At 72.5% G+C, this 57,671-nt stretch carries 44 protein-coding genes (2 of these 44 running past the window's edge); 17 read left to right on the top strand and 27 right to left on the bottom strand.

Annotated elements, in window-relative coordinates; translation table 11 throughout:
• The 7 genes from narI to HD597_RS62440 form a co-directional block, all read right to left on the bottom strand.
• Nucleotides 1-161: the 5' end (the start) of a respiratory nitrate reductase subunit gamma gene (narI, locus tag HD597_RS62470; RefSeq protein ID WP_253758896.1), read on the bottom strand. 532 nt of this gene lie to the left of the window's left edge; 161 of the gene's 693 nt are visible here — the first part of the coding sequence; the start codon lies at nt 159-161; its stop codon lies off the left edge, out of view.
• On the bottom strand, nt 158-877 hold the full coding sequence (gene narJ / locus HD597_RS62465; protein WP_253758894.1) for a nitrate reductase molybdenum cofactor assembly chaperone: 720 nt from the start codon (nt 875-877) through the stop codon (nt 158-160). Before narJ ends, narI begins: the two co-directional genes overlap by 4 nt.
• A complete protein-coding gene (narH, locus tag HD597_RS62460) occupies nt 874-2,427 on the bottom strand; it encodes a nitrate reductase subunit beta (RefSeq protein ID WP_253758891.1) in 1,554 nt (517 codons plus the stop codon). Before narH ends, narJ begins: the two co-directional genes overlap by 4 nt.
• Nucleotides 2,427-6,071: a nitrate reductase subunit alpha gene (locus tag HD597_RS62455; RefSeq protein ID WP_253758889.1), complete on the bottom strand. Its 3,645-nt coding sequence runs from the start codon at nt 6,069-6,071 to the stop codon at nt 2,427-2,429. Before HD597_RS62455 ends, narH begins: the two co-directional genes overlap by 1 nt.
• A gap of 116 nt (nt 6,072-6,187) precedes the next feature.
• The gene (locus HD597_RS62450) at nt 6,188-7,408 is read right to left on the bottom strand and encodes a cytochrome P450 (protein ID WP_253758887.1); all 1,221 of its coding nucleotides are present in this window, start codon (nt 7,406-7,408) and stop codon (nt 6,188-6,190) included.
• A 116-nt stretch (nt 7,409-7,524) separates the two neighbouring features.
• On the bottom strand, nt 7,525-7,866 hold the full coding sequence (locus HD597_RS62445) for a histone-like nucleoid-structuring protein Lsr2 (RefSeq protein WP_253758885.1): 342 nt from the start codon (nt 7,864-7,866) through the stop codon (nt 7,525-7,527).
• A 312-nt stretch (nt 7,867-8,178) separates the two neighbouring features.
• Nucleotides 8,179-8,382 (bottom strand): hypothetical protein, encoded by a 204-nt coding sequence (locus tag HD597_RS62440; protein ID WP_253758883.1) that lies wholly within the window; start codon nt 8,380-8,382, stop codon nt 8,179-8,181.
• On the opposite strand from HD597_RS62440, the gene HD597_RS62435 reads away from it, so the two are divergent.
• Both HD597_RS62435 and HD597_RS62430 read left to right on the top strand, forming a co-directional pair.
• Complete coding sequence (locus tag HD597_RS62435; protein ID WP_253758881.1) at nt 8,375-8,701, top strand: hypothetical protein; 327 nt, start codon at nt 8,375-8,377, stop codon at nt 8,699-8,701. The genes HD597_RS62440 and HD597_RS62435 overlap by 8 nt on opposite strands.
• Nucleotides 8,702-8,926: 225 nt before the next feature.
• On the top strand, nt 8,927-10,192 hold the full coding sequence (locus tag HD597_RS62430) for a pectate lyase (RefSeq protein ID WP_253758879.1): 1,266 nt from the start codon (nt 8,927-8,929) through the stop codon (nt 10,190-10,192).
• A gap of 50 nt (nt 10,193-10,242) precedes the next feature.
• Here the strand turns inward: HD597_RS62430 and sigJ are convergent, their stop codons facing one another.
• A complete protein-coding gene (gene sigJ / locus HD597_RS62425; RefSeq protein WP_253758877.1) occupies nt 10,243-11,133 on the bottom strand; it encodes an RNA polymerase sigma factor SigJ in 891 nt (296 codons plus the stop codon).
• A gap of 176 nt (nt 11,134-11,309) precedes the next feature.
• Between sigJ and HD597_RS62420 the strand changes: the two genes are divergently transcribed.
• Nucleotides 11,310-11,738, top strand: a complete 429-nt coding sequence (locus tag HD597_RS62420) for a hypothetical protein (RefSeq protein WP_253758875.1) — start codon at nt 11,310-11,312, stop codon at nt 11,736-11,738.
• A gap of 76 nt (nt 11,739-11,814) precedes the next feature.
• On the opposite strand, the gene HD597_RS62415 is transcribed toward HD597_RS62420, so the two are convergent.
• Nucleotides 11,815-13,092: an SGNH/GDSL hydrolase family protein gene (locus HD597_RS62415; RefSeq protein WP_253758873.1), complete on the bottom strand. Its 1,278-nt coding sequence runs from the start codon at nt 13,090-13,092 to the stop codon at nt 11,815-11,817.
• A 170-nt stretch (nt 13,093-13,262) separates the two neighbouring features.
• Complete coding sequence (locus tag HD597_RS62410; protein ID WP_253758871.1) at nt 13,263-14,102, bottom strand: SDR family oxidoreductase; 840 nt, start codon at nt 14,100-14,102, stop codon at nt 13,263-13,265.
• A gap of 223 nt (nt 14,103-14,325) precedes the next feature.
• Here HD597_RS62410 and HD597_RS62405 point away from each other — a divergent pair, with 223 nt between their 5' ends.
• Nucleotides 14,326-16,248 (top strand): histidine kinase, encoded by a 1,923-nt coding sequence (locus tag HD597_RS62405; protein WP_253758869.1) that lies wholly within the window; start codon nt 14,326-14,328, stop codon nt 16,246-16,248.
• Between the two features lie 6 nt (nt 16,249-16,254).
• Here HD597_RS62405 and HD597_RS62400 read toward each other — a convergent pair whose 3' ends face one another.
• Nucleotides 16,255-16,860: a response regulator transcription factor gene (locus HD597_RS62400; RefSeq protein ID WP_253758867.1), complete on the bottom strand. Its 606-nt coding sequence runs from the start codon at nt 16,858-16,860 to the stop codon at nt 16,255-16,257.
• Between the two features lie 102 nt (nt 16,861-16,962).
• Between HD597_RS62400 and HD597_RS62395 the strand changes: the two genes are divergently transcribed.
• Both HD597_RS62395 and HD597_RS62390 read left to right on the top strand, forming a co-directional pair.
• Nucleotides 16,963-17,538, top strand: coding sequence for a TetR/AcrR family transcriptional regulator (locus HD597_RS62395; protein ID WP_253758866.1), 576 nt, complete (start codon nt 16,963-16,965; stop codon nt 17,536-17,538).
• 42 nt (nt 17,539-17,580) lie between these two features.
• Nucleotides 17,581-18,720, top strand: coding sequence for a GDSL-type esterase/lipase family protein (locus HD597_RS62390; protein WP_253758864.1), 1,140 nt, complete (start codon nt 17,581-17,583; stop codon nt 18,718-18,720).
• 50 nt (nt 18,721-18,770) lie between these two features.
• Here HD597_RS62390 and HD597_RS62385 read toward each other — a convergent pair whose 3' ends face one another.
• From HD597_RS62385 to HD597_RS62375, 3 genes are all read right to left on the bottom strand, one after another.
• Nucleotides 18,771-20,654 carry an ABC transporter ATP-binding protein gene (locus tag HD597_RS62385; RefSeq protein WP_253758862.1) on the bottom strand — a complete coding sequence of 628 codons (1,884 nt, stop codon included), beginning with the start codon at nt 20,652-20,654 and terminating at the stop codon, nt 18,771-18,773.
• 83 nt (nt 20,655-20,737) lie between these two features.
• A complete protein-coding gene (locus tag HD597_RS62380) occupies nt 20,738-21,370 on the bottom strand; it encodes an acyl-homoserine-lactone synthase (RefSeq protein ID WP_253758861.1) in 633 nt (210 codons plus the stop codon).
• Between the two features lie 90 nt (nt 21,371-21,460).
• Entirely contained in the window at nt 21,461-24,670 is a 3,210-nt protein-coding gene (locus HD597_RS62375; protein ID WP_253758859.1) for a glycosyl hydrolase family 95 catalytic domain-containing protein, read from the bottom strand.
• Between the two features lie 304 nt (nt 24,671-24,974).
• On the opposite strand from HD597_RS62375, the gene HD597_RS62370 reads away from it, so the two are divergent.
• Nucleotides 24,975-25,877, top strand: coding sequence for a hypothetical protein (locus HD597_RS62370; protein WP_253758857.1), 903 nt, complete (start codon nt 24,975-24,977; stop codon nt 25,875-25,877).
• Here HD597_RS62370 and HD597_RS62365 read toward each other — a convergent pair.
• From HD597_RS62365 to HD597_RS62355, 3 genes are read right to left on the bottom strand one after another with little or no spacing between them, the layout of a single operon-like run.
• Nucleotides 25,847-27,949: an ATP-binding protein gene (locus tag HD597_RS62365; RefSeq protein WP_253758855.1), complete on the bottom strand. Its 2,103-nt coding sequence runs from the start codon at nt 27,947-27,949 to the stop codon at nt 25,847-25,849. The two genes, HD597_RS62370 and HD597_RS62365, sit on opposite strands and share 31 nt — an antisense overlap.
• Entirely contained in the window at nt 27,946-28,500 is a 555-nt protein-coding gene (locus tag HD597_RS62360; RefSeq protein ID WP_253758854.1) for an AfsR/SARP family transcriptional regulator, read from the bottom strand. Before HD597_RS62360 ends, HD597_RS62365 begins: the two co-directional genes overlap by 4 nt.
• Nucleotides 28,464-28,709 (bottom strand): AfsR/SARP family transcriptional regulator, encoded by a 246-nt coding sequence (locus tag HD597_RS62355; RefSeq protein ID WP_253758852.1) that lies wholly within the window; start codon nt 28,707-28,709, stop codon nt 28,464-28,466. Before HD597_RS62355 ends, HD597_RS62360 begins: the two co-directional genes overlap by 37 nt.
• A 188-nt stretch (nt 28,710-28,897) precedes the next feature.
• Here HD597_RS62355 and HD597_RS62350 point away from each other — a divergent pair, with 188 nt between their 5' ends.
• Nucleotides 28,898-30,484 carry an endonuclease/exonuclease/phosphatase family protein gene (locus HD597_RS62350; RefSeq protein WP_253758849.1) on the top strand — a complete coding sequence of 529 codons (1,587 nt, stop codon included), beginning with the start codon at nt 28,898-28,900 and terminating at the stop codon, nt 30,482-30,484.
• A gap of 508 nt (nt 30,485-30,992) precedes the next feature.
• On the top strand, nt 30,993-31,736 hold the full coding sequence (locus tag HD597_RS62345) for an SEL1-like repeat protein (protein ID WP_253758847.1): 744 nt from the start codon (nt 30,993-30,995) through the stop codon (nt 31,734-31,736).
• A gap of 14 nt (nt 31,737-31,750) precedes the next feature.
• Here HD597_RS62345 and HD597_RS62340 read toward each other — a convergent pair whose 3' ends face one another.
• From HD597_RS62340 to HD597_RS62315, 6 genes are read right to left on the bottom strand one after another with little or no spacing between them, the layout of a single operon-like run.
• Nucleotides 31,751-32,962, bottom strand: a complete 1,212-nt coding sequence (locus HD597_RS62340) for an alpha-L-fucosidase (RefSeq protein WP_253758845.1) — start codon at nt 32,960-32,962, stop codon at nt 31,751-31,753.
• On the bottom strand, nt 32,959-35,166 hold the full coding sequence (locus HD597_RS62335; protein ID WP_253758843.1) for a right-handed parallel beta-helix repeat-containing protein: 2,208 nt from the start codon (nt 35,164-35,166) through the stop codon (nt 32,959-32,961). The genes HD597_RS62340 and HD597_RS62335 overlap by 4 nt, the downstream gene beginning before the upstream one ends.
• Nucleotides 35,163-36,539, bottom strand: coding sequence for a M1 family metallopeptidase (locus tag HD597_RS62330; RefSeq protein WP_253758842.1), 1,377 nt, complete (start codon nt 36,537-36,539; stop codon nt 35,163-35,165). Before HD597_RS62330 ends, HD597_RS62335 begins: the two co-directional genes overlap by 4 nt.
• A gap of 2 nt (nt 36,540-36,541) precedes the next feature.
• Nucleotides 36,542-38,197 carry an extracellular solute-binding protein gene (locus HD597_RS62325; protein WP_253758840.1) on the bottom strand — a complete coding sequence of 552 codons (1,656 nt, stop codon included), beginning with the start codon at nt 38,195-38,197 and terminating at the stop codon, nt 36,542-36,544.
• A gap of 28 nt (nt 38,198-38,225) precedes the next feature.
• Nucleotides 38,226-39,113, bottom strand: coding sequence for a carbohydrate ABC transporter permease (locus HD597_RS62320; RefSeq protein WP_253758838.1), 888 nt, complete (start codon nt 39,111-39,113; stop codon nt 38,226-38,228).
• Nucleotides 39,100-40,080 carry an ABC transporter permease gene (locus tag HD597_RS62315; protein ID WP_253758837.1) on the bottom strand — a complete coding sequence of 327 codons (981 nt, stop codon included), beginning with the start codon at nt 40,078-40,080 and terminating at the stop codon, nt 39,100-39,102. Before HD597_RS62315 ends, HD597_RS62320 begins: the two co-directional genes overlap by 14 nt.
• A gap of 214 nt (nt 40,081-40,294) precedes the next feature.
• Here HD597_RS62315 and HD597_RS62310 point away from each other — a divergent pair, with 214 nt between their 5' ends.
• From HD597_RS62310 to HD597_RS62290, 5 genes are all read left to right on the top strand, one after another.
• Nucleotides 40,295-41,269: a hydroxyacid dehydrogenase gene (locus HD597_RS62310; protein ID WP_253758835.1), complete on the top strand. Its 975-nt coding sequence runs from the start codon at nt 40,295-40,297 to the stop codon at nt 41,267-41,269.
• Nucleotides 41,270-41,294: 25 nt separating this feature from the next.
• The gene (locus HD597_RS62305) at nt 41,295-42,350 is read left to right on the top strand and encodes a LacI family DNA-binding transcriptional regulator (protein WP_253758833.1); all 1,056 of its coding nucleotides are present in this window, start codon (nt 41,295-41,297) and stop codon (nt 42,348-42,350) included.
• A 112-nt stretch (nt 42,351-42,462) separates the two neighbouring features.
• A complete protein-coding gene (locus HD597_RS62300) occupies nt 42,463-43,737 on the top strand; it encodes a M60 family metallopeptidase (protein WP_253758831.1) in 1,275 nt (424 codons plus the stop codon).
• Nucleotides 43,734-46,487 carry a polysaccharide lyase family 8 super-sandwich domain-containing protein gene (locus HD597_RS62295; protein ID WP_253758829.1) on the top strand — a complete coding sequence of 918 codons (2,754 nt, stop codon included), beginning with the start codon at nt 43,734-43,736 and terminating at the stop codon, nt 46,485-46,487. The genes HD597_RS62300 and HD597_RS62295 overlap by 4 nt, the downstream gene beginning before the upstream one ends.
• Before the next feature lie 2 nt (nt 46,488-46,489).
• On the top strand, nt 46,490-48,376 hold the full coding sequence (locus tag HD597_RS62290; RefSeq protein ID WP_253758827.1) for a DUF2264 domain-containing protein: 1,887 nt from the start codon (nt 46,490-46,492) through the stop codon (nt 48,374-48,376).
• A 10-nt stretch (nt 48,377-48,386) separates the two neighbouring features.
• On the opposite strand, the gene lexA is transcribed toward HD597_RS62290, so the two are convergent.
• A complete protein-coding gene (gene lexA, locus HD597_RS62285) occupies nt 48,387-49,055 on the bottom strand; it encodes a transcriptional repressor LexA (RefSeq protein WP_425572342.1) in 669 nt (222 codons plus the stop codon).
• A gap of 107 nt (nt 49,056-49,162) precedes the next feature.
• Here lexA and HD597_RS62280 point away from each other — a divergent pair, with 107 nt between their 5' ends.
• Both HD597_RS62280 and HD597_RS62275 read left to right on the top strand, forming a co-directional pair.
• Complete coding sequence (locus HD597_RS62280) at nt 49,163-50,797, top strand: flavin-containing monooxygenase (protein ID WP_253758823.1); 1,635 nt, start codon at nt 49,163-49,165, stop codon at nt 50,795-50,797.
• 153 nt (nt 50,798-50,950) lie between these two features.
• Complete coding sequence (locus HD597_RS62275; protein ID WP_253758821.1) at nt 50,951-53,284, top strand: ExeM/NucH family extracellular endonuclease; 2,334 nt, start codon at nt 50,951-50,953, stop codon at nt 53,282-53,284.
• Between the two features lie 55 nt (nt 53,285-53,339).
• Here the strand turns inward: HD597_RS62275 and HD597_RS62270 are convergent, their stop codons facing one another.
• Complete coding sequence (locus HD597_RS62270) at nt 53,340-54,962, bottom strand: ABC-F family ATP-binding cassette domain-containing protein (RefSeq protein ID WP_253758819.1); 1,623 nt, start codon at nt 54,960-54,962, stop codon at nt 53,340-53,342.
• 307 nt (nt 54,963-55,269) lie between these two features.
• On the opposite strand from HD597_RS62270, the gene HD597_RS62265 reads away from it, so the two are divergent.
• Nucleotides 55,270-56,589, top strand: coding sequence for a GMC family oxidoreductase (locus HD597_RS62265; RefSeq protein WP_253758817.1), 1,320 nt, complete (start codon nt 55,270-55,272; stop codon nt 56,587-56,589).
• Here HD597_RS62265 and HD597_RS62260 read toward each other — a convergent pair.
• Both HD597_RS62260 and HD597_RS62255 read right to left on the bottom strand, forming a co-directional pair.
• The gene (locus HD597_RS62260; RefSeq protein WP_253758815.1) at nt 56,579-57,220 is read right to left on the bottom strand and encodes a cytochrome b/b6 domain-containing protein; all 642 of its coding nucleotides are present in this window, start codon (nt 57,218-57,220) and stop codon (nt 56,579-56,581) included. The genes HD597_RS62265 and HD597_RS62260 overlap by 11 nt on opposite strands.
• On the bottom strand, nt 57,186-57,671 hold the 3' portion of the coding sequence (locus HD597_RS62255; RefSeq protein ID WP_253758813.1) for a molybdopterin-dependent oxidoreductase. It continues 198 nt past the right edge of the window; only the last 486 of its 684 coding nucleotides appear in the window; its start codon lies off the right edge, out of view — the gene reads right to left on this strand; the stop codon is at nt 57,186-57,188. Before HD597_RS62255 ends, HD597_RS62260 begins: the two co-directional genes overlap by 35 nt.

The raw sequence follows: 57,671 nt of genomic DNA, 5'->3' as shown, positions 1-57,671 counted from the left end.
AGGTGGAACAGCGGGGAGCCCAGCCGCAGAATCCGGCTCTCCAGCACCTGCGTGGTGCGGGTGGTCCAGCCGAACTGGTCCACCCGCCAGCGCCAGACGTGCCCCACGACGAAGATCGTCAGGGCGATGTACGGGACGACGACCCAGAGCGCGACGCTCACGGCCGTACCTCCATTTCGTGGAGCGGCGGCCCGTAGGGCGCACGCGTCTCGTCGAGCGGCGGGCCGTAGGGTGCGAGGCCGACCTCCTCGGCGGGCGGCCCGTCCAGCGCGAGGCCGGCGACGGCGGCTCGGTCGGCCGCGGACAGCTCGGGCAGCTCGGCGCAGAGCGCGTCGAGCACCAGCGAGTACGGCGACGCGGCGGAGCGCAGGGCGGAGCGGATGAGCTCCAGCCCCCTGCGGTGCTGGCGCAGCGGCGCCTCGCCCGTGACGGGCCCCGCCAGGGCGGCGAACTCGCAGACCACCGGCAGGAAGTCGGGCAGCTCGCCCTCCGGCGGGACGAGCCCGGCCACGCGGTAGCGCTGCTTGAGCGTGAGCAGGGCCATGCCGCGGCGGCGGGTGTCGCCGTGCAGGTAGTAGGTGAGGTAGAGGCTGGATCTGCGGCGCAGGTCGAACGTCTCGACGTAGGAGCGGGCCAGCGGCAGCGGCTCGCACTCGCGGTACCAGCCGGTGAACGCGACCAGCCTGTCCCGTCCCGGCGAGCCGGGCAGCGCGTCGGCGGCGCGGCACAGCTCGTCGCGGGCGGCGAGCAGGCCGTCGTCGGGGTACTGCAGGAGCAGCGACACCAGCCGCAGGAACGCGGCCCTGCCCCGCGCGTCCGCGACACGCGAGCCCTCCGGACGCGCGGCGGCACGCTCCTCGGTGTGGCGGAGCTTCACGCCGCACCTCCCCTGCCGCCGGCGAACAGCTTCAGCCCGAGGCGCCCGTCGCTCCGCCGCCCGGTCAGCCCCCGCGGGTGGAAGCCGCCCATGCCGGGCCCGCCCTCCCCGTCGAGGCTGCACCCGTCGGCCTGGGCGGACAGCGCGGCGGCGTCCTCTCGGTGCGCGGCGGGCACGACGTAACGCTCGTCGTACTTGGCGATGGCCAGCAGCCGGTACATCTCCTCCATGTCGGCCGCCGTCATCCCCACCGCCTCCAGCAGCTCGCCGGACTGGCTGCCGTCGATGGTCCTGGCCCGCATGTACGCCCGCATGGCCGACAGCTTCATCAGCACCCCGGCCACCACCTCGGTGTCCCCGGCCGAGAACAGGCTCGCCAGGTACTCCAGGGGGATCCGCAGGTCGGTGATGGCGTGGAAGACGTTGTCGGGGTCGTCGGCGTCCGCGCCCACGCCGGTGACGGCGTCCAGCACGGGCGACAGCGGCGGGATGTACCAGACCATGGGCATCGTCCGGTACTCGGGATGCAGCGGCAGCGCCACCCGGTACTTCACGGCAAGCCGGTGGATCGGCGAGCGCCGGGCGGCCGCGATCCAGTCCTCGCTGATCCCGGCGGCGCGGGCGGCGGCGATGACGGCCGGGTCGTCGGGGTCGAGGAAGACCCGGCGCTGCGCCTCCAGGAGGTCGCGCGGATCCTCGACGCGGGCCGCGTCGAGCACGGCGTCGGCGTCGTACAGGATGAGCCCGATGTAGCGCAGCCGGCCGACGCAGGTCTCGGCGCACACGGTGGGCTGCCCGGCCTCGATGCGCGGGAAGCAGAACGTGCACTTCTCGGCCTTGCCGGTCCGGTGGTTGACGTACACCTTCTTGTACGGGCACGACGACACGCACATGCGCCAGCCCCGGCACCGGTCCTGGTCCACCAGGACGATGCCGTCCTCCTCCCGCTTGTACATGGCGCCCGACGGGCAGGCGGCCACGCAGGCCGGGTTGAGGCAGTGCTCGCAGATGCGCGGCAGGTGGAACATGAACGTCCGGTCGAACTCCAGCCGCACCCGCTCCGCCATCGCGGCCAGGTTCGGGTCCGCCGGGGCGTGCTCGGGGGCGCCGCCCAGGTCGTCCTCCCAGTTCGCGCCCCAGGTGATGGCCATGTCCTCGCCGGTGATGGCGGACTTGGGGCGGATGACCGGCGTGTGCGGGCCGGCGGGGGCGTTGAGCAGGGTGTCGTAGTCGTAGGTGGCCGGCTCGTAGTAGTCGTCCAGGCCGGGCAGGTCGGGGTTGGAGAACAGGTTGGCCAGGCGCTTGATCCGGCCGCCCGCACGGAGCTTGAGCCGGCCGCGCCGGTCGAGCTGCCAGCCGCCGCGCCAGCGCTCCTGGTCCTCGTACCGCTTGGGGTAGCCGACGCCGGGCTTGGTCTCGACGTTGTTGAACCAGACGTACTCGACGCCCTCCCGGTTGGTCCAGGTCTGCTTGCAGGTGACGGAGCAGGTGTGGCAGCCGATGCACTTGTCCAGGTTCATCACCATGGCCACCTGTGCCATGACGCGCATCAGTAGGTCACCTCCTGGCCGCGGCGGCGGATGACCGTGACCTCGTCCCGCTGGTTGCCGGTCGGCCCGTAGTAGTTGAAGGCGTAGGTGAACTGCGCGTACCCGCCGATGAGGTGGCTGGGCTTGAGCAGCAGCCGGGTGAGGGAGTTGTGCACGCCGCCGCGCCGGCCCGACTTCTCGGTGAGCGGCACGTTCACGTTGCGGTCCTTGGCGTGGTACATGTACACGGTCCCGGCCGGCATGCGGTGGGAGACGACGGCCCTGGCCACGACCACGCCGTTGCGGTTGTAGGCCTCGATCCAGTCGTTGTCGGCGACGCCGATCCGCGCGGCGTCCTCGACGCTCATCCAGATCGTGGGCCCGCCGCGCGACAGCGCCAGCATGTACGCGTTGTCCTGGTACTCGGAGTGGATGGACCACTTGGAGTGCGGGGTCAGGTAGCGGACCGTCACCTCGGTGGCCTCCCCCTCGCCCTGCTCGCCGTAGTGGCGCAGCAGGTTGAGCGGCGGCCGGTACGCGGGGAGCTGCTCCCCCAGCTCGATGATCCAGTCGTGGTCGAGGAAGAACTGCTGCCGCCCGGTCAGCGTGTGCCACGGCTTGTCCCGCTCGACGTTGATCACGAACGCCGAGTAGCGGCGCCCGCCGGTCTCGGAGCCGGACCACTCGGGCGAGGTGATCACCGGTTGCGGCCTGGCCTGCGTGTCCGCGAACGTGATGCGCTTGCCCTCGTGCTCGGCGGCCAGGTCCGCCAGCCGCGTCCCGGTGCGCCGCTCCAGCGTCTGGAAGCCCTGCGTGGCCAGGCGGCCGTTGGTGGTGCCCGACAGCGCGAGGATGGCCTCGCACATGCGGTCGGCCGTCTCCAGCGAGATCCGGCCCTCGGGGGTGAGCCCGTTCTTGCCGCGCAGGTGCACCAGCTCGGGCCCGACCTGGTAGGTGATGCCCTTGGTGGTCAGCCCGAGTCGGCCGAAGAGCGGCCCGATGCCGCGCATGCGCTCGGCGACGGCCGCGTAGTCGCGCTCGATCGTGACGATCTTCGGCATGGTCCTGCCGGGGATCGGCTCGCACTCGCCGTGCTTCCAGTCGAGCACCCGGCCGCCGGGCTGGGCCAGCTCGTCGGGGGTGTCGTGGGTGAGCGGCACGGCCAGCACGTCGGTACGGGCGCCGAGGTGGGTCGCGGCCAGCCTGGAGAAGGCGTCGGCGAGGCCGAGGAAGGTGTCGTAGTCGGAGCGGGTCTGCCAGGGCGGGGCGATGGCCGGGTTGAAGGCGTGCACGAACGGGTGCATGTCGGTGCTGGAGAGGTCGTGCTTCTCGTACCAGGTGGCGGCCGGCAGCACGACGTCGGCGAACAGCGCCGTGGACGTCATCCGGAAGTCGATCGTGGTCAGCAGGTCGAGCTTGCCCTCGGCGGCCTCCTCCCTCCAGGTCACCTCGGCCGGGCGGTCACCCTCCTCGTTGCGGGTCTCGGCGTCGGCGCCGAGCAGGTGCCGCAGGAAGTACTCGTTGCCCTTGCCGGAGGAGCCGAGCAGGTTGGCCCGCCAGACGGTGAGCACGCGCGGGAAGTTGGCCGGGTCGCCGGGGTCCTCGGCGGCGAAGCGCAGGCGGCCGGCGCTCAGCTCGTTCACCACGTGCTCGGCGACCGGGATGCCCTGCAGCTTGGCCTCGTCGGCGAGCACGAGCGGGTTGCGGTCGAACGTCGGGTGCGAGGGCAGCCAGCCCAGCCGGGCGGCCTGGGCGTTGCAGTCGGCGAACGACCGTCCCTCGAACAGTCCCTCGCCCAGCGGGCTGGCCAGCTCGTCCGCGCCGATCCGCTCGTAACGCCACTGGTCGGTGGCCAGGTACCAGAACGCGGTGCCGGCCATGTGCCTGGTCGGCCGCTGCCAGTCGAAGGCGAAGGCCAGGTGCTGGAAGCCGGTGACGGGCCGGACCTTCTCCTGGCCGACGTAGTGCGCCCAGCCGCCGCCGTTGACGCCCTGGCAGCCGGTCAGCGTGGTCAGGGTCAGGAACGCGCGGTAGATCTGGTCGGAGTGGAACCAGTGGTTCGTGCCGGCACCCATCGCGATCATCGAGCGGCCCTCGGTGACCTCGGCGTTGCGGGCGAACTCGCGGGCGATCCTGGCGGTCGTCGCGGCCGGCACCGAGGTGATCTCCTCGGCCCAGGCCGGCGTGTACGGCTGCGCGGCGTCGTCGTACCCGGTCGGCCACTCCCCCGGCAGGCCGTCGCGCGGCACCCCGTACTGCGCCATGAGCAGGTCGAACACGGTCGTGACGAGCTTGCCGCCCACCTCGGCGACGGGCACGCCGCGCCGCATGGCGGAGCCTCCCTCGGTGTCGCCCTCGTCGAAGCGCGGCAGGTCCACCTCCACCGCGCGCCGGCCGAGCAGCGTCAGGGCGGGGGCGGCGCCGTCAAGGTCGAGGTTCCAGCGGCCCTCGCCCTCCTCGCCCCAGCGGAAGCCGAGTGAGCCGTTGGGCACGACGGGCGCGCCGCTCGGCTCGTCCAGGAAGACGGTCTTGAACTCCGCGTTCTCGCCGCTCTCGCCGAGGTCGGCGGCGGTCAGGAAGCGGCGCGGCACGTAGGCGTCGCCCCGCGGCTCCAGCGTGACCAGGAACGGCAGGTCGGTGTACTTGCGGGCGTACTCGGTGAAGTAGGGCACCTGGCGGTCGCGGAAGAACTCCGACAGCACGACGTGCCCCATCGCCATGGCCAGCGCGCCGTCCGTGCCCGGGTGCGGGGACAGCCAGTCGTCGGCGAACTTGACGTTGTCGGCGTAGTCGGGGCTGACCGCGACGACCTTGGTGCCCTGGTAGCGGGCCTCGGTCATGAAGTGCGCGTCCGGCGTCCTGGTGACCGGGATGTTGGAGCCCCACATGATCAGGTAGCGGGAGTTCCACCAGTCGGCGGCCTCGGGCACGTCCGTCTGGTCGCCCCACACCTGCGGGGAGGCTATCGGCAGGTCGGCGTACCAGTCGTAGAAGGACAGCAGCGTGCCGCCGATCATCGACAGGAACCGGGTGCCGGCCGCGAACGAGGCCATCGACATGGCGGGGATGGGCGAGAATCCCACGACCCGGTCAGGACCGTACTGCTTGATCGTGTGCACGTGCGCGGCGGCCATCAGCTCCAGGACCTCGTCCCAGCTCGACCGCACGAACCCGCCCTTGCCGCGCGCCCGCTTGTACGCCCGCGCCCGCTCCGGGTCGCCGGTCAGCTCCGCCCACGCCAGCACGGGGTCACCCAGCCGGTCGCGGGCCTCCCGCCACATCTCCAGCAGCACCCCGCGCACGTACGGGTAGCGCACGCGGGACGGCGAGTACGTGTACCAGGAGAACGACGCGCCACGGGGGCACCCGCGCGGCTCGTACTCGGGCGATTCCGGCCCCACCGACGGGTAGTCGGTGGCCTGGTGCTCCCAGGTGATCAGGCCGTCCTTGACGAACACCTGCCACGAGCACGAGCCCGTGCAGTTCACCCCGTGGGTCGAGCGCACGACCTTGTCGTGCGCCCATCGGTCGCGGTAGAAGCGGTCCCACGCGCCTGAGTCGATCTGGTGCAGGGTGCGGCCGTCGGCCGACACCTCGGCCTTGGTGAAGAACGTCCTGGCGGCAAGCAACGGCCCCATGCCGGGAACCGCGTCGATATCGGGCATGGCACCAGCCTCGGGGCCGGGCCGTGGCGGAAGGCAGGGACCAAAGTCCCTAGTGAGGGGTCCGATGGACCCGTCGCGGCGGGCCGGTCAGGGTGCGAGCGGCCCGCCGCGGCCGGTCACCAGGTGACCCAGACGTCCTGGAGGCCGCCGGAGATCATGCCGGTGCGCAGGCGCAGGTCGCCGGGGTGGTCGCGCAGCCCCAGGCCGGGCAGGCGGCGGGTCAGCGTGCCGAGCACGACCTGGAGCTCGAGCCGGGCCAGCGGCTGCCCGAGGCAGTAGTGCGGGCCCGCGCCGAAGGTCAGGTGCTGGGCGCTGTTGTCGCGGCGCGGGTCGAACCGGTCGGGGTCGGCGAACCTGGCCCGGTCGCGGTTGGCGGCCGGGATGTGCGGGATCACCGTGCTGCCCGCGGGCACCGTGACCTCGCTCAGCTCGACGTCCTCGGTGCAGAACCTGGGCACCCCGCCGAGCACCGACAGCGTGCTGTCCAGGCGCAGCACCTCCTCTACGGTGCCGGGGACCAGGCCGGGGTCGTCCACGACGTCCTCGTAGCGGCTCCTGTCGGCCAGCAGCATGGCCGTCATGATGGCGATCATGTTGGAGGTGGTCTCGTGGCCGGCCAGCAGCAGCGCCCGCACCGTGGCGATGAGCTCCTCCCGGCTGAGCCGGCCGTCCTCGGCGTCGGTGATCTGGGTCAGCTCGCTGAGCAGGTCGTCGCCGGGATCGGCGCGGTTGCGGTCGATCATGTCCGAGACGTAGGCGTTGAACTCCCGGTAGGCCTGGTCGACCTCGTCCTGGGTGTAGCGGGTCAGCGTCAGCATGACGCGTGACCAGTGCGCGAGCCTGTCCTGGTCCGTGGCGGGCGCGCCGACCAGCGCGCAGATGACGCGTACGGGCAGCGGCAGGGCCAGCCCGGCCGACAGGTTGCCCGGCGAGCCCTTGGCCAGCATGGCGTCGAGCAGGTCGTCGGTCATCGCCTGGATCCGGGGACGCCAGAGGTCCATCCTGCGCAGGGTGAACCAGCCGCTGAGCAGCCGCCGCCAGCGCAGGTGCCCCCGGCCTTCGCGGATTCCGGCGGCGCTGGCCCTGCGGCGGTTGAAGAGCCCGCCGTCCTCGGTGGTGGACAGCCTGGCGGCGCCGTCCCTGGCGAGGTTGCGGCTGAAGCGCGGGTCGGCCATCACCGCGCGGGCGTCGTCGTACCTGGTCACCACGGTGGCCACGTCGCCGCTCGGCAGTCGTACGTGGGCCACGGGGCAGCGCTCGCGCAGCTCCGCGAGCTGCGGCGGCGGCTCCAGAGCGGTGGGGCGGTCGAACGGGAAATCGGGGATCGCGTCAGCCATCACCTTTGTCCTCCGACTGGGGAGTCCGACCTCTCCGAATATAAGAAGATCGTCTATTGCTGACAATCGTCCTGACTCGATGAGGACGGATCCGGCGCCGCCACCACTCGGAACCTCTAGTGAGCGGCTTCGTACTGCTCCACGACGGTGGAGGCGATGCGGCCCCGCTCGCTGACCGGCAGCCCCTGGGCCTTGGCCCAGCGCCGGATCTCCGTGGCCTTCTCGCGGCTGACGGCGCGCGGGGACAGCGCGCCGGCGCGCCGGCCACGCACACCGCGGTCGCCGCGGACCGCGCGGGCCTTGGTGATATAGGGGGCCAGAGCCTTCTCCAGCTTCTCCCTGTTCGAGCCCGACAGATCGATCTCGTAGTTCACTCCGTCGAGCGCGAACCTTGTCGTGCCCTCGGCCTCACTGCCGTCGATGTCATCGATAAAGGACTCAACAATACGCTTCGCCATAAGGGTGCTCCAATTAACGTCACGGGCTGCAGGTACTGTAGCCCGCTTCAGCACATCGTGCATCACCGAGGGGGTCGATACCTGCGCAAACGACTTTAGCGAACCGGCCCCGCACCGGGACGTGACTTGCGCATGATGGAAGCAGACAGATGCTCGTCCGGGTCAACCCGTACGCGTGCGCGGCCCGAGATCCGCCGAACGCACCGCAGCTCGCACCGGCTCCGCGGGCAATGGCGGCGATTCCTCGGTATTGAAGTCGAATTCAAAGTTTCCCTTGCTGCATAGGGCTTTGCGGCAACGGCCGGGGCCGCGTCAGGAGTCTTCCGGCACGCGCGCCGGCGCCTCCACCTGCCGCGCCGTTTCCCAGAGATAGTCGAACTGCTCGACCCAATAGGCGTACCAGCGCTCGTCGCGCTCGCGGGTGAGGTCGACGTGCATACGCGCGAAAGTCGACTGCCCCGCCCCGTGCAATTCGACGATGGCGCGGCCCTGCCAGGCGTCGGGATCGGTGAGCACGAGGCTGAAACCGGGGTTGCAGGGGAACAGGCGGTACTCCACCCTTTCCCGGCGTCCGCCAGCCGCTCATGCGCGCGAGCCGTTCCAGCACCGCGCCGAGCGCGACGGGCAGGCTCTGGATCTGGTGGTCGTCGGACTCGTCGAGCTGGCCGCGCGCGATCCTGATCGCCTCCTCCTGGCCGGGGTCGAGCACGACGACGCGGACTGTGGCGTCGCGGTGCTGGAGCACGCCGGAGCGCAGGGTCTCGCAGACGTACGGGGAGAGCAGGTTGGCCGCGGACGGCGCGAAGACGCGCACGTCGCGGACGCCCGGCACTGATTCCATTCTGGAGCGCCGCGCGCCGGGCCGCCCGTGAAACTTTCATGCCGCCGATCATGCGCCGGGCGGCCACCGACCTGGGGGGAACGCAGTGCGGCCCACCGGATTTGCAAACGGTTGCAGCCGACGCTTCCCGCGGGCGATCCCGCTGTGATTGACTCGCCCTCGCCTCGGGAAAGCGCTTACCCACCTGGCTTCAGCACTCATCTCGAAACGGAGTTCGGCGTGCGCGAAAAGGAACGAATCGGCAGAAGGCTGGCGGTCGTGCTGGCCACCGGCCTCCTCGCGACCGGAGGACTGGTGGTCGCGCTCAACGGCCCCGCCTCGGCCGCCCCGTCCAACGGCAACTACACGCTGGTCAACGCCGGAAGCGGACTGTGCGCCGCCGTACCCGACCAGAGCACCGGCGACGGTGTCCAGCTCGTGCAGAGCGCGTGCTCGGGCGGAGCCGGGCAGGTCTTCGCGCTCACCGCCTCGGGCAGCGGCTTCCAGATCAAGGCCCAGCACAGCGGCAAGTGCGCGGGCGTGCGCGACGCCTCCACCTCGGCGGGCAAGGCCGTCCAGCAGGAGGGCTGCACCGGGGGCACGTCGCAGACCTGGCAGCTCACCACGTCCGGGTCGGCGTACCGGGTGGTCAACGCCAACGGCGGCAAGTGCCTCAACGTCAAGGACAACTCCACCGCCTCCGGCGCCCTCCTGCAGCAGAACTCCTGCGACTCGGTCGCCACCAAGCAGTGGACGCTGCGGGCCGCCGACGGCTCCGGCCCCGACCCCACGCCCACGCCGACGCCGACCGTCACCCCGACCAGCGGCGGCGGGGACGGCAGCGGCGCGTGGCCGACCGCCACCGGCAGCGTCAAGCTCGCCGACACCCAGCAGGTCACCAACTTCGACGGTGGCATGAAGAGCTACTACGGCATCGGCGACGGCGGCCAGAGCGAGAGCCAGGACCCGATGTTCGAGGTCGCCAACGGCGGCACGATCCAGAACGTCATCATCGACGCCCCCGCCGGCGACGGCATCCACTGCCTGGGCTCGTGCACCATCCGCAACGTGTGGTGGAACGACGTGGGCGAGGACGCGGCCACGTTCATGAGCTCCAGTTCCTCGGCGACCTACCTGGTGGACGGCGGCGGCGCCAAGTCCGGCTCCGACAAGGTCTTCCAGCACAACGGCGCCGGCAAGGTGACCATCAAGAACTTCCAGGTGCACAGCTCGGGCAAGCTCTACCGCGCCTGCGGCAACTGCTCCTCCTCCTACCAGCGCCACGTGGTGATGGACGGCGTGACCGCCCGCTCCACCAAGGTGCTGGCCGGCATCAACACCAACTGGGGCGACACCGCGCGCTTCAGCCGGATCACGGTGTACGGCAGCGCGGTCATCTGCGAGAAGTACAAGGGCGTGCCGAAGGGCAGCGAGCCCACCAAGATCGGTGAAGGCGCCGACGGGGTGAACTGCATCTACTCCCCGTCCGACATCACCTACCGGTAGATCTCCCCTGGAGCCCTCGACCACCAGGCCGGTCGAGGGCTCCTCGCCTGTCAGCCCTCCCGGTCGTCCGGGATGGTGGCGAGCTTGTCGGGATTGCTGACGACGTAGACGTCCCCCACGTGCTGGCCGTCGTCCGCCAGGCCGAGCACCATCACGGCGACCGCGCCCTCCTCCGAGAACAGCACGACCGACGGCTCGCCGTTGACCTGCCGGTAGCGCAGCTCCAGGCTCTCGTTGTGGCGAGTGCCGGCGACGATCGTGCGGGCCACCTTGTCCCGGCCGTGGATCGGGCGCGGCCCGCCCACCGCCGACTTGCCGCCGCCGTCGGGCCACAGCGTGACGTCGGGCGCGAGCAGCCGCATCAGCGCACCCAGGTCGCCGCCGAACGCGGCCGCCACGAACCGCTCGGTGACCGCCTGGTGCGTACGCCGGTCGATGCGGGCCCTGGGCCGCCGGGCCTGCACGTGCTCCCGGGCCCGGTGCGCGATCTGCCGCACCGCGGCCGGGCTGCGGTCGATGATGTCGGCGATCTCGGTGTGCCGGTAGGCGAACACCTCGTGCAGCACGAACACCGCCCGCTCCAGCGGGGTGAGCGTCTCCAGCACCACCAGCATCGCGATCGACACCGACTCCGCCCGTACGGCGGGCTCCTCCGCGTCGGTGGCCAGCGGCTCGGGCAGCCACGGGCCCAGGTAGGTCTCCTTGCGCCTGCGCAGCGTGCCCTGGTGGGCCAGGGCCTGGTTGACCGCGATGCGCGCCAGGTAGGCGCGGTGGTTCTCGACCTGCGCCAGGTCCTTGCCCGACCAGGCCAGCCAGGTCTCCTGGAGCACGTCCTCGGTGTCGCCGACCGTGCCGAGCATGTTGTAGACGATGGAGAACAGCAGCTCGCGGTGGTCGGCGAACACCGCGGAGGCCCTGTCTTCCCGTGTCGTCCCGGACATCGTCATCCCGCTCCCCGTCTCGGTCTCTCCGGATCGTCAATCAAGGAGCTCGCCGGGGCCGCCGATTGTGACGCGTTCGGCGAAGATGTGATCCGCGTCATAGGGACCCGCCCGAGATGTCACAAACGCGCGCTCAGCAGCGTCTTAGAGAGTACCTGAGTACAGCGAGGTGAATCATGGCCTGGCGGATCGCCATGGACGCCACAGAGGCGACGCTCTCCACGAGCACGTCCGACGACCCCCTCTACCAACTGCCGGGTCTCACCGGCGCCTTCTACCTGCGGCCCGGCGGGGCGCTGGCGGGATTCGCGTTGCGGCTCCCGTTGCCCGCGCGCCACGGCGAGCCGCAGGATCTGTGGTGGGAAGCCGCTGACCTGGACCGCGACGGGCGGGCCTGGTTGCGGTTCGGGCAGCAGGAGGTGTGCCGGGCCGTGTCCGTGTTGTGCGCGGAGATCCCCGGTGAGCGGCCGTACGAGAAGATCGTCCTGGAGACGGCGTTCTCCTCCTGGAGCCTGCGGTTGCCCGGCGTCCCGATGCTGCGGCCGCGCCGGCTGACGTTGCGGCTGTTCAGCGAGCTCCGCACGACGGAGAGCACGCCGCTCTGAACGGCACGCTCCCCGCACCACCGCTTCGGCGGCGCCCACGTCTTCGCCGCGCTGTGCAGGGGGCGCTCCCCGTTCGTCAGAGCGTGGCGAGGTCGATCGCCCTGGCCATGGCGTCGAGGCCGGCGTCGTTGGGGTGCAGCCAGTCGCCTTCCTGGCCGTCCCGCGTGTTGTACTCGGGACGCAGCCGGTCCGGGTCGGCGGGGTCGGCGAGGACGCGCTCGAAGTCGGCCACCGCGTCGTACTCGCCCCCGGACCGGATCCACTGGTTGACGGCGTCGCGGGTCCGCTCCATGGCGAGCGTCTGCGCGTTGTCCTCGGGGTAGAGCCACGGATTGCCCTTGAACGGCATGATCGTGCCGCCGATGACCTTGACGCCGCGGGCGCGGGCCGCGCGGATGAGCGCCCGGTGGCCCTCGATGATCTGCTCGGCCGTGACCGCCGGGTTCGGCCTGCTGCACGGGGTGTCCATCAGCGGGTACGTGATGTCGTTGATGCCCGCCATCACGATCACCGAGCGCACGCCCGGCCGGTCGAGCACGTCTCGCTGGAAGCGCGCGGTGGCCTTCTCCCCGAAGCAGGCGGAGTCGTTCAGCAACCGGTTGCCGGACAGCCCTGCGTTGAGCACGCCCAGCCGGCTTCCGGAGGCGGCCAGGCGCTCGGCGAGCTGGTCGGGGTAGCGGTTGTCGGCGTCCTGGGTCGATCCGGTGCCGTCGGTGACCGAGTCGCCGAAGGTGACCACCGAGCCGGCGTCGCCGAGGACGTCCACGCCCGTCAGGTAGTACCAGGAGGACGAGGTCTCGGTGAAGGCCCGCGGGCGCGGGTCGAAGCGGTGGTCGCCGCGGGCGCGGTAGACGGTGGCGGAGGCGATGTCGTGGAAGCTCGCCGGGCCGGTGCTCCCCCTGACGTAGAGGGTGACGCTCAGCCTGTCGAGCGCGGCGGTGGGCAGCGCGACGGCGTCACTGACGGCCTCCCGGCCCGCGGGGATCACGGTGCCGCGGCCATGGCCGAACGTCACGGGCCGCAGCGTGAGCGGGCGGACGGCCGCGCCGTCTCCCGCCTTGCCGACGGTGACGCCGGTGACCGTCAGCGGGGTGGTGCCGTACCGGTTGGACAGCCTGATCCTGAGCTTGGCGCCGCCGGTGCTGAGGCGCACCACCTGACGGACGGAGTGGTCGGCGAAGCCGGCCTCCGACCAGTTGGCGCTGCCGGGCATGCCGCCCGGGGACGGCTGCTGCACGGCGGCGGCCCACGTGCCGGTCCAGGGCCGCTCGCCGGCCCGGGCGGGGGTGGTGACGGCGAGCGCCGCCACGGCGGCGGTCGCGAGCGCGGCGGCGCGGGTCAGGGTGGTTCTCATGGGGTGGGGGTTCCGTTTCTCGGTGCCGGAGTTCCCGGCGCCGGGGTCTTCACGGTGCCGCCAGCGTGGGCGGCGCCGGCGTTCTTGGTGCCGCGGTGTGAGCGGTACCGGGGTCATGGAGTGCCGCAGTCTGGCGGTGCTGGGGGTTTCCGAGGGCCGGGACGTGGCGGTCAGCTGAAGTCGGCCCGGTGGTCGGCGGCCCACTGCGCGTACGTGCGGGCGGGCCGGCCCGTGAGGTCCTCGACGAGGGAGCTCACCGGCGCGGGCTTGCCCACCGTGGCCTCCATCAGGTCGAACAGCGCGTTGACGAACGCCGGGTCCATGAACCGGCCGAGCTGCTCCCTGACCGGCCCGGCGTCGAGCTCCTCGAAGCGCAGCGGGCGGCCGAGCACCGTGCCGAGCACGCTCACCTGCTCGGCCTGGGTCATGGACGCGGGCCCGGTCAGCTCGTACACCTTGCCCGCGTGCCCGTCACCCGTCAGCACCCGGGCCGCCACCGCGGCGACGTCGCCCTCGTGGACGGGGGCGCCGGCGGCGCCGGCGTACGCGCCGCGCACGACGTCGGAGCCGCCGAGCTGCATCGCGTACGACAGGGAGTTGACGGCCGGGAAGAAGATGCGCAGGAACGTCCACTCCGCGCCGGTGGCCTTGACGGCCTGCTCGACGCCGTGGTGGTAGGCGGCGATCACGTCGGGCTGCTCGCCGGCGCCGTCGGTCACGGCGCCGGACGACAGGAACACGATCCGCCCGACGCCGGCCCGCCGCGCGGCACGCAGCAGCGGCGCCGCGTCCATGCCGTACGGCAGGACGAGGAAGACGGCGCTCACCCCGCTCAGCGCCGGGGCCAGCGTCTCCTCCCGCGTCAGGTCCCCGCGCACGACCTCGACGCCCGCGGGCAGCCCGGCCCTCTCCGGATCGCGGCTCAGCGCCCGGACCCGGTGGCCCTCGGCGGCGAGCGTTTCGACGGTCTGCCTGCCGAAGTGGGCCGTGGCCCCGACAACCAGGATCATCTGGTCCTCCTCTGGTGAAGTTGACTCCAACATATCAGAACGGAACGCTTTGTTCCATTCGGATCGAACTGGTGGACGCACGCCCTGTTGCCGCCCCGAACCGGGGCTCGGCCCGGCTCGCCCCGCACTCCCATCCTCAGGCCGCCGTCCGGTTCGGGCCAGTGTGCGATGAATCGATGGACATGCAGATGGATGAGACGTTTGCAGCCCTTGCATATGCTTCGTGTGCATTTTGCAGATCGAGGGGGCCGGGGTGGATCGGAGACCGTGGCTGGCGACGGCCATGGCCGCCGTCGTGCTGCTCGGCCTGCTCGTCGCCAGGCTGGTCTTCCTCTACACCGCGGACACGACGCCGGGCGGGCTGGGGGCGGCCGGGCGGGCGATCGCCGTCGCGTCGATCGTCACGCTGGCGGCGCTGCACGCCCTGGTGATGCTCCGGCCCGGCTCGCGGACCCGATGGCTGCTCGTGGCGGAGGCGGTGCTGGTCTTCGCGCCCTACCCGGCCTGCGGCGCGGCGTGGGGGCCGATCGCGGGCGTGCTCGGCTCCGCCGTCCTGCTGACGCTCGCGGCGCCCGCGTCGTGGCTGGTCTTCGCGCTGGTCCTCCTCGCCGACACCGCCGCCAGGATCGTCTTCGGACCGGACGAGCCGTGGATGGTGCCGATCGGCTGGCTGTTCGTCGATCTGAACGTGGGGCTGACCCTCTTCGCGATGGCCCGGCTGGCGGACCGGGTCCGGCGGGAGAGCGCGCAGCGGCGGCGCCTGGTGGCGCTGGCCGTGACCAGGGACCGCCTCTCCACCGCGAGCCTGCTCCGCTCGGGCATCGGCACCGACCTGTCGGCCGTGATCCGCCTCGCCCGCCGCGCCGGGCGCGCGGAGCTGACCGAGATCACGGAACGCGCCAGGAGGTCGCTGGCCGCCGCCCGTGAGATCGCCATGGCCCAACGCGAGCTCGGCGAGGCGCGGCGCGGCGGCGACGAGGCGCCCCCGGCGGGGCCGCCGGTGCCGGTGATGTTCCGCTTCTGCTGGTGGACCCTGCTCTTCGTGGTGCTCAACCACCACGAGCTGGTGATCAGCAACCTCGCGGAGCTCCAGCCGCCCGGCGACGCCCGCGGCTGGGCCCTCGTCGGCGCGGCCGTGGCCGCGCTCACGGCGCTGCAGCTCTACCACGGCCTGCCGCGCAGGGACGGGTCCATGCCGCGCGCCTGGCGGTGGGCGATGGCCGCGCAGGTGGCGATCCTCCTGGTCATGCTGCTGCGGCTCGGCATGCTCGCCTCGTCCGCGGTGCTGCCCCTGCTCGGCACGGTCGCGGCACGGGCGCGGGCCCCGTGGTCCTGGCTGCTCGCCGGGCTCGGGCTGGCCGGGATGCTGGCCCTGCCCATCCCCCATGGATTCGCCGACCGGCCGTACTTCGCCGCCGCGGGCGTCGTCACCGTGCTCGAGATGTACGCGCTGTACCGGCTGCCGGAGGTGGCCAGGAGGCTGAACGAGACGGGAGCCGAGCTGGCCAGGATGGCGGTGCTGCAGGAGCGCCTGCGCGTCGCGAGGGACGTTCACGACCTGCTCGGAGCCGGGTTGTCCGCGATCCGGCTGAAGGCGGAGCTGGCCCTGCGGCTGCTGGCCGGGCAGCCGGAGCGGGCCCGCGAGGAGGCACGCGGCATCGGGGCCGTGGCCGAGCGCACCCTGGGCGAGGTGCGCTCGATCACCGGCCGTCCGGCGGAGCTCACGTTCCTGGACGAGCTGGGCGCGACCCGCGCGCTGCTGGAGGCCGCCGGGATCCGGCTGTCGGCGGACGTCCGCACGCTGCCTCCCCTGCTTCCAGGGACGGACGCGTTGCTGGCCACCGTCCTGCGCGAGGCCGCCACCAACGTCGTACGCCACTCCGCGGCCCGCGCCTGCCAGGTGGAGGCCCGCGTGCGCGGCGGCCGGATGCGGCTGCGGATCACCAACGACGGCGCCCGCCCTCCCGCGACCGGCCTGCGGCGCGGCACGGGCCTGGACAACCTGTCCGCCAGGGCGGAGGAAGCCGGCGGCCGCCTGACGGCCGGCCTTCCGGGCGAGCGCCTCACGGCAGGCCGCCGCGAGGATGCGGATGACGTCTTCGTGCTCACCCTGGACGTGCCCGTCCGCGCGCGCGTGCCTACCTGACCAGCGCTACAGCCAGCCGGCCTCGGTGGCGATGCGGATGGCGTCCACGCGGTTGCGGGCGTGCAGCTTGGTGACGGCCGAGGCGAGGTAGTTGCGCACGGTGCCGTACGTGAGGTGGAGCTGCCCCGCGACCTCCCTGGGCGTGGCGCCCCGCGCCGTCAGCCGCAGCACGTCGGCCTCGCGCTCCGACAGCGGGCTGTCCGCCGCGCCGAGGGCCGCGTAGGCGAGCTGCGGATCGAGCACCCGCCCGCCCGCGGCCACGGTGCGGATGGCGGACACGAGCTCGTCCGGGCCCGCGTCCTTGAGCATGAACCCCGCCACCTCGGCGGCGATCCCGCGCCGCAGGTTCGCGGGGCGGCCGATGGCGGTCAGGATGAGCGCCCTGCACGCCGGCAGCCGCTCGCGCAGCCGGGCGGCGGCGTCCAGGCCGTCCATGCCCGGCAGCTGGATGTCGATGACCGCCACGTCGGGACGGTGCTCCAGCGCGGCGGGCACGATCGCGTCGCCGTGCTCGACCTCGGCCACGACGTCGAAGTCGGCCTCCAGCCGAAGCAGCCCGGCCAGCGCCTCCCGCAGGATGCGCATGTCCTCGGCCAGCAGCACCCGAATCATCCGGCGACCCCTCCCTCCGAGGCGGAGGATATCCGAGCCCGCCAATTTGCCTAAAGCTTTTAGGAAGTTGCATACTCACTTATGGCAAATGGAGGAAAGGTTATGGCACGAGCGGGGCTGACCACGGAGCGCCTGGTGCGGGCGGGGGCCGAGCTGGCCGACGAGGTGGGGTTCGAGCAGGTGACGGTCTCGGCCGTGGCCAGGCGGTTCGACGTCAAGGTCGCGAGCCTGTACTCGCACCTGAAGAGCTCCCACGACCTCAAGACCAGGATCGCGCTGCTAGCCCTGGAGGAGATGGCCGACCGGGCCGCCGAAGCCCTGGCCGGCCGCGCGGGCAAGGACGCCCTGATCGCCTTCGCGAACGTCTACCGCGACTACGCCCACGAGCATCCGGGCCGCTACGCCGCGGCCCAGCTCAGGCTCGACCCGGAGACGGCGGCCGCCAGCGCCGGGGTGCGGCACTCGCAGATGACGCGGGCGATCCTGCGCGGCTACGACCTGACCGAGCCCGACCAGACCCACGCCGTACGGCTGCTGGGCAGCGTCTTCCACGGCTACGTCAGCCTGGAGCTGGGCGGCGGGTTCAGCCACAGCGCACCCGACACCCAGCAGACCTGGTCACGCACCATGGACGCCCTCGACGCCCTCCTGCGCAACTGGCCCGCCCACACGCCATGAACGCCACCCCCGGCCCCGTACCTGAAGCGATCGGCTGACACCATGCTCATCACCACGCCCATCACCGCCGCCCTCCTGCGCGGCGCCCTCGACCTGGAGCGCACCGCGCACGGCCTGCTGCCGCACCGGCTGCCCGCGCGCGCCCGCGCCCAGAGCGCCGACGGTCAGCTCGCCATGGCCGAGTCACAGCCCTCCGGCGTACGGCTGGCCCTGCGCACCCGCGCCACCACCGTCGAGCTGGACACATTGCCCACCAAGCGGGTCTACCTGGGCGCCCCGCCACGCCCCGACGGCGTCTACGACCTGCTCGTCGACGGCCGCCTGACCGCCCAGGCCACCCTGGGCGACGGCAACACGGTGACCGTCGACCTGGCCACCGGCTCGGCCGAGCACCGCACCGGCCCGATCGGCACCGTGCGCTTCACCGGGCTGCCCGACGGGGTCAAGGACGTCGAGATCTGGCTGCCGCACAACGAGACCACCGAGCTCGTCGCGCTGCGCACGGACGCCCCCGTCGAGCCCGCGCCGGACCGCGGGCGCAGGGTGTGGCTGCACCACGGCAGCTCGATCAGCCACGGCTCCGACGCGGCGAGCCCCAGCACCACGTGGCCGGCGCTGGCCGCCTCGCTGTCCGGCCTGGAGCTGATCAACCTCGGGCTCGGCGGGAGCGCGCTGCTCGACCCGTTCACCGCCCGCGCCATGCGGGACACCCCGGCCGACCTGATCAGCGTCAAGATCGGCATCAACCTGGTCAACGCCGACCTGATGCGCCTGCGCGCGTTCGGGCCGGCGGTGCACGGCTTCCTCGACACCATCCGCGAGGGTCATCCGGCCGCGCCGCTGCTGGTCGTCTCGCCCATCTACTGCCCCATCCACGAGGACACCCCCGGCCCCGGCGCCTTCGACTTCGCCGCGCTCAGCACCGGCAAGCTGCGCTTCCGCGCCACCGGCGACCCCGCCGAGCGCGCCGCGGGCAAGCTGACGCTGGGCGTCATCCGCGACGAGCTGGCCCGCCTCGTCGAGCAGCGGCGCGCCGAGGACCCGAACCTGCGCTACCTCGACGGCCGCGACCTCTACGGCGAGGCCGACCACGCCGAGCTGCCGCTGCCCGACGGGCTCCACCCGGACGCCGCCACCCACCGCCTCATCGGCGAGCGCTTCGCCAAGCTCGCCGCCTTCTGACCCGGCGCCCCTCAACGGCCGGGCTCAGCGGTCGAGCTCAGCGGTCGAGCTCAGCGGTCGAGCATGGAGTCGCGGGCGCCGGCCAGCGCGTCAGGACTCTCCCCGCCCGCCGCGTCGTCGCCCGAAGCGTCGTCGTCGATGAGGAAGCCGCCCGACTGGTGCCGCCAGAGCCGGGCGTACGGCCCCTGCGCCTGGAGCAGCTCGCTGTGGGTGCCCTGCTCCACGACGCGCCCCTTGTTGAGCACGACGAGCCGGTCCATCCGGACGACCGTGCTCAGCCGGTGGGCGACCACGAGCGCGGTGCGCCCCTGCATCAGCCGCCACAGGGCCTCCTGCACGAGGATCTCGCTCTCGGAGTCGAGGGCGCTGGTCGCCTCGTCCAGCAGCAGGATCGGGGCGTCGCGCAGGATGGCGCGGGCCAGGGCGAGGCGCTGCCGCTGGCCGCCGGAGAGCTTGACGCCGCGCTCGCCCACCAGCGTGTCGAACCCGTCGGGCAGCGACTCGGCGAACTCGGTGACGTGCGCCGCCCGCGCCGCCCGCAGGATCTCGGCGTCGGTCGCGCCCGGCCGGGCGAAGGCGATGTTGTCGCGGATCGACCGGTGGAACATGGCCGGCTCCTGCGGCACGTACGCGATGAGGCTGCGCAGGTCGGCCTGGCGCAGGCGGGCGATGTCCTGGCCGCCGATGAGGATGCGGCCCCCGTCGATGTCCATCAGCCGCAGCAGCAGCCGGGTGAGCGTGCTCTTGCCGCCGCCTGACTGGCCGACCAGCCCGATCCTGGTGCCGCTGGGGATGTCGAGGTCGAGCCGGTCGAACAGGGGCGGGCCGTCGTTGTAGGCGAAACGCACCCGGTCGAAGCGCACGCCCGCGTCGGCCGGCCGCAGCGGCTGCGGGTCGGGCGGGTCCACCACGGTGGGCGGTTCGAGCAGCAGCTCGGTGAACTGGGCGGCCTCGGTGAGCACGCTCTCCAGCCGCCGGTAGATCTGGTTGAACTCGAACATGATGCTGATCGTGTTCGTGTAGTACGTGAAGGTCACCACGATGGCCTCCACGCCCAGCCCGCCGCGCAGCGCCACGGCCAGGAGCAGGCCCACGGCGCTGGTGATGACCGACATCGGGGCGACGACGGTGTCGACGCGCAGGTTTCCGTAGTCCCACGAGCGCAGCGACAGCCTGGTCTGCTCAGCGATCCTGGCGCGGTGCTCGGTGGCCTCGCGGTCCTCGGCGGCGAACGCGCGGACCGTGTCCATGTTGGACAGCACGTCGGCCACGTGACCCGACACCCGGACCTTGGCCGCCTCGCGCTCGTCGACCAGCGCCTGCCGGCGCCGGATGAGCGGGGTGACGAGGAAGCCGGTGACGACGATGAGCCCCAGCAGCACGATGACCAGCAGCGGGTCGTAGCTCCACAACACCACCGAGGCGAAGGCCAGCGGCACCAGCTTGGCCATGATGGAGAACGTCATCGTGTCGACGAAGTCCTCGAACCTGCTGGAGAAGCCCAGCACCCGCTTGGTCAGCGAGCCGGCGAAGTTGTCGTGGAAGAACGCGGCGTCCTTGACGAGCAGCTCGTCCATGCCGACCACGCCGAGCCGTTCGATGCCGCGGGCGTCGGTGCGGTTGAGGAAGTGCAGGCCCACCCGCCAGAACACCTCGCCCGCCAGCAGCAGGCCGCCGAAGCCGAGCACGTACGGCAGCAGCGCGCCGATCGCGCCGTCGCCGCCGCCGGCCAGATGCCCGACCAGCCCGGCCACCGCGAGCGGCGCCAGGTAGTAGAGGCAGACGTTGCCCAGCGCCGGCAGCGTCAGCGCGGGCGCGGCGACCGGCCACTGGCGCTTCAGCTCGCCGAAGTAGTGCCGCAGGACCAGCAGGATCGCCGATTTACGGGGGGACGGAGCGTCTCCGGAGCCCTCGCGTGTTCCGAGCACAGTCATCCGCCCTCCCCGAAGCCGGCACCCGCCGTCATCATGCTGCCGCAGCGCGTACGCGAGGAGCCAATGATTTTTGCCCGCCCGGGTCAGCGGCAGCGATCATCCCCCTCGGCGGGCGGAGCCGCGTTCTCCAGGAAGTCCCTGGTGGAGGTGGTGTAGGCGGAGCAGAGCACCTTGCCGACCCGCGTCGCCCTGCCGTCACCCAGCCGGGCGGTGCGCACGCCCATGGCGTTCACGCTGCGCTCCAGGGCCACGCTGGACACCGCGACGATCGTGTCGCCGTGCCGGTCCACCCACCGGAACGCCTCCCAGAGCAGCGCCCTGGCCAGTGAGCCGAACCCCGCCGTCAGGGTGCGGGACCAGCCGGGGCGGATGGCCAGCCGGCTGAGCTCCCAGACGGCGGGGTCGCGCGGGGCCTCGCCGCCGCGCAGCGCCTCGGCGAAGACGTCGCGCAGCATGTACGGGCCGTGGGTCGGCAGCAGCCGGCAACATCCCGTGACCTGCCGGCAGCCGTCCGAGTAGGCGATCACGTAGACCGGCCCGCAGTCGTCGTAGAAATCCCGTTCCTTCCCGTGCAGGCTGGTCACGTCCCAGCGCAGCCGCTCGTAGAACACCTCGTGGCGGAGCCGGAACATGCCGTCGATCAGCCATTCCGGCAGCTCGGCCGCCCGGCCCGCCACGATCGTCCGCGTGCACTTCTCCATCGTCGCGTCGTTCAAGCGCACTCCCGGAAACCCGGATCGGCCCTCTGGCCGATCAACCGTTTCCGGTTGTTCGCGTGACGGCGATCTCCGGACGACGCGGGGGCGTCAGAAGGCCAGATCCTTCCAGGTCTTCACCTCGTCGGCGGTCAGCGTCCTGGCCAGGACGGCGGCGCGGTCCACGCCGCCGGTCAGGCGCTGGCCGCCGCCCTGGTCGGCGCCGAAGCGCAGCGGCCTGGCGGTGCAGCCGGTGATCCCGTCGGCGGTCACCTGGCCGGTCGCCGCGCGTTCGCCGTCCACGTAGAGGGCGAGCGTGCCGGTGCGGTCGAGGGTGACGACGAGGTCGAGCCAGCGGCCGGTGGGCAGGGTGGCGTTCAGGGTGACGTTCGCGCCGGCGCCGATGAAGCGCACCTTGTTCGCCGGGGTGACGTCGATGAGCACGCCGTCGGTGCCGGGGTCGCCGGACGGCTGGGAGTCGAACAGCCGCCGGTAGCCGCTGCCCGCGACCTTCACCTCAGCGGCGAACGTGGCCTCCCGGACCACGCCGAGCGTGGTGTTCGCGGTGGTCAGGTACGTGTTGCCGTCGAGCGTCAGCCCGCTGCCCGTCGGGGCGCCCTGGTCGTAGGAGGCGGTCCCGGTGACGGTGGCGTGGCGGCCGTTGCCCGAGGTGTCGGCGACGGTGCCGCCCTCCTTCGGGTCCCAGGCGACCAGGACCGATCCGGCCGGGGCCGGCGCGCAGGGCTCCAGGGCGAGCACGGCGGTGGCCGCGCCCTTCCAGGAGTCGCCGGTCACCGAGGCGCCCAGCACGGCCTGCCGCGAGCCGTCGGCCGGCCCGGGCGTGACGGTGAAGGTGGCCGTGCGCGACCGGCCGGGCGCCACACCCGCGAGGTGGTGGGTGGCCGGCTCGGCGGTCCAGCCCCGCGGCACGGTGAGCGTGACGTCGGAGGCGGGCACCGACCTGCGGCGGGTGGCGGTGACGGTGACCTTCGCCTCGAACGGCGTGCCCGGCATGGCGGTGCCGGGCGCCGTCAGCGTCACGGCGGCCTCGTTCTGGATCGTGTACGCCTTGCCGGCGCGGGCGTTCCAGCTCAGCGTGTCGCCGTCGCGGCGCGGGCCGACCTCGTGCCCCTGCTCGTCGTAGACGCGGTAGCGGCCGGCGACGAACGACGACCTGACCTTGATCGGCCCGGTGCGTCCGGGCCGGACGGTGATCGTGTCGGGGGCGCCGTTCTTCCAGGCGGCGTCCACGGTGACGTCGCCGCGGGCGCGCAGCCCGGTGACGGAGCCGTCCCGCCAGGTGCTGGGCAGCGCGGGCAGGACGTGCACCACGTCGTGCTGGCTCTGCAGCAGCATCTCGGCGATGCCGGAGGTGGCGCCGAAGTTGCCGTCGATCTGGAACGGCGGGTGGGTGTCCCACAGGTTGTCCAGCGTGGAGGCCTTGAGCTGCTCGGCGAGCATCTTGTGCGCGTGGTCGCCGTCCAGCAGCCGCGCCCAGAAGTTGATCTTCCAGGCCTTGGACCAGCCGGTGCCGCCGTCGCCGCGCGCGGTCAGCGACACCTTGGCCGCCTCGGCCTCGGGCGTGCCGGGCGTGATCTGGTTGCCGGGGTGCAGGGCGTACAGGTGGGAGACGTGCCGGTGGGTGTCGGTCCTTGAGTCCCAGTCGCTCTTCCACTCCTGGAGCTGGCCCCAGGAGCCGATGCGCAGGCCCGGGTCGAGCTTGGCCAGGGCCGCGCCCACCTCGGCCCGGAAGCCCTCGTCCACCCCCAGCCGCTCGGCCGCGGCCAGGGCGTTGGTGAACACCTCGCGGACGATCTGCTGCGACATCGCCGCGCCCGCCGAGAAGTCGCCGTGCTCGGGCGAGTAGCTGGGAGAGACGACCAGCTTGCCGTCACGCGGGTCGGTGTGCAGGAAGTCCAGCCAGAACTCCGCCGCCCCCTTGATCACCGGGTACGCGGTCTCGCGCAGGTAGCCGAGGTCGCCGGTGAAGCGGTAGGTGTCGTACAGGTGCTGGGTGGTCCAGGCCGCCGCCTCGGGGAACCAGAAGGAGCTGGCGTAGGTGTGCACGCCGGTGAAGCCGAACGGGTTGGTCTCGTTGTTGACCACCCAGCCGCGGGCGCCGAACATGTCCTGGGCCGTCTTGCGGCCGGGCGCCGTCATCGAGGTGATGTAGCGGTCGTACGGTTTCGTGGTCTCGTGCAGGTTGGTCTGCTCGGCGAGCCAGTAGTTCATCTGCAGGTTGATGTTGACGTGGTAGTCGGCCGACCAGGGCGGGTTGGTGACGTTGTTCCACACGCCCTGCAGATTGGCCGGGAGCAGGTCGTTCTCGCGCGAGGAGGAGATCAGCAGGTAGCGGCCGTAGGCGAAGAACATCGCCTCCAGCGCGCGGTCGTCGGGCGAGGCGCCGCCGGTGTAGTTCCTGCGCAGCACGTCGGTGGGGACGGCCGGGGCCCGCTGGCCGAGGTCCAGCTTCACCCGGTCGAACAGCTCGCGGTAGTCGGCGACGTGCGCGCGCCTGAGCTCGTCGTAGCCCTTGGCGGCGGCGGCGTCCACCGCGGCGGTGACCGCGGCGTGCGGGTCCTCGCCCCGGTAGGCGGGATACGTGCCGGCGTAGTCGGTGCCGGCCGACAGCACGACCACGGCGCTGTCCGCGCCGGTGACGGTGATCCTGTCGCCAGCGTCGGTACGGGTGCCGCCCTCGATGATCACCTGGACCTGCGCCTCGAACTTCATGCCGTTGTCGCGCAGGGCGCCCCGGATGGTGAGCCGGCCGCCGGTGGCCGTGACGGTCTTGTCGTTGCGCGGCGAGGTGTGCCGCAGCGTGAACGACACCTTGCCGCCCTGGTCGGCGCCGATCCGGCCGACGATGACGTTGCCGGGGTTGCTGGCGAAGAACTCGCGGGAGTGGCGCACGCCGCCGGCGGTGTAGCCGACCCGGGCGACGGCCTCGCGCAGGCTCAGCTCGCGCCGGTAGTCGGCGGGGTTCGCATGGCCGAAGTCGAGGAACAGGTCGCCGAACGTCTGGTACGCCCCGAAGCCCGTCTTGGGCTGGCCCAGCTTGGCGGCCACGGCGTCGGGCGTCATCCTGCCGTCGCGGTCGATCTGCTGCTGGACCTCGGCGACGACGCCCGGCCGCGGCGTCTTCCAGTTGCCGAAGTCGTAGCCGGAGACGCCGGGCCCGCCGGTCCATAACGTCTTCTCGTTGAACTGGAGCTGCTCGGACGCCACCCCGCCGAAGACCGTCGCGCCCAGGGGGCCGTTGCCGATGGGCAGGGCCTGAGTCTCCCAGTCGGTGGCGGGCTTGTCGTACCAGAGCGTCAAATCATCGGGTGTCTGAGCAGTGCCGGCGGACGCGCCTAGCGGGACGGACCAACCGGCGGCGAGAGTGAAGACGGCGATCAGGGCACTGCTGATGCGTCGTCGTGGGGGGTGCGGCACGGAATCCTCCGATCACAGGAGCCTTGATCCAAGGAGATAGCACCGAAACCCGTACGTAACAAGTCTTCCCATCCGATGTTTCTGGATGGACACTCGGTGAAGCACCGCCGAGCCCACACATCGGATCACCAGAGCGTTAAGCATCCGTCAACGATCCGTCGACACGCGGGCCCTATCATCGTGCGCCATGTCCACTGACCAGGTCGCGGTAGAACGCGCCGTTCCAGATACGCTCCCCGCGAGCGACGCCCCCTCCGCGGAAGAGGGCAACGGCGGCGTCCTCTACCTCCTCGAACGCATCGGCTCCGTCATCGTTCCCATCGGCGTGACGCTCTATGCGGTGCTCTACCTCGGTGTCGAGGCGATGTACGACGTCTTCGGCATCAGCCCCCAGCAGGCGGGCATCGACCAGTCCGTCCTGCTGGGCCGCCTCATGGGCACGCTGATCCTGATGCTGCTCATCCTCATCCCCGCGCTCGGTCTCGTCGTCGGCCTGTTCTGGGTGGCCGACAAGCTGACCAGGGGCGCGTTCGGCAGGCTGATCGAGGCCGTCCGGCGGCGGCCGTGGGTGGCCGCGCTGCTCGCCGCGTTGTGGTGCGGCGCGACGTACTGGGGGCTGTTCACCCTCTTCGGCGACCTCGACCTGTTCGTCATGGTGGTCGTCGCCGTGGGGCTCGGCGTGCTGACGTTCCTGGTGCCGTTCCGGCTGCTGCGCCGCAGGCCGGTCGGGCGGGCCGCCACGAAGGTCCTGCTCGGCGCCCTCACCGGGGTCGGGCTGGGCTTCCTGCTGATCCTGGCGATGGTGCAGGGCGCGCTGGAGGTCCAGGAGACCGGCCAGGCCAACGAGCTGCTCGGTTACGTCGGCTTCCAGGACCAGTGGGCGATCATTCACAACGCCGAGGACGACAAGCCGCTCTACGACGGCCGGTGGATGATGCTGCTCGGCGAGAGCGACGGCACGTACGTCTTCTACGACTGCGACAAGTACGAGACCTTCCGCCGCCCCATGGAGACGACGAACCTGGCCTCGATCCAGCTCGACCCGGAGCGCGAGAAGGGTTACACCTGCGGCTCGCTCGCCGAGCAGTAGACCGGGGAGTCCAGGCCGGCCAGCAGGGCACGCACGTCGTCCGCCTCGGGCAGCCCCTGCCCTTCCATGATCGCGAGTGCGCGGGTCAGGCAGGCCCTGGCCCTGCTGCGCCGGCCGAGCCCGTGCAGGGCCCGGCCGAGCACGGCGAGCGCCTTGCCGCGCATCCAGCCCTGGTCCGCCTCCTGCAACATGGCCAGCGACTCCTCGGCGTGGTCCACGGCACGGTCGGGCCGGCCCATGGCGAGATAGGTCTCGGCCATCCGGCGCAGGGTCAGCACCTCCCAGGCGTGCTGCCTGAGCCTGCGGAACTCCGCGCGGCCCTCGCCGAAGCGGGCGAGCGCCTCCGCGTGGCGGCCGGCGGCGCCCAGCGCGACGGCGAGCTGGTAGAGGATCTGCGGGTTGGGCCTGCCGCCGCTCAGCTCGCGGGTGATCCCGTCGGCCAGCTCCGCGACCTCCACCCCCTCCTCGCCCCGGCCGGCCTCGGCCAGCACGAGCGCCAGGTTGCCCGTGCAGATGGCCTCCTCCGAGCGGTGGCCGAGGGCGCGCCAGGTCTCGATCGCCTCGTGGTACATCGCGATCGCCTCGTCGTGGGCCCGCCTGTCGTGCGCCAGCATGGCGAGCAGGTTGACCGCGCAGGCGTGGTCGGCCGGGCGGGCGTCGGGACACTCCCGCACGGCCGCGGCCTCCTCGGCCGCCGCGCCGGCGGCCCTGCGGGCGTAGAGGATCTCGCCGCGCTTGCGCCGGGCGTGCGCCTCGGCCGTGCGGTCACCGCGGTCCGCCGCCGCCGCGACGAGCCGCTCCACCGCCTGCTCGTAGCCCGTCGTGCTCGACTCGAAGTCGAAGACGAGGGTCATCATGTCGAGCAGCGACACCGCCTCCCGCAGCGCCGCGCCGGGCGTCTCGGCGATCTGGTGCAGGCAGCCGAGCATGCCGTCCTCCTCGACCTGCCCCCACTCGATCGCGGCGTCGAGATCCGCGAACGACCGCCGCGGGCCGGCCGCCGGGACGGTGCCGAGCACCGGGTCGCCGGGGTACATCACGTCGACGATCCACGCCATGGCCGCCAGGTAGTGGCCGAGCAGCCGGTCGAGCGCGGCCCGCCGGCTCTCCTCCTGCCCCTCCAGCCGGGCGCGGGCGTAGAGCTTGAGCAGGTCGTGGTGGCGGTAGCGGCCGGGCGCGGGCGACTCCACGAGGTGCACGTTCACCAGCGCCTCGCAGAGCTCCTCCGCCTCCGCCTCCGTGACGCCCAGCACGGCCGCCGCGGCCGGGACGGGCAGGTCGGCCGCGTTCGGCACCGCCAGCAGCCGGAACGCCGCCGCGTGCGCCTCGTCGAGCTGGTCGTAGCCGAGGGCGAACGTCGCCTCGACGGCCAGGTCGTCCACGCGTAACTCGGCCAGCCGGCGGCGCTCGTCGGCCATCCGGTCGCGCATCCTGGCCAGGCTCCAGCCGGGACGCGCCGCCAGCCGGGAGGCCACGATCCTGATCGCCAGCGGCAGGTACCCGCACGCCCGCATCAGCTCGTGCGCCGCCTCCCGCTCGGCGGCCACCCGCTCCTCGCCCACCACCTTGGCCAGCAGCACCAGCGCCTCGTCCGGCCGCATCGCCGCCAGCCCCAGGTGCCGCGCGCCGGAGAGCCCGGCCAGCCGCGCCCGGCTGGTCACCAGCACCGCGCACCCGGCGGAGCCCGGCAGCAGCGGGCGCACCTGCACCGCGCTCGCCGCGTTGTCCAGCAGCACCAGCACCCGCCGCTCCGCCAGCACCGAACGGTAGAGCGCGGCCCGCTCGTCCAGCTCCTCGGAGACCGTCGCCATGTCCACCCCCAGCGCGCGCAGGAACCCGCCCAGCACGGCCCGCGCCCCCAGCGGCCGCGGCCCCGCGCCCTGGAGGTCCACGAAGAGCTGGCCGTCGGGATAGCCGGCGGCCAGCCGGTGCGCCACGTGCACGGCCAGGGTGGTCTTGCCCATGCCGCCGGCGCCCGCCACGGCCGAGATGACCAGCGCCGAGCCGTTCCCCCCGGTCAGGGCCCGCGTCACCTGCTCGACGTCCGGCCGCCTGCCGGTGAAGTCCGTCATGTCCGCCGGAAGCTGGCGCGGCACCGGCGTCGCGGCGCCGCCCCTCCCCCCGGCTGCGCGCCGAGCCCCGGATCGGCCGTGATGATCCGCTGGTACAGCTCCCCCAGCTCCGGCGACGGGTCGACGCCCAGCTCCTCGGCCAGCAGCTTCCTCAGGTCGGTGAACACGCCGATCGCCTCGGCCTGCCGGCCCGAGCGGTACAGCGCCAGCATCAGCAGCCCAGCCAGCCGCTCCCTGAGCGGGTGCTCCGCGCGGAGCGTGGACAGCTCGGCGACGACCTCCGCGTGCCTGCCCGCCTCGACGTCCTCGCCGAGCCTGAGCTCCAGCAGCGCGAGCCGCCGCTCCGCCAGCCTGGCCCGCTGCGCGTGCGCGTACCCGCCGTCCAGCCCGGCCAGCGGCTCTCCCTGCCAGAGCGCCAGCGCCTCGCCGTGCCGTCCCTGCCGTGCCAGCTCGTCCAGGACGACGAGGTCGCAGGCACCGGCGGTGAGCGCGTACCCGCTGCCCACCGAGGCGATCACCTCGGCGCCGAGCACGGCGCGCAGCCGGGACACGTACGTGCGCAGGTGCCGACGGCGCTGCGCGGCCGCGCCAGGCCCCAGACCGCGTCGAGCAGCTGGTCCTGGCTCACCACCCTGCCGCCGGCCGTCAGCAGCACCGCCAGCACCAGCCGCTGCTGCGGCGAGCCGACGTCCACCTCGACGTCGCCGCGCCACGCGCGCACCGGGCCCAGCACCGAGAACCGCAGCTCAGGATCACTCATCGGGCAACACGGCGACGCGCTCGTCTCCTCCGGGGGGCGCTACCTGAACAAGGCCAGCATCATAGGGGACGGCCGCCACGCGGCGTGGCCCGTCCCGCACTCCCCCGGCCCAGGGTTTCCCCGAGCCGCCCGCGGCCTGCCACGGCGCGTACACATGAGCGTCACCGCGCTGCCCCAAGCTGCACGACGTGTTCAAGCACGTGTTCAAGCGCTGGTTGTCGTCGCTCGCCATGGCGACGCTCGTCCTCCTCGTCAGTGCGGTCCCGGCCGCCGCGTCCTCCGCGTCCTCCGCGTCCTCCGCGGACGGCACGCTGGCCGTCGCCGCCCCGGTCGTCCGTCGCGGCGAGCCGATCAGGCTGACGTACACCACCCCGAATCCCCACCCGGCCAACTGGCTCGGCCTCTACACCGACCCCGGCAACGGCCCGGTGGAGGAGAAGTACGTCGGCCCCTCGACGCGGTGGGTCTACATCACCGAAGGCGGCGGCGAGGCCACGCTGCCGACCGACGGGCTGGAGCCCGGCGACTACATCGTCTTCGCCCTGGCGCAGGACGGCTACCGGTGGCTGGCCGCACCGGTGAAGATACGGATCATGAGCGACGAGCCGCTGCACTTCATCACCGACGCCTTCGACCTGCGCAACGCCCGCGCGCTCGCGCCGTACCAGGCGAAGGTGGGCGGCCTGGTACGCGGGGACACGGAGGGGCTCACCTTCCGCAAGGTGAGCGGGCCGAAGTGGGCCAGGGTGTCGGCCGACGGCGAGGTGACCGGGACGCCGCGCCCGCTCCACTCGCTGCGCCCGGCGTCCCTGCGGATGGAGGCCCGCAACGCGCGCGGCGAGACCAGCACCGCGACGGCCGCCATCGAGGTCCGCCGGCCGGGCCAGAGCCTGGTGCCCGAGCTCAAGGCGATGAGCTTCAACCTGTGGCACGGCGGCAGCCAGGTGGACGGCGGGCGGGAGAAGGAGCTGCGCTTCCTGCTCGAGTCCGACGTGGACGTTGTAGGCCTGCAGGAGACCTCGGCCGTCTCCACCCGCGAGCTGGCCGAGGCGCTGGGCTGGGATCACCACCAGGCGGGCACCGACCTGGGCGTGATCAGCCGGTATCCGATCACCGAGCGCCGGGAGCCGGTGGCCGGCGGGCCGCTGTCGGTGGCGACGAAGGTGCGCGTGCGGATCGGCGAGCGTCAGGAGGTCGTGGTGTGGAACGTGCACCTCGGCTACACCCCGTACGGCCCGTACGACGCCTGCTTCGGCAGGATGGCGCAGGACGAGCTGCTGGCCAACGAGGAGCGCTCCGGCCGCACGCCGCAGATCGAGGCCGTGCTGGAGGCGATGAAGCCGGACCTGGACGCGGCACGGCGCACGCCGGTGCTGCTCACGGGCGACTTCAACGCCCCGTCCCACCTGGACTGGACCGGGAAGGCGGACCGCTGCGGCTACGCGTCGGTGCCGTGGCCCGCCTCGGTGCTGCCGGCGAAGGCGGGGCTGCGCGACTCCTACCGGGTGGCGCACCCCGACCCGGTGGCCTCGCCCGGCATCACCTGGTCGCCGATCTACCCGGTGTTCACCGGCGGCTACGGCCACGACTCGCACAAGGGCGAGCCGGAGCCGCAGGACCGGATCGACTTCGTCTACTACGCGGGGTCGCTGCGCGTGACGGGGTCGCAGGCCCTGGTCGAGGGCACGCCGACCGCCGTGCCGAACCACCGTGGCAACGAGTGGAGCTCCGACCACGCCGCCGTCCTGACCACGTTCCGCACCTCCTGGCCATGAGTCGCGCCTGCTCAGCAGCTTGGGCAGGGCGGCGAGCGTCGCACCGCCCGCCCCGCCGCCGCTGAGCAGGGCGCTCGGCCACTGCGCGCCGGCGGCGAGGACCAGCGCGCAGGTGATGGCGGCGATCGTGATCGACAGGGTGAGCGTGAGGAGCTGGCGCGTGGTGAACATGGTTCCTCGGATTCGGTCGGCTGTGATGGTGCGGCCCACCATGCGGCTTCGTGAACGCCACCGGCCAGCGGTCCAAACGTGCTCGGACGGGGCCGAACAAGGCCGAAACTTCCGCATCTTTCCGATCACGTCCGAACTCATCCGGATTAATCGTGAAATTTAGGTCTGACGCCATGCTTGGGTCGGATGGGCAGGACATCAGTGGATGTGACCTGCGATACCGGATGAGACGGGATCTGCGAAGTGGCACCTATCGCGAAAACTCTTCTGGAAGCATGACGGCACCAGTCGACCTCTCGACTCCACCGAATCCTTCCAGAATCGATCATCAAGGACGATGACTGACACTCATAGGGCGGGAGCCCATCGCGATTTCATAGCCGCGCTCAAGGAGCTGCGGGAAGCGGCCGGCCAGCCGACCTATAACCAGATGAAACGGTTGTCACGCGCCGCGGACGTCCCCAAGGACCTGCCGGAGAGCACGCTCAACGACATCCTCAACGGCAAGCGCGAGCGCCTGCCCGACTGGCAGCTCGTCGCCTCCTTCGTGATGGTCTGCCACCGCCACGCCGAGCAGAGCCGCCTGCCCACGGACGCGCTCGGCAGCCTCGCGCTGTGGCAGGCCCGCTGGCTCGCCGCCAGGAACGAACGCCCCCACGCCATCGGCTCGTACGACCTGTACGGCACCCCGGCCGACGAGGCCGAGCGGCGCACCACCAGAACCGTGGCGCGCCTGGTCCGGATGGCGGGCGACGGCGACGTCGAGGCCGCCTACCGCCTGGCCGTCATCAAGGTGCTGACCGGCGAGAACGCCGAGGCCGGCTACTGGCTGCACGCCGCCGGGAGGCAGGGCCATCCCGGCGCCGAGGCCCTGGCGGGCACCGCCCGGCCGGCGGAGTTCGCCGCCGACCAGTGCTTCGCCTACGGGCAGGACTACGAGCAGCGGGGGCCCGCCAAACAGGACATCGCCAGGTTCTACTACAAGCTGGCCGCCGACCACGGCCACCCGCGGGCCACCGAGCGCCTGCGGGCCCTGCGCGCCGTCCCGTTCGGCAAGCTGCTCCCCGCCCCCGTCACCTGACCCCGGGCCGGGGGTCACGCCAGGAAGAGCTCCACCACCGGGACCGTGACGTCCGGGCGGGTGATGGGCAGTTGCAGCGTGAGCGTGTCCTCCGGCAGGCCGCGCAGGTAGTGGTGGAAGGGCTCCTTCGGGTCGATCGCGACCATCGGCACCTCGGAGGCGTCGTGCAGGAACTGCGCGTACCTGACCCGGCCGCCGAGCCCGGCGAGGTGCACGTACTTCATGGGCCAGGACAGCAGGTGCAGGTAGAGGCGGTCGCCGCGCTGGGTGTAGCGGCAGTCCTGCGGCGGCTCGTACGCGGAGGCGCCCGCGCCGTGGATCGAGCGGGAGTGCAGGCGCATCCACCGCCCGATGCCGCGCAGCCGCTCGATCGCCCGGGGCTCGAACTCGCCGCGCGCGTTCGGGCCCACGTTGAGCAGCATGTTGCCGCCCTTGGAGACGGTGTCGACGAGCATCTTCACGAGCAGGTCGACCGGCTTCCAGTCCTGGTTGTCGCGGTGGTAGCCCCAGCTCCCGTTCAGCGTCTGGCAGGACTCCCACGGCGTGTGGCCGGGCACGCCGCCGGGCGGCATGACCTGCTCGGGGGTGGTGAAGTCGCCGGTGCCGAGCCCGAGCCGGTTGTTGACCAGGATGCCGGGCCGCAGCTCGCGGACGAGCCGCTCCAGTTCCTCGGAGCGCCACTCCCGCGGGCCCTTGGCGCCGAAGCCGCGCCCCTCGTAGGAGAAGTCGAACCACATCGTGTCGATGTCGCCGTACCGGGTGAGCAGCTCGCGGACCTGGCCGTGCATATAGTCCGTATATTTCCGGATGTCGCGTTCGCCGAGGTCCTCGTCGCGCTGCGGGTGGTAGAGGTCGTTGGGGAAGTCCGGGTGGTGCCAGTCGAGCAGCGAGTAGTACAGGCCGGTACGCAGGCCCCGCTCCCTGAAGGCGTCGAGCATCGGGGCGAGCAGGTCGCGCCGCGCCTTGTAGCCGGTCAGCTCCGAGTCCCACAGGCAGAACCCGTCGTGGTGCTTGCTCGTCACCACGGCGTACTTCATGCCCGCGTTGACCGCCTCGTCCGCCCACGCCGCCGGGTCGTAGAGGTCGGGGTCGAAGTGGTCGAAGTAGCGGCGGTACTGCTCCTCGGTCAGCCGCTCGTACGAGCGCACCCATTCGTGCCGCGCGGCGGCGGCGTAGATGCCCCAGTGGATGAACAGCCCGAACCGGGCCTCGGTGAACCAGCTCATGTTCCGTCCCTCTCATGGACCGCGACTCCCGAGAGCCCGATCCGTCCCGTACCGGTCCGCTGAACGCGCACGTACCGCCCCTCCGCCTCCACCGTGACCGGCGACGGGCGCAGCACCCTGCCCGGCAGCGGCACCACGGTCGCGCCGGCGAAGTCGGGCGTGCGCGACACCAGCACCTGGACGTCGGCCGTGGTCATGCCCGCGTCGTTCCAGAGCTCGACCGTGCCGATCGGGCGCACCTGCCCGAGATCCACCTGCCACCAGGAGCCCGGCGCCGAGGTGGTCCTGCTGTCGGTGACGGTGGAGCCGTCGATGGCGTGGGCGGCGTCCGCCGTCCCCTCGGTGGCGGACTGGCTCGCGCTGCCCGCCCTGGCGAGGTCGGGTTCGAGCTGTTCGACGGGGCCGGGCCGGGCCCCGGCCGCGGCGGCGACGCGCAGGGCGGCCTCGGGCAGGCGCTCCAGCGCGGTGGCGTTGTCCACCTGCCGCGAGCCCCGCCCCGACAGCTCGGGCGCGGTGGTGTCGGTCCAGTTACCCGTCGCGAGGTTCTCGATCCCGTAACCGGCCCAGTTGGAGATCCACTTGTAGCCGACCCGGGTGATCACGTTGCCCTCGACCCTGATGTACGAGCTCTGCTCGTCCAGGTAGACGCCGTTGCCGTCGCGCTCGGTGTTGCCGTAGGCGGAGCGGTTGACGTAGTTGCCGGAGATCACCGTGCCCGGCTGCGGGCCCTGCGTGTAGATGGCGCCGCCGTCGTGCTGCTGGTCGGCGACCATCATGACGTCCACGATCCGGTTGCCGGTCACCTGGTTGTCGCGCATGTCGGGGCTCTGGGCGACGGGCTGGTTCCAGCCCCAGCCGACGGAGATCCCGGAGTACGGCAGCCGTTCCAGCGTGTTGTGGTCCACGCGCAGGCCCGTCTCGTAGCCGGCCCAGATGCCCACCGCGTCGGTGAACTCCCGGCCGGCGAGCGTGATGGTGTTGCGGGCCACGGTGTTGCGCTCGCCGCGCAGCTCGGCCGGCGGGTTGGGCTCGGTGTCGCCGACGTAGACCGCGCCGGAGGACAGGTCCGTGAACGTCGATCCGGTGACCGCCGAGTCCTTGGTGCCGGCCTGCATGATCACGCCCGCGCCGCCCAGGTGCGCGAACTCGGCGCCGGTGATCTCCACGTTCCTGCCGCCGTTCACGACCACCGCGGCGGCGGGTTTGGTGTAGTGGCGGCCGGCGTGGTCCTCGGGGCCCGTGGCGCCGGTCAGGGTGAGCCCGGCCTGGGTGCCCGCGTATCCCTCGTCGGTGCCGGGCTGGTGGTAGGCGGCGTGCTGGAAGCCCAGGCCCGCGATCCTGATCCGGCTCCCGCCGTCGATCCGCAGGAGCGTCTCGCCGGACGGGACGATCGCCTCGCCGAGATCCTCCCCGGGCCGGGGCAGGTACGTGATGGTCCCGTCCGCGCGGTCGTGGACGAACTCGCCCGGCTCGTCGAGCAGCTCGCGGGCGTTGTCGAAGAAGGCGACGCCGCCGTAGCGGGAGGAGTCGACCGTCGTGGTGTCCCAGGCGGGGCCGGTGCGGCCGGTGCCGCTCGCCGAGTTCGCCCAGCACGGCTGCGCGAAGGTGATGGCATCGCCGTCCACGCGGTCGATGCGGCACCGGTAGTTGCGCCACCTGACCTTGATGACCGCTTCGGCGTTCGCGGGGGCGCTCCAGCCGGACACGCCGCTCTGGACGGCGCCGGTCATGCCGGTCTTCGTCGCGTCGCAGACCGCCGCCGGGCACGCGGCGCCGCGGGCCCGGATCGCGCGGGCGCCGCCGACGAAGAGCTGGCGCGGGGTCACGCCCTCGGGCGCCCGCGCCACCATGAAGCGGCCCTGACGCGTCCAGCCGGTGATCCGCACCCCGCCGGACAGGACCGGCCGGGAGCCAGGGGCCGCGGTCCAGGTCACGGTGTGCCCGTCGGGGCCGGAGTCGCGCCCGTCCAGCAGGAGCGGCTCGGCCATCCGGTAGACGCCGCCGGTCAGGCGCACCTCGATGTCGCGGCTCATGCCGCCCTCCACGGCCTGCCTGACCTTGTCCCTGGCGGCTTCCAGCGAGCAGGGGCGGGCCTGGCTGCAGGCCGGGGAGCCGCCGTCGGGAGCCGCGTAGTAGATCTTGGGGCCCGGTGCCACCGCCGGGGTCGTCGTCAGCAGCAGGACGAGGGCGATCGCGCTGTTCACATGCCCTCCAGGGGAGGGTTCTGGGCGCCGTAGAGCCAGTCGCGCAGGAAGCCGTCCAGGCCGGGCCGGTGCGTGGTGGCGGCGGCGTGGGCGATGAAGTCCTCCGTGGAGGCGTTGCCGTCCTTGTACCGCTGCACCCACCTGCGCATGATCCGGTCGAAGGCGGCGTCGCCGACCTCGGTGCGCAGGGCGTACAGGACGAGGGCGCCGCCGTCGTAGATGTTGTAGCCGCCGAGCGCCCTGGGCCTTCCCGGCGGGCCGTCCTTGGCGCGGACGGCGTCGAGCTTGCCGTACACGGTGCGCATCCGCTCCGGCATGGACTGGCCGCCGTGCTCCTCGGCCCACAGGGCCGCGTAGTAGACGGCCGGCCCTTCGTTCAGCCAGGCGTCCTGCCAGGTCGCCGGCGTGACCGAGTCGCCGAACCACTGGTGGACCAGCTCGTGCACCATCGTGTTGGAGTAGGTGGGCTGGTCGAACCAGCCGGTGCCGAACAGCGACAGCGTCTGGTTCTCCAGCGCGTTGCGGTACCCCGGGTAGATGTGGACGCCGTAGGTGGAGAACGGGAACCTGCCGAACTTCGCCTCGGCCCAGGCGATCTGGTCGCCGGTCTCGGCGGCGACGGGGCCGTAGCGGTCCTCCTGGCCCTGGGGGACGACGTGGCGCAGCGGCAGGCCGTGGGGGCCCTTGCCGTACAGGTAGGTGCCCTTCACCACGGCGAGGGCGATCAGCTCCGAGGCCATCGGCTCGCGCGCCTCGAACCGCCACACGTTCCCGCGCCTGCCCGCGAGCTCGCCGTTGGCGGTGGCGACGTACCCTTCGGGGGCGGTGACGCGGAAGGTCCAGGTGGCCTTGTCCGAGGGGTGGTCGTTGACCGGGAAGAACGTGTCGGCCCTGCTGGACTGCGCGGCGGCGGCGAACCCGCCGTCGGGGCCGAAGTTCCAGCCCGTCAGGCCGGCGCGCGGCGCCTTGCCGTTGCCGCGGAAGCGCACCTCGGCCGTGAACGGCACGTGCTCGCGCAGCGGCGCGGCCGGCGTGACGGTCAGCTCCTGCCCGCTCTGGCCGAGGGAGAGCGACCATACGGCGGGCTCACCGTTGACGGTGACCGCGTCGATGGTGTGGCCGTCGGTGTCGAGGTTGAAGGACGACAGCGCCTGGGTGGCCTTCGCGGTGAACGCGACCGCGCCGGAGAAGTCGTAGGTGACCGGGGTGAAGTCGAAGGAGACGTCGTAGTGGCGGACGTCGTAGCCGCCGTTGCCGAGTGTCGGGAAGAGCGGGTCGCCCAGCCCCGCGGAGCCGGGCGAGGGGGTGGCCGGAACCGCGGCGGCCGTGCTGAGCAGCGCGGCGGCGGCGAGTAAGAGGAGGTGCTTCTTCACGGTCAGCCTGCCTTCGGTGTCTGCTTGAGCGCTTCCTCGAACTCGGCGCGCGCCTTGTCCCCGCCCTTGGCGCGCCAGTCCTTGATCATCTGGTCGAGGTCGCTGACGGGGGCGCGGCCGGCCACGATGGAGGTGACGCGGTCGTTGCGCATCGTGTAGAGCGACTCGTAGCTGTTCTCGTTGGCCGGCGAGTACGCCCCCACGGTCGGGTCCTCGACCCCGACGGCGATCATCTTGCTGATCGCCTCGTGCATGGTCTTCACGGCGTCCGCCGAGGAGGAGTCGAACAGGGGCTGGGTCGGCGCGGCGAGCATCTTCCACGGCACCGTGGTGTCCCTGCTGCCCTGCTCGGTCAGCACGGGGTTGCCCCTGCCGTCACGCGTGTGGTCGGTGCCCTCGACGCCGTAGTTGAACAGGGTGTACTCCTCGCTGCCGAACGGCGAGGCGAAGAAGTCGGCCACGCGCAGCAGCTCCTTGGCGCGCGTCTCGTCGCTCTTCCTCATCATGGTGATCGAGACGACGATGTTGTTGAGGTGCGCCTTGGCGGCCCGGCCGATCGGGATCATCGGCCTGGGGTCGGCCTTCGGGTCGATCTTCTTCGAGGTCTGCAGGTAGCCGGTGGGGCCGAGGTAGGCGGGCAGGCCGTCGTAGACGAGCGCGGCGCGGCCCGCGTTGAACTCGTTCTTGCGCTTGAGGCCGTCGAAGCCCTCGGAGCCGGGGTAGATGACGCCTGCCTCGCGCAGCTTGCGCACGTACTCGACGGCGGCCTTGTACTCCTCGGTCTCGATCTGGTGCACGAGCCTGCCGTTCTCCAGCCGCCAGGCGTTGGGCGCACCGAAGAGCTGGGAGAAGATCGACAGGCCGTAGACGCCGCCGGTGTGGGTGACCAGGCCGTACCGGTTGTCCTTGGGGCTGGTCACCTCCTTCAGCAGCTCGAACAGCCGGTCCAGGTCGGTGATCTGCGCCAGGTCGGTGACGCCCGCCTCGGCGAACATGTCGGCGCGGTAGAAGCCGAGGCCGCCGACCATGTTGCGGGGCACGGGGATGCCGTACAGCTTGCCGCCGACGATGCCCTGCTTCCAGAACACCTGCGGGATCGCCGCCAGGTTCGGGTACGCCTTGACCGCGTCGCCGCCGAGCAGCGGCGTCAGGTCGGTGCACTGACTGGCGACGAACGCGGGCAGGTTGTTGACGCCCTGCGTGGAGACGTAGGTGAACAGGTCGGGCAGCGTGCCGCCGGCGACCATGGTGTTGAACTTGGTCGGCCAGTCGTCGGCGGTGACGGGCTGCATCTCGGCGGTCCCGCCGAGCCGCTTCTCGACCTCCTGCCAGGCGGGGTTGTCGGCGCGTCCGGGCGGGGGCGGCGAGAACGTCTGCACCGCGATGCTCACGGTACCGCCCGACATGGGCGGCTTGGCCACCGCCTTGAACAGCTCCTTGGGATAGGTGAAGTACCCCTCGGGCACGCCGGTGGCGTTGCCGGGCAGGTCGGGCTTGAGCGCACCGGACAGCGGCGTGTACGCGGGCAGCTTGATGCTCAGCCCCTGGGCCTTGGCGGCGGGGGCGGCCGAGCCGCCGCCGCAGCCCGCCAGCACGGTGGAGGCGGCCGCGGCGGCGCCGAGGCGCAGGAAGCCGCGGCGGGAGACGGGTTCTCTCATGAGGGATCTTCCTTGGGGTTCGGGGGGTTCAGCCCTTGATGGCGCCGGTGAGCACACCCTTGGTGAAGTAGCGCTGGAGGAAGGGGTAGACGAGCAGGATCGGCACGATCGCCACCACGAGCACGGCCATCTGGATCGCCTGCACCGGGGCGGGCGCCTCCGCGGCGGCCAGGGCCTCCAGCGTCCTGCCCTGCAGCACGAACGTGCGCAGGATCAGCGGGAGCGGGAACTTGTCCGAGTCGTTGAGGTAGAGCAGGGCGTTGAAGAAGGCGTTCCAGTAGCCGACGGCGTAGAAGAGCGCGATGACCGCGAGCACCGCCTTCGACAGCGGGAGCACGATCCTGACGAGGATGCCGAAGTCGCCCGCCCCGTCGATGCGCGCGCTCTCCAGCAGCTCGCGGGGCAGGCCCATGAAGAACGAGCGCAGCACGACCAGGTTGAACGCGCTGACCAGGCTGGGCAGGATCAGCGCGCCGAAGCTGTCGATCAGGCCGACCTGCTTGACCAGCAGGAAGTTGGCGATCAGGCCGGGGTTGAAGAGCATGGTCAGCAGGGCGATCAGCAGGATCCAGCGGGCGCCGGTCACCTCGCGGCGGCTCAGCCCGTACGCCATGCCGATGGTCGCCAGCATGCTGGCGACCGTGCCGGCGACCGTGACCAGCACGCTGACCAGCAACGCCCTGGTGACGGTGCCGCCGCTGAAGATGGTCGTGTACGCCGACAGGCTCGGCGAGCCGGGGAGGAGCACGAACCCGCCACTCCTGGCGATGTCGCTCTCCGTCGACAGGCTGGTGCCGATCACGCCGACGAACGGGTAGGCGACCAGCAGGACGACGGCCGTGAGGATCACGCCCTTGACGATCAGGCCCGCCGTCGAGGGCCGCTCCATCCAGGCGGGGCGGCTACTTGTCGGCACCGCGGTACACCCCCTCGTGGCCGAACAGATGGGCCACCTTGTTCGCGCCGAGCACCAGGGCGGTGCCGACGATGGTCTTGACCAGGCCGACCGCGGCGGCGGCGCCCCACTGGCCGTCCTTGACGCCGTTGAAGTAGACGAAGGTGTCGAGCACCTCCCCTGCCTCGGGGCCGACGTTGTCGCGCTGGAGCAGGATCTGCTCGAAGCCGACCGACAGGATGCTGCCGAGGTTGAGGATGAGCAGCAGGACGATGATCGGGACGATGCCGGGCAGCGTGACGTGCCAGAGGCGGCGCCACCTGCCCGCCCCGTCCATGGCCGCGGCCTCGTACAGGCCCTGGTCGATGGAGAGCAGCGCGGCCAGGAAGATGATGGTGGCCCAGCCGGCGTCCTTCCAGATGACCTGCAACGTCACCAGCAGCGGGAAGACGTCGGGGTCGGTCATCATGTCGTAGCGCGGCAGCCCGATGCTCTCCAGGAAGCTCGGCAGCGCGCCGGCGCCGCCGAGGATCTGCTGGAACACCGAGACGATGATCACCCAGCCGATGAAGTGCGGGAGGTAGACCACGCTCTGCACGAACCTGCGCACCTTGTCGTTGAGCACGCTGTTGAGCAGCAGCGCCAGCGCGATGGGCGCGGGGAAGAACAGCACGAGCTGGGTGATGGTGATCTTGAGCGTGTTGCCCAGGGCGTTCCAGACGCCCGGGTCCGCGAAGACGCTGACGAAGTTCTGCAACCCCACCCAGGGGCTGTCCACGAACCCGATGTAGGGCTGATAGTCCTTGAACGCGACCACGTAGCCGAACAGCGGCCCGTAGTGGAAGACCAGGAAATAGAGCAGCCCGGGCAGCGCCAGCAGGAGCATCACCCGGTCGCGCCAGACGCGGCGCCACAGCGGCAGCTTGCGTGGCGGCTCTCGCCGCTCGGAGGCGGCCGCGGTCGAGGGAGCGTCGAGGGTAGCGGTCATGCGCTGGGTCCTTCCAGTTGGCGAGGAAGTTAGTAAGCGCTTTCGTTCCCGTCAAGTCCCAGACCGGAAAATCCCCCTTCTTTCCGCACTCTGCTTGACCTTTTCGCAGGTGGGGTCCTAACGTGCCACCTCAATGCATAGAATGCGCTTACTATCAGAGAGGGAGCCGGTGAAACCTCCGCAAGCCCGGCTGAGACCGCGCGCCGTCCTCGCGATGGCGCCCGGAGTCCGAGAGGAGGTGTTCGGGCACGCGACGCTGCGCAGGCTCGCCGACCTGGCCGAGGTGGACGACCGGGTGCTGCACGAGGTCGGCTCGGCCGGCGCGCTGCGCGCGATGGCCCGCGCCGAGGTCCTCGTCACCGGCTGGGGCTGCCCGAGGATCGGCGCCGACCTGCTCGACCAGGCCCCCGGCCTGCGCCTCATCGCGCACGCGGCGGGCACGGTGAAGACCTTCCTCGACCCGGCGGTGCTCGACCGCGGCGTACGGGTGACCAGCGCCGCCGACGCCAACGCGGTGCCCGTGGCCGAGTTCGCCTACGCCGCCATCGTCTTCGGCGCCAAGCGCGCCTTCACCCTCGCCCACCGCTACCGCGAGACGGGCACCCGCCGTGACTTCACCGGCCTGCCCTGGCTCGGCACCCGCGACATCACGGTCGGGCTGATCGGGCTGTCGCGGATCGGGCGCAGGGTCATGGAGCTGCTGCGCGGGCTCGACGCCGAGGTGCTGGTGTACGACCCGTACGCCGGGGCGGCGGAGATCACCGCGCTCGGCGGCGCGGCCGTGGACCTCGACACGCTGGTCAGGCGCTCGCACGTGGTCAGCCTGCACGCGCCGGAGACCCGCGAGACGTACCGGATGCTCGACGCCAGGCGGCTGTCGATGCTCAGGGACGGCGCGGTGGTCGTCAACACCGCCCGCGGCGGCCTCATCGACACCGAGGCACTGGTCAAGGAGGTACGCAGCGGCCGGCTTGACGCGATACTGGATGTCAGCGACCCGGAGCCGCTGCCGCCCGGTCATCCGCTGTTCGACCTGCCCAACGCGTTCGTGACCCCGCACCTGGCCGGCGCCCAGGGCAACGAGCTCGCGCGGCTGGCCGAGTCGACGCTCGCGGAGATCGCCCGGTACACCGCCGGGGAGCCGCTGCTCCACGAGATCCATCGCGACGAGCTCGACCGGATGGCATGATCGTCAGCCACGGAAAGGAGGGGACGTGACCGAGCAGAGCCTGGCGACCATGGCCGATGTGGCGGCGCGCGCCGGGGTCTCCAGCGCCACCGTCTCCCGGGTGATCAACGGCAACTACCCCGTCTCCGCCGCGACCAGGCAGCGGGTCGAGCAGGCCATCGCCGAGCTCGGGTACGTCGCCAACGCGCACGCCAGAGCCCTGGCGGGAGCCACCAACAGGACCGTCGGCATCATCATCAACGACCTGGTGGACCCCTTCTACGCCTACATCGCCCGCGGCGTCGAGCGCGAGGCGACCAGGCACGGCCGGCTGTGCATGGTCTGCTGCACCCAGGGCAGCCACGAGCAGGAGCTGGCGCTGATCGACCTCCTGCACGAGCAGCGCGCCGACGCGGTGATCCTGGTGGGCGGCGCCCACGAGGACCGCTCCTACGCCGCGCAGGTCGCCCGCAGGGCCCGCGCGCTGCACGCCAGCGGCTCCACGCTCGTGCTGTGCGGGCGCCCCTCGCTCGGCGAGGACGTGCCGACCAGGACCGTGGAGTACGACAACGAGGGCGGCGCCTTCGCCATCACCGACTACCTGATCACCCAGGGGCACCGGCGGATCGTCTTCCTCGGCGGCCCGCCGAACCTGTCGACCACCGTCGCGCGCCTGGCCGGCCACCGGCGCGCGCTGCGCTTCCGCGGCCTGCCCCACGACAAGGGCCTGATCCACACGGGGCAGCTCAACCGCAGGTTCGGCTACGACAGGATCAGGGCCCTGCTGGCCGACAGGCTCGACTTCACCGCCGTGTTCTGCGCCAACGACACGGTCGCGGCCGGCGTGATGCAGGGGCTGGAGCTGGCCGGCGTGCCCGTGCCCGAGGCGATCTCCGTGGTGGGGTACGACGACGTGCCCATCGCGCAGGAGCTGCGGCCCCAGCTCACCACGGTGCGCATCCCGCTGGAGGAGATGGGCCGCCAGGCGGTGCGCATCGGCCTGGACGTGGTGGAGGACGACGCGTACCTGTCGCCGGTGCAGACCGCGGCCATGGTCGGCACGAACATCGTGGTCAGGTCGTCGGTCGCGCCTCCCAAATAGCAAGCGCTTACCGCCTTATCCGGCATAACCGCCCGTAGAAGCGGGACAGAAAGCCGTAGAAAGATCCGGTAAGCCCTTGACCGTGATAGAAAGCGCTTACAAACTCCCTGCCATGACCCCCCTCAGTCGCAGATCCTTCCTGGTGGCGGGCGGCGCCGGCGCCGCCCTCCTGCTCGCCCGGCCCGCCCTCGCCGACGGGCCGCACCACACCGTCGTGCTCAGGGCCAGGCCCGGCGCCGAGAGCGAGCGCCTCCGGCTCCAGCAGGCGCTCAGGACCACCGAGTTCCGCCCCACCGGCGTCCACCTGCCCGCCAGCGCCCCGCTGACCGTCGAGGTGGCGGCCCCCGACGGGCTCCTGCCCACCCTGCACGTCGGCGCACCAGACACGCACGCCGACGTCACGTACAAGAACCCGCGCGCCTACCCGCTGGCCGCCGGCGTCAACACCGTCACGGACCCCGGCGGCGGCCTGGTCTACCTGTCGCTCACCGGTGAAGGGCAGCGCGCCCGCGTCAAATTCCGCTCGGGCGGGGTGCGCGTCCCCACCTTCAGGCTCGGTGAGACCAGCGAGGAGAGCTTCCAGGCGCAGCTCGACTCGCTCACCGGCGCGCCCCAGGTCGAGCTCGTGTCCGAGCGGGCCATCGTCACCGTCACCCGGGACGGCATGCTCGCCTGGCGCGACCAGGACCACGCCGCCCTGCTCCGGCTCCTGGAGACGATCATCTCCTCGCACGCCGCGATCTCCGGGCTCTCCCGGGCGGAACGCTCGCCGCTGCCGTTCCACCTCGTCGAGGCCCCCAGGATGCCCGCCGGCGCCGGAGCGTACGCCACGCACGGGTGGACCGCCTACCCGCGTACCTACCTGGACCGGCTGATCACCGTGACCGGCCTGCGCACCAGGGGCTGGGGCGTCTACCACGAGCTCGGCCACCAGCACCAGCAGATGGCCTACAAGCCGAACGACCTCACCGAGGTCACGGTCAACATCTACGCGCTGGCCGCCCAGCGCACGCTCGGCCAGCCGTCCAACCTGGTCGTGAACGGCGTCTACGCCACCGCCCTGGCCAAGCTGCCCGCCGCCGACTACCTCAAGCTGGGCGCGTACGAGAAGCTCGTCCCCTTCCGCCAGCTCGAACTCGCCTTCGGCGAGGACTTCTACCCGCGCCTGCACCGCCTGGTGCGCGCCGAGCGGCCCGCCTCCGACTACACGGAGTCGGCCAAGCGCTGGGGTCACCTCGCGCTCTACACCTCCAGGACCGCCGGCGCCGACCTGTCCGCCTTCTGGCGGCGGTGGGGCGCCCCGCTGACGGACGAGTACCTGGCCCAGGTGGCGGCGCTCGGGCTGCCCTCCCCCGGCACCGATCTGACCGCCCTGGCCGAACGATGACCGGCGACTCCCGACCCCGATCAGAGGGCGCCGACGCGACCACGACCAGCAGCGCCCCACCCCGATCAGACGGCACCGAAGCGACCACGACCAGCGGCGCCCCACCCCGATCAGACGGCGCCGACGGAGGGACGACCAGCCGGCGGGCCTTCCTCGGTGGCCTGGCCGCCGCCACGCCGCTCCTCGGCCTGCACCTCGGCCCGGACGCGGCGCAGCCCGGCCCGGACGCGCCGCTCCCCCGCCCGGCCGCACCGCTCCCCGGCTCCGATGTGCCGACTCCCGGCTCCCAGCCCGGGCAGGATGCCTTCTCCGAGCTGCGGGCCAAGGCCGCCGCCCTGCTCACGGGCGGCGGCATCGACCCGGACGACCCCGTCTTCGCCGGTCCCCTGGCCCGGCTGGACGCCGCCGCGCGGGCGCACCGCTCGGCCATGGACCTGTCGGCCGGTCGCGCCTTCCTCTGGCCGGACCTCCCCCTCACCGGCGTGTCGGGCGACATCGCGGGCAGCTACCAGCGCCTGCGCACGCTCGCCGCCGCCTGGGCGAGCCCGGGCACCTCCACGTACGGGGACGAGCCCGCCGCCCTGGAGATCCTCGGCGGCCTCGACTTCCTCTACCAGCGCGCCTACAACGAGGCCGCGCGCGAGAGCGGCAACTGGTGGCACTGGGAGATCGGCGCGCCCCGCGCCCTGATGGACACCGCCGTGATCATGCACGACGTCGCCGGCGCCGGCCGGCGGGCCGCCTGGATCCGCGCCGTGGACCGCTTCTGCCCGAACCCCGACCGCAGGACCAACCTCACGAACTTCGCCGAGACCGGCGCCAACCGGGCCGACAAGGCGCTCATCGTGGCCCTGCGCGGCATCGTCGGCGCGGACGCCGGCAAGCTCGCGCTCGCCCGCGACGGCCTGTCCGACACGCGCGACGCCGGCAGGCACACCCTGTTCGGGCACGTCACCTCGGGCGACGGCTTCTACGCCGACGGCTCGTTCGTCCAGCACGGCGTGGTCGCCTACACCGGGTCGTACGGGGTGGTGCTGCTCCAGTCGCTGGCCACGACCCTGGGGCTGCTCGGCGGCAGCGCCTGGGCGGTCACCGACCCGGCGGTGCGCGTCGTGCTCGACGCGGTGGAGAACGCCTACGCGCCGTGGATCCACGACGGCCTGATGATGGACAGCGTCCGCGGCCGGGCCGTGTCGCGGCAGTTCAACCTCGACCACGACTCCGGTCGCGACACCGTCGACGCGATCCTGCAACTGGCGGCGGGCGCCGGCGAGCCCTACGCCACCCGGTTCAGGCAGCTCGCCAAGGGGTGGATCCGGCGGGGCCGCTTCCTCGACGCCGCGAACGTCGCCGCCACCGCCAGGGCCGCCGCGCTGCTGGGCGACGGCGCGGTGGCCGCGGCGCCGCGGCCGAGCGGCCACCGCGTGTTCGCCGCCATGGACCGGATCGTGCACCGGCGACCCGCCTGGTCGTTCGCGATCAGCCTGTCGTCGCGGCGGATCGCGATGTACGAGTGCGGCAACGGCGAGAACTACCGGGCCTGGTACCAGGGCGACGGTGCCACCTACCTCCACCTGGACCTCGACCACTACAGCGCCGGCTACTGGCCGACGGTGGACTCCTACCGGCTGGCCGGCACCACCGTGGACACCCGCCGCCGCGACCCCGCCGTCTCCGCCGGCGGCACGGGCACGTTCCGGCCGGCCAACGCCTGGGCGGGCGGCGCCACCGCCGACGGGTACGGCGTGGCGGGGCTCCACCTGATGGCCGCGGGCACCTCGCTGACCGCCAGGAAGAGCTGGGTGTGCCTGGACGACGCGGTGGTCTGCCTGGGCGCCGGCATCAGCAGCTCCGACGGCCGCCCCGTCGAGACGGTGGTCGAGAACCGCGCCACCGCCGCCGCCCTGACCGCCGGCGACGGCTGGGCGCACCTCGACGGCGTCGCCGGGTACGTCTTCCCCTCCGGCCCCGCGCCGCGCACGCTCCGGGAGCGCCGCACCGGCGCCTGGCTGGAGATCAACGACGGCCCCAGCACCAAGGGCACGGCCGATCCCGTGACCCGCGACTACACCACCCTCTGGTTCGACCACGGGACGAACCCCACGGACGCGGCCTACGCCTACATCCTGCTCCCGGCCGCCACCCGCGAGCGGACCAGGGGCTTCGACGGCGTCGAGATCCTCGCCAACACCGGCGCCGCGCAGGCGGTCCGCGCCCACGGACGCTCGGCCGGCGGTGGCGAGCTGCTCGCGGCGATCTTCTGGACGCCCGGAAGGGTGAGCGGCGCGAGCGCGGCCGAAGCGGGCGGCGCCTCCGCAACGGGCAGCGCGGTCCGGGCGGGCGACGCGCCGGAGGAGGGCGGCGCGGTCCGGGCGGGCGACGCGCCGGAGGAGGGCGGCGCGGGAGAAGCAGGCGGCGCGGCGGAGGCAGGCGGCGCGGCGATGGCAAGCCGTGCGGCGATGGCAGGCGGTGTGGCGGGCGCGGGTGGGGAGGCGGGTGAGCTGTCGGCGTCGGCGCCCTGCGCCGTGCTGATCCGGCGGGCGGCCGGGCGGATCACGGTGGCGGTCTCCGACCCGGGCCGCACGGTCGCCACCACCACGATCACCCTCCCCCACCCGGCGCACCGCCTGATCAAGGCCGACGATACGGTCTCCGTGACGACGGGCGACCGGCCCCGGATCACGGTGAACCTGGCCGGCTCGGCCGGCCGCACGCACACCGCCGTACTCACGACGGGCCGGAAAGGCTGAACATGATCCCTCCTTACCTTCCGCTCCCGCCGTCCGACCGCGTGCTCTCCCCGCGCACCGGCTGGACCCGCGCCCACTGGGAGACCCTGGCCGACCACCTGCTGGAGGCCGTCACGCCGTACGCCTCGCCGGGCCAGGCGCAGATCCGGCTGCCCGGCAGGGCGAGCTGGTCGGGCGTGGCGCTGGACGGTCTGGAGGGGTTCGCCCGCACGTTCCTGGCGGCGGCGTTCCGGATCGCGGGCGCGGGCGGGGACGTGCCGCACCTCGCCGAGCGGTACGCCCGAGGGCTCGCCGCGGGCACCGACCCGTCGAGCGGCGAGTCCTGGCCGGTGCTGACCGACTGCTCGCAGCAGATGGTGGAGGCCGCCTCGATCGCGATCGGCCTGCACGAGACCCGGCCGTGGTTGTGGGACCGGCTCGACGACGGGGTGCGGGAGCGGGTCGTCGAGTGGCTCGGCGGCTTCGTCGGCAAGCGGACCTGGGACAACAACTGGATGTTGTTCCAGACTGTGACGGAGGAGTTCCTGAAGTCCGTCGGCGGGCCGTACGAGCAGCGGGAGATCGAGCGGGGGCTGGAGCGGATCGAGGACTGGTACGTCGGCGACGGCTGGTACACCGACGGCGGGTCCAGGAACTTCGACTACTACTGCGGGTGGGCGCTGCACCTGTATCCGCTGCTGTGGACCCGCATGTCGGGGGACGCCGAGCGGGCCGCGCTGTACGCGGGGCGGCTGCGCGAGTTCCTGGGGACGTACCAGCACTTCTTCGGCTCCGACGGCGCGCCGGTCCACCAGGGCCGCTCGCTCACCTACCGCTTCGCCGCGGTCGCGCCCGTCTGGCTGGGCGCGCTCGCCGACGCCACCCCGCTCACCCCTGGCCAGACCCGCAAGCTGGCCTCCTCCGTCGTGCGTCACTTCGCCGAGCGCGGCGTGCCCTCACGCGACGGGCTGCTCTCCCTCGGCTGGTACGAGCCGTTCCTGCCGGCGACGCAGGCCTACTCGGGGCCGGCGTCGCCGTACTGGGCGTCGAAGGCCTTCATCGGGCTGCTGCTGCCGCCCGACCACCCGGCGTGGACCGAGCGGGAGCAGTCGCTGCCCATCGACGAGCACGACGTCACCGCCGCCATCCCGGCCACCGGGCTGCTCCTGCACGGCACCCGCCACGACGGGATCGTCCGGCTGATCAACCACGGCAGCGACCACGGCGCCCCGCCCGACGACCCGCACTACGCCAAGCTCGCCTACTCGACGCGCACCGGGCCCGAGGCCGCCGAGCACGCCTGGGCCCGGGCCCTGGACAACCACCTCGCGCTGATCGGCCCGGACGGCGTCCCGTCGCGCCGGGCCGCCGTCCGGCCGCTGTCCTGCCACGACGCCACCGCCTCCTCCTCGTCCGAGACCGGGACCGGGACCGGGGCTGGGGCTGCGGCTGAGGCTGGGGATGAGGCTGGGACGGGGGCCGTGATCACGACCACCTCCGCCGTACGCGGCCCCTGGGAGGTGCGCGTGCACGAGATCACCGGCGGAGCGGGCAGCACGGTGCGCGAAGGCGGCTACGCACTCTCCGACGCCGACCCACCGGCCTCGGCCACCGGCGACGGCTGGGCGCTGGCCCGCCGCGCCGACGGCCTCACCTCCGCGGTGATCGGGCTGTACGGGTGGGCGCGCGCGAGCGTGTCGCGGGAGGTCGAGTCGAACGCCTTCGGCCCGCACTCGGCCGTCCCCTGCCTGCACTCCGACGCGCCCGGCCTGCACGTCTCCCTGGTGGTGCTGTCGGGTGACGAGGTGCACCCCGGCGCCCTGCGCGACGCCGTCACGGTGGACGTCTCCGGCGACGCGGTCGTGGTCACCTTCCCCGGTGGCACGTCCGCCACGGTGGCCCGGGGCTGACCCCGGGGCCTCAGACGCTGCGCAGGACGGAGACCACGATGCCCAGCACCACGGCCTCGTCGCCGTCGATGACGTCGTAGGCGGGGTTGCGCGGTTCGAGCAGGACGTGCCCGCCGCGCCGGCGGAACACCTTCACGGTGGCCTCGCCGTCGATCATCGCGGCGACGATCTGGCCGGAGTGCGCCTCGGGCTGCTGCCGTACCACGACGATGTCGCCGTCGCAGATCGCGGCGTCGATCATCGAATCGCCGCGCACCCGCAGGCCGAACACGGTGCCCCGCCCGGTGAGGTCGCGGGGCAGGGTCAGCGCCTCGTCCAGGTGCTCGTCCGCGAGGATCGGGGCGCCCGCGGCGATGTCGCCGACGACGGGCACGCTCACCAGGCCGGCGGCCGGCTCCGGCGCCGCGGCCCGCAGGAAGGGGCGCACGTCGATCGGCCTGGTCACGGTCGTGCTCCGGCGCAGGAGCCCCCGCTCCTCAAGGCTCCTGAGGTGCTTCGACACCGACGAGGGCGATCTCAGCCCGACCGCGCGGCCGAGCTCGCGGGTGCTCGGCGGGTACCCGTGTCTGGCCACCCAGTCCCGGATCGTGGCCAGGATGCGCTGCTGGCGCTGCGGCAGGGCCGAGAAGTCCACGTACTCGAACGCGTCATGATCGTCGTAGCTGGTCACCAGCGAAATGCTAGGCCCATCGGCGTGCTGGGCGCTTGTCCAGGAGGCACTCTTGGCCACCGGGCGAGCTCATGTCAGCGTTGAGGTCACGGACCACGCCGACAGGAGAGACCGCCATGGCCGAAGCCTCCATCGACTCCGTGACCGCCTCCGAGACCGGCGCGTCCTTCGACGCCGTCGTGATCGGCGCCGGGTTCTCCGGCATGTACATGCTGCACCGGCTGCGCGGCCTGGGCCTGACCGCCCGGGTGTACGAGGCCGGCGACGGCGTGGGCGGCACCTGGTACTGGAACAGGTATCCGGGCGCCCGCTGCGACGTGGAGAGCGTGGAGTACTGCTACTCCTTCTCCGAGGAGCTGCGGCAGGAGTGGGACTGGACGGAGCGGTACCCGTCCCAGCCGGAGATCCTGCGCTACGCCGAGCACGTCGCCGACCGGTTCGAGCTCCGCCGCGACCTGCGGTTCCGCACGCGGGTCACCCGCGCCGCCTACGACGAGGCCGCGTCGCGCTGGCGGGTGGAGACCGACCGCGGGGACCGGGTCACGGCCCGCTTCCTCATCACGGCCGTGGGCTGCCTGTCGGACGCCCGCGTTCCCGGCATCCCCGGCGCCGGCTCCTTCCGCGGCGAGAGTTTCCACACCGGGCGCTGGCCGCACGAGGAGGTGGACTTCACGGGCAAGCGGGTCGCGGTGATCGGCACGGGCTCCTCCGGCATCCAGATCATCCCGGTCATCGCCGAGCGGGCCGCCCAGGTGACGGTCTTCCAGCGGACGCCCAACTTCACCATCCCGGCGTGGAACCGGCCGCTCCAGCCGGAGTACGCCCGCTGGGTGAAGGAGAACTACGCCGAGATCCGCAGCACGATGCGCGACTCCCTGTTCGGCATCGCGGCGTCGTTCAACACCGGCTCGGCGCTGGAGGCGTCGGAGCAGGAGCGGCTGGCCGAGCTGGAGGCGCGCTGGGCGCACGGCGGGCCGGGCTTCCTCGGCGCCTTCGGCGACACGGCGGTGGACCCGCGGGCCAACGAGCTCGTCGCCGAGTTCGTCCGGGACAAGATCCGCCGGACCGTCGCGGACCCGCGGGTGGCCGAGCTGCTGTCGCCCCGCGACCATCCGATCGGCACCAAGCGCCCGTGCTTCGACACCGACTACTACGCCACCTTCAACCGGCCGAACGTGCGGCTGGTGGACGTCCGCGCGACCCCGATCGAGGAGATCACGCAGACGGGGCTGCGCACCGCCGGGGCCGCGTACGAGGTGGACACCATCGTCTACGCCACCGGCTACGACGCGCTGACCGGCGCGCTGCTCGCCATCGACGTCACGGGCGCGGGCGGGGCTTCACTGCGCGCGAAGTGGGCGGCCGGCCCCCGCACGTACCTCGGCCTGATGACCGCCGGGTTCCCGAACCTGTTCACCATCACGGGCCCGGGCAGCCCGTCGGTGCTCAGCAACATGTTCGTCTCCATCGAGCAGCACGTGGACTGGATCGCCGGCTGCCTGCGGCACCTGGCGGAGACGGGCGCGGCCGTCATCGAGGCCGGCCCCGGCGCCGAGGACGCCTGGACGCGGCACGTCGGCGACGTCGCGGCGCAGACGCTCTTCCCGCTGGCCGACTCCTGGTACCTGGGCGCGAACGTCCCCGGCAAGCCCCGGGTCTTCCTGCCCTATCCCGGTGGCGTCGGCGCCTACCGCGTCATCTGCGACGAGGTGGCGGCCAAGGGGTACGAGGGCTTCGTGTTGTCGCCCTGACGAACCCGAGGGCCGCTCGCGCCGGCTTCGCATCGTGCGAAGCCGACACATCCGTGCCCCTGAATGGACACGAAGTGTCAATGTTCAAGATTTCACGACGCGTCCACGCCTAATACAGGGTTTTTCACCGTATGTCGGTTTACGCTCCCCGGCATGCGTGTTAAGTCCCGGGTCCCGGCGATCCTCGTCGCGGCCGGCGTCGCCGCCGGCTCGATCGCCGCCCTGTCCTCACCCTCCGTGGCCGCCGCGGCGCCTGGCACCGTGGTCATCAGCCAGGTCTACGGCGGGGGCGGCAACTCCGGCGCCCCCTTCTCCAACGACTACGTCGAGCTGTTCAACCGCAGCGCCGCCCCGGTGTCGCTGGACGGCTGGTCCGTGCAGTACACCAGCGCCAGCGGCACCGGGAACTTCGCCGCCAACAGGGCCGCCCTGTCCGGCGCCCTGGCACCCGGCCAGTACCACCTCGTCCAGCTCGCCGCGGGCACCACGCCCAGCGCCGCGCTGCCCCAGCCCGACAGCGTCGGCTCGATCAACATGAGCGGCAGCGCGGGCAAGGTGGCACTGGTCCGCTCGGCCGAGGGCCTGGCCTGCAACGGCTCCTCCACCCCCTGCTCCGCGGACCAGCTCGGGCAGATCGCCGACCTCGTCGGGTACGGCGCCGCGAACTTCTCGGAGGGGGCCGCCGCCCCCGCGCTCACCAACGCCACCGGCGGCTTCCGCAAGAGCGGCGGCTGCGCCGACACCGACGACAACGGCGCCGACTTCGAGAGCGCGGCACCGGCTCCGCGCAACAGCGCCACCGCCCCGGCCCCCTGCGGCGACGGCGAGCCGACCCCGACGCCCACGCCGACCCCCACCGAGAGCTGCGAGACCCCGGCCACGCACCAGATCTCCCAGGTGCAGGGCAACGGCGACGCCAGCCCGGTCGCCGGCCAGAACGTCCGAGTCGAGGGCGTCGTGACCGGCTCCTTCCAGGGCTCCGGCGGCCTCGGCGGCTTCTCCCTGCAGTCCGCCGCCCCGGACGCCGACCCGGCGACCTCCGAGGGCCTGTTCGTCTTCTCCTCCTCGCCGGTCAAGGCCGGTGACCGGGTGCTCGTCTCCGGCAAGGCGATCGAGTACAACGGCCTGACCGAGATCTCGCCGGCCACCGCGGTGAACGTCTGCGGCACCGGCACGATCAGGCGCACCGAGATCGACCTGCCGCTCAGGAAGGGCCTCACCTTCGAGCGTTACGAGGGCATGCTCGTCACCTTCGACGACGACCTCGCGATCTCCGAGACCTACAACCTGGCCCGGTACGGCGAGCTGCTCCTGGCCGAGGACGAGCGGCTCTACCAGCCGACCGACCGCGAGGGCGTGGACACCGACAGGGACGCGCGGCGCCGGATCCTGCTCGACGACGGCTCCAACGCGCAGAACCCGGCCACGCTGCCGTACCACACCGAGGGCTCGAACACCGTCCGCCTGGGTGACGAGGTGCGGAACCTGACCGGCGTCCTCACCTACGGCTTCGACGTCTACCGCGTCCAGCCGACCGAGCCCGTGGTCTTCCGCGCGAAGAACCCGCGCCCCACCCGCCCCGAGCGGGTCGGCGGCGACGTCCGGGTGGCCAGCCTCAACACGCTCAACTGGTTCACCACGCTCGGCTCGCGCGGCGCCACCGACGCCGGGGAGCGCGACCGTCAGCTCGCCAAGCTGGTCGCCAACATCACCACGCTCGACCCCGCCGTGGCCGGTCTGATGGAGGTCGAGCGCAACGGTGACGTGGCGCTCAACGCGCTGGTGGACGCGCTCAACGCCAAGGCGGGCGCGGGCACGTACAAGGCGATCCCGCACCCCAATCCGGGCACCGACCTCATCCAGACCGCGCTGATCTACCAGCCGGCCAGGGTCACCCCGATCGGCCCGGCGCGCTCCTCCGCCGACCCGATCTTCAACCGGCCGCCGCTGGTGCAGACGTTCGGCAGGGCCAAGGGGCACGGCAGGACGTTCACGGTGCTGGTGAACCACTTCAAGTCCAAGGGCTGCACCGACGTGGACGGCCCGGCGACCGGCGCGGACGCCGACCAGGGTGACGGGCAGAGCTGCTACAACGCCAAGCGCGTCAAGCAGGCGCAGGCCGTGCTGTCCCTGATCGGCGAGCTGAAGCTGAAGAACGCGCTCGTCCTCGGCGACATCAACGCCTACGGCGAGGAGGACCCGATCCACACCTTCGAGGACGCCGGGCTGACCAGCCTGAGCAAGAAGTACGTGGAGCGGGACGAGCGTTACAGCTACGTCTTCGAGGGCCTGTCCGGCGAGCTCGACCACGTGCTGGCCGACAAGGGCGCCCGCAAGCTGGTGACGGGCGCCACGATCTGGCACGTCAACTCCGACGAGGGCCGGTTCATGGACTACAACACCGAGTTCAACCCGCCCTACCTGTACGCGCCCGACCCCTTCCGCTCCTCCGACCACGACCCGCTCCTGGTGGGTCTGCGCCTCTGAGGAACGCCCGCACCCCGGCCGCGGCGGAGCTCGTCCCCGCCGCGGCCGGCGCGTCTCAGGCCGGTGACGGCCCCGTCTCCAGCAGCCGGCCGCCGGACAGCTCCAGCCACCGCTCGATCCCGATCTCCGCCAGGAACCGCTCGTCGTGGCTGACCACCACGAACGCCCCCTCGTAGGCCGCCAGCGCGCTCTCCAGCTGGGCCACGCTGACCAGGTCGAGGTTGTTGGTCGGCTCGTCCAGCAGCAGCAACTGGGGCGCCGGCTCGGCGCACAACACGCACGCCAGCGTCGCCCGCAGCCGCTCGCCGCCGGACAGCACCCCCACCGGCAGGTGCGCCCGCGGGCCCCGGAACAGGAACCGGGCCAGCAGGTTCATCCGCTCCGCCGGGGCCATCCCGGGAGCCGCCGCGGCCAGGTTCTCCGCCACGGTGCGGTCCAGATCGAGCAGGTCCAGCCGCTGCGACAGGTAGGCCACCCGCCCCTCGGCCCGCCGGGTCGTCCCGCCGTCGGGCTCCAGGTCTCCGCTGACCAGCCGCAGCAAGGTCGACTTGCCCACGCCGTTCGGGCCGGTCAGCGCGATCCGCTCGGGCCCGCGCACGACGAGGTCCACGCCCGGCCCGGCGAACAGGCCGCGGGCCTGGAGGTGCTCGCCGTGGAAGACCGTACGGCCGGCGGGCACGTGCGTGCCGGGCAGCTCCAGCGCGATCCTCTGATCGTCGCGCAGCGCCCGCCCCGCCTCGTCCAGCCTGGCCTTGGCGTCGCTGACCCGGGCGGCGTGCATCTGCCCGGCCCGGCCGGCCGACTCCTGCGCGCCGCGCTTCATGTTGCCGGCGAAGATGCGCGGCAGGCCGGCGTTCTTCAGGTTGCGGGCGGCGTTGCTCGCCCGCCGCTCGGCCCGCTCGCGGGCCTGCTGCAGCTCCCGCTTCTCGCGCTTGAGCTCCTGCTCGGCGCTGCGCACGTCCCGCTCGGCGGCCTCCTGCTCGACCCGCACGGCCTCCTCGTAGGCGGTGTAGCCGCCGCCGTAGAAACGCACCTCGCCGCGGTCGAGCTCGGCGATGCGGTCCATGCGGTCGAGCAGCGCGCGGTCGTGGCTGACCACCAGCAGGCAGCCGTTCCAGTCGCCGAGCAGGTCGTGCAGGCGGCGCCGGGCCTCCAGGTCGAGGTTGTTGGTCGGCTCGTCCAGCAGCAGCACGTCCGGCCGCTTGAGCAGCTGCGCGGCCAGGCCGAGCGAGACGACCTGGCCGCCGCTCAGCGTGCCGAGCGTGCGGTCGAAGGCGAGCCCGGCCAGGCCGAGCCGGTCGAGCTGGGCGCGGGTGCGCTCCTCGATGTCCCAGTCGGTGCCGATGGTGGTGAAGTGCTCCTCGCTGGCGTCGCCGGACTCGATGGCGTCCAGCGCGGCGATCACCGGGGCGATGCCCAGCACCTCGGCCACGGTCAGGCCCTGGGTGAGGGGCAGGCTCTGCGGCAGGTAGCCGAGCACTCCCTGGACCGAGACGTCGCCGCCCGACGGCCGCAGCTCGCCGGCGATCAGCTTGAGCAGCGTGCTCTTGCCGGCGCCGTTCGGCGCGACCAGCCCGGTACGGCCGCCGCCCACGCTGAAGGACAGCCCGGTGAAGACGGGAGTGTCGTCGGGCCAGGAGAAGGAGAGCCCGGAGCAGATGACGAATGCGTCAGACATGTGACAGACCTCTGAAGGTGACCCGGGCACACGAAAGGAGGGCCCGGCAGGGGAAACAGGAACGAGGGAACGACGACCTGGGCCACGCCGGCGACGGTCTTCGCGCGTCGGCCGGGGCCGGGTCAACCTCCGGTATCACCCGGAGATGTCGTCGTCACCTGCCATGTCTGGTCTCCTAGCTGTCACGAATGTGCGCCTTTCACTCTAGCATCCGCCGCAAACAGCTTCCGCCACGTCACCAGCTTGACAGGTGATGCGCTCGATCGTCACCATCTTAACGGGTGACGAAGGTGGAGGGCGGGCGGCCGTGGAGTACGACTACGTGGTGGTGGGCGCGGGCGCCGCGGCCGGCGTGCTGGCGGCCCGGCTCTCCCAGGACCCGGACGTGAGCGTGCTGCTCCTGGCGGCGGGCGGCGCCAGCGAGCCCGCGATCCGCCCCTTCACCCGCGGGCACCGCTCCGGCTACGACGCCTGGGCGGCGCGGGGATGGAGCTTCGACGACCTGCTCCCCTACCTCAAGCGCAGCGAGCGGGCGCCGGGACGCGACGCCAGATGGCGCGGCCGGAGCGGCCCGCTGAGCGTCGCCCCCACCGCCGGGCCGAGCCCCGTGATCGCGGCCTGCGTGGCCGCCGCCGAGGAGGCCGGGCATCCCAGGGCCGCCGACATCTCCTCCGGGCTGGAGGAGGGCTTCGGCCTGCCGGACCTGAACCTCACCGGCGCCGCCGCCTACCTGGCGCCGGCCTCCGGCCGCCCCAACCTGCGCGTGGTGCCGGGCGCGCTCGTCCACCGCCTCCTGGTCGAGGGCGGCCGGTGCGCGGGCGTCGTCTGCACCGTGGACGGCGAGCAGGTCACGGCGCGGGCCGCCAGGGAGGTGGTGCTCGCGGCCGGCGCCATCGGGACGCCGCACCTGCTGATGCTGTCCGGCATCGGGCCGTCCGGGCACCTGCGCGAGGCGGGCGTCGCGGTCGTGCACGACCTGCCCGGGGTCGGCTCGAACCTTCAGGACCACGTCACGGCCGGGCTGGTCTACACCCCCGCCCGCTCCCTGCTCGCCCCCAGGAACGGCCACGGGCAGGCGCTCGGCCTGCTGCGCGGCCCGCACGCGCAGGACGGGCCCGACCTGCAGATCACCTTCCTGGACGTGCCGAGCCACTCCCCCGCGCTCGGCGGCCCGCGCCAGGGTTACACGATCCTCGTCACCCTGGCGCGCCCGCGTGGCCGCGGCACCGTACGCCTGGCCTCCGCCTCGCCCGCCGGCCCGCCCGCCGTCGCCCTCCGCCCCTACGCCGACCCCCGCGACCTGGCCACGATGGTCGCCGGCCTGCGGGCCGCCAGGGAGATCGGCCGGGCGCCCGCGCTGGACGGCTGGCGCGGCGGCGAGGTGCTGCCCGGCGCCGACGTGCGCGACACCAGGGCCCTGCGGGCGTACCTGCGCGCAGGCCCCGGCTCCGCCGCCCACCACGCCGGCACCTGCGCGATCGGCGCGGTGGTGGACGAGGAGCTGCGCGTACTCGGCCTCGACGGCCTGCGCGTGGCCGACGCCTCCGTCATGCCGTCGATCGTGTCCGGCGACCCCGGCGCCGCCGTGTACGGCATCGCGGAGCGCGCCGCCGAGCTCATCGCCTGACACGCGCCGCCTCCTCCTCGGCCCACTGGGGATGGTGCTTCCTGGCCCACCGCCACGTCACCGACCCCGAACGCATCCCGCGCCGCGCCTCCCTGTCCCGGTAGGCCAGCCGGACGTGCCCGAGCACGACGACGGCGATCGCCAGCGCCGTCAGGTCGTGCACGAGGATCGCGCTCGGCCGGGGGATCCACGGCAGCAGCCCGGAGAACCACATCAGCAGCCCGGTGAACGCCATCACCGGCACGGCCCCGGCGATCCAGCCGGCCCAGATCTTCTGCCCGGCGTTGAACTTCCCGGCCGGCCGCGGGCCCGGAAGGCCCCTGCGGGCCGCGCGCAGCCACTCCCGGTCGTACGGGGCCAGCCGGTTGAGCCTGCGCAGGTCCGCGCGGAACGACCGGGCGGCCAGCCCGAGCAGGAACGGCGCGGGCAGCAGCAGCCCCGACCACTCGTGCACGACGACCAGCAGGTGGCGCCGGCCGACGAGCTGGGCCAGCGGCCCGAAGTAGAGGAACGCCGCCGACCCGGCGCACACCAGCATGAGCGTGGCCGTGGCGCGGTGGACCAGGCGCTCGGCGCGGGTGAAGCGGCGCAGCCGCTCAGGCGCTCCGGCCGAGCCAGCCGTCGACGTCATAGCCGTACTCCTCCCAGTATCCCGGGACGACCTTCTCCGTGACGGAGATGCCGGACAGCCACTTGGCGGACTTGTAGAAGTACATCGGGGCGACGTAGAGCCGCACGGGGCCGCCGCGCTCGTGGGTGAGCGGCTTGTCCTGCATGTCCAGCGCCACCACCACGTCGGAGCGGCGCGCCTGGTCGAGCGTGAGGCTCTCGGTGTAGACGCCGTCGAAGCAGGTGAAGCGCAGCGCCCTGCCCTCCGGGCGCACGCCCGCCAGGTCGAGCAGGTGCGCCAGCGACACGCCCGTGAACGGGGTGCGCGGCACCCGCCAGCCGTCCGTGCACTCGACGTCGCCGACGACCCGGGTCTGCGGCATGGCGCGCAGCTCGGCCAGCGTGTACGTCACGGGCCGCTCGACGAGGCCGCCGATCCGCAGCTCGTAGTCGGCCGCCGTCTTCTCCGGCAC

It is taken from the genome of Nonomuraea thailandensis (assembly GCF_024172165.1).
Classification (GTDB): Bacteria; Actinomycetota; Actinomycetes; order Streptosporangiales; family Streptosporangiaceae; genus Nonomuraea; species Nonomuraea thailandensis.
The sequence above is the reverse complement of the archived record's forward strand: the minus strand, read 5'-3'. Positions and strand labels throughout refer to the sequence as shown.

Bases quoted from the DNA above. Each gene is read 5' to 3' on its own strand.
- narH (WP_253758891.1), bottom strand. From the start codon at position 2,427: ATGCGCGTCATGGCACAGGTGGCCATGGTGATGAACCTGGACAAGTGC.
- HD597_RS62455 (WP_253758889.1), bottom strand. From the start codon at position 6,071: ATGCCCGATATCGACGCGGTTCCCGGCATGGGGCCGTTGCTTGCCGCC.
- HD597_RS62450 (WP_253758887.1), bottom strand. From the start codon at position 7,408: ATGGCTGACGCGATCCCCGATTTCCCGTTCGACCGCCCCACCGCTCTG.
- HD597_RS62445 (WP_253758885.1), bottom strand. From the start codon at position 7,866: ATGGCGAAGCGTATTGTTGAGTCCTTTATCGATGACATCGACGGCAGT.
- sigJ (WP_253758877.1), bottom strand. From the start codon at position 11,133: ATGTCCGGGACGACACGGGAAGACAGGGCCTCCGCGGTGTTCGCCGAC.
- HD597_RS62420 (WP_253758875.1), top strand. From the start codon at position 11,310: ATGGCCTGGCGGATCGCCATGGACGCCACAGAGGCGACGCTCTCCACG.
- HD597_RS62415 (WP_253758873.1), bottom strand. From the start codon at position 13,092: ATGAGAACCACCCTGACCCGCGCCGCCGCGCTCGCGACCGCCGCCGTG.
- HD597_RS62410 (WP_253758871.1), bottom strand. From the start codon at position 14,102: ATGATCCTGGTTGTCGGGGCCACGGCCCACTTCGGCAGGCAGACCGTC.
- HD597_RS62400 (WP_253758867.1), bottom strand. From the start codon at position 16,860: ATGATTCGGGTGCTGCTGGCCGAGGACATGCGCATCCTGCGGGAGGCG.
- HD597_RS62395 (WP_253758866.1), top strand. From the start codon at position 16,963: ATGGCACGAGCGGGGCTGACCACGGAGCGCCTGGTGCGGGCGGGGGCC.
- HD597_RS62390 (WP_253758864.1), top strand. From the start codon at position 17,581: ATGCTCATCACCACGCCCATCACCGCCGCCCTCCTGCGCGGCGCCCTC.
- HD597_RS62385 (WP_253758862.1), bottom strand. From the start codon at position 20,654: ATGACTGTGCTCGGAACACGCGAGGGCTCCGGAGACGCTCCGTCCCCC.
- HD597_RS62370 (WP_253758857.1), top strand. From the start codon at position 24,975: ATGTCCACTGACCAGGTCGCGGTAGAACGCGCCGTTCCAGATACGCTC.
- HD597_RS62365 (WP_253758855.1), bottom strand. From the start codon at position 27,949: ATGACGGACTTCACCGGCAGGCGGCCGGACGTCGAGCAGGTGACGCGG.
- HD597_RS62355 (WP_253758852.1), bottom strand. From the start codon at position 28,709: ATGAGTGATCCTGAGCTGCGGTTCTCGGTGCTGGGCCCGGTGCGCGCG.
- HD597_RS62345 (WP_253758847.1), top strand. From the start codon at position 30,993: ATGACTGACACTCATAGGGCGGGAGCCCATCGCGATTTCATAGCCGCG.
- HD597_RS62340 (WP_253758845.1), bottom strand. From the start codon at position 32,962: ATGAGCTGGTTCACCGAGGCCCGGTTCGGGCTGTTCATCCACTGGGGC.
- HD597_RS62325 (WP_253758840.1), bottom strand. From the start codon at position 38,197: ATGAGAGAACCCGTCTCCCGCCGCGGCTTCCTGCGCCTCGGCGCCGCC.
- HD597_RS62315 (WP_253758837.1), bottom strand. From the start codon at position 40,080: ATGACCGCTACCCTCGACGCTCCCTCGACCGCGGCCGCCTCCGAGCGG.
- HD597_RS62310 (WP_253758835.1), top strand. From the start codon at position 40,295: ATGGCGCCCGGAGTCCGAGAGGAGGTGTTCGGGCACGCGACGCTGCGC.
- HD597_RS62300 (WP_253758831.1), top strand. From the start codon at position 42,463: ATGACCCCCCTCAGTCGCAGATCCTTCCTGGTGGCGGGCGGCGCCGGC.
- HD597_RS62295 (WP_253758829.1), top strand. From the start codon at position 43,734: ATGACCGGCGACTCCCGACCCCGATCAGAGGGCGCCGACGCGACCACG.
- HD597_RS62290 (WP_253758827.1), top strand. From the start codon at position 46,490: ATGATCCCTCCTTACCTTCCGCTCCCGCCGTCCGACCGCGTGCTCTCC.
- HD597_RS62280 (WP_253758823.1), top strand. From the start codon at position 49,163: ATGGCCGAAGCCTCCATCGACTCCGTGACCGCCTCCGAGACCGGCGCG.
- HD597_RS62275 (WP_253758821.1), top strand. From the start codon at position 50,951: ATGCGTGTTAAGTCCCGGGTCCCGGCGATCCTCGTCGCGGCCGGCGTC.
- HD597_RS62270 (WP_253758819.1), bottom strand. From the start codon at position 54,962: ATGTCTGACGCATTCGTCATCTGCTCCGGGCTCTCCTTCTCCTGGCCC.
- HD597_RS62260 (WP_253758815.1), bottom strand. From the start codon at position 57,220: ATGACGTCGACGGCTGGCTCGGCCGGAGCGCCTGAGCGGCTGCGCCGC.